This window comes from Flavobacterium ustbae, assembly GCF_003946915.1.
Lineage (GTDB): Bacteria > Bacteroidota > Bacteroidia > Flavobacteriales > Flavobacteriaceae > Flavobacterium > Flavobacterium ustbae.
The window spans coordinates 288,358-346,028 of the sequence record NZ_RPOC01000001.1 but is presented as its reverse complement, the minus strand read 5'-3'; the positions used below and the strand labels follow the sequence as shown (position 1 = coordinate 346,028).

General features: G+C 35.1%; 33 protein-coding genes (1 of these 33 running past the window's edge). 21 read left to right on the top strand and 12 right to left on the bottom strand.

Annotated features, from left to right (window positions below; all coding sequences use genetic code 11):
• The 4 genes from EG814_RS01450 to EG814_RS01435 all read left to right on the top strand — a co-directional run.
• Positions 1-562, top strand: the end of a protein-coding gene (locus EG814_RS01450; protein ID WP_125718180.1) for an SGNH/GDSL hydrolase family protein. It extends 1,013 nt beyond the left edge of the window; 562 of the gene's 1,575 nt are visible here — the last part of the coding sequence; the start codon falls outside the window, past its left edge; its stop codon occupies positions 560-562.
• A 237-nt stretch (positions 563-799) separates the two neighbouring features.
• A complete protein-coding gene (gene atpD, locus EG814_RS01445) occupies positions 800-2,311 on the top strand; it encodes a F0F1 ATP synthase subunit beta (protein ID WP_125718178.1) in 1,512 nt (503 codons plus the stop codon).
• An 81-nt stretch (positions 2,312-2,392) separates the two neighbouring features.
• A complete protein-coding gene (locus EG814_RS01440) occupies positions 2,393-2,674 on the top strand; it encodes a FoF1 ATP synthase subunit delta/epsilon (protein ID WP_125718176.1) in 282 nt (93 codons plus the stop codon).
• A gap of 176 nt (positions 2,675-2,850) precedes the next feature.
• Positions 2,851-3,987 (top strand): aminotransferase class I/II-fold pyridoxal phosphate-dependent enzyme, encoded by a 1,137-nt coding sequence (locus EG814_RS01435; RefSeq protein ID WP_125718174.1) that lies wholly within the window; start codon positions 2,851-2,853, stop codon positions 3,985-3,987.
• Between the two features lie 70 nt (positions 3,988-4,057).
• Here the strand turns inward: EG814_RS01435 and EG814_RS01430 are convergent, their stop codons facing one another.
• A complete protein-coding gene (locus EG814_RS01430; RefSeq protein WP_125718171.1) occupies positions 4,058-8,329 on the bottom strand; it encodes an Ig-like domain-containing protein in 4,272 nt (1,423 codons plus the stop codon).
• 407 nt (positions 8,330-8,736) lie between these two features.
• Positions 8,737-9,219, bottom strand: a complete 483-nt coding sequence (locus EG814_RS01425; protein ID WP_125718169.1) for a regulatory protein RecX — start codon at positions 9,217-9,219, stop codon at positions 8,737-8,739.
• Positions 9,220-9,501: 282 nt separating this feature from the next.
• On the opposite strand from EG814_RS01425, the gene EG814_RS01420 reads away from it, so the two are divergent.
• The 3 genes from EG814_RS01420 (at position 9,502) to EG814_RS01410 (ending at position 23,735) form a co-directional block, all read left to right on the top strand.
• On the top strand, positions 9,502-15,330 hold the full coding sequence (locus EG814_RS01420; RefSeq protein ID WP_125718167.1) for a GEVED domain-containing protein: 5,829 nt from the start codon (positions 9,502-9,504) through the stop codon (positions 15,328-15,330).
• A 153-nt stretch (positions 15,331-15,483) separates the two neighbouring features.
• Positions 15,484-19,335, top strand: a complete 3,852-nt coding sequence (locus EG814_RS01415; RefSeq protein ID WP_125718165.1) for a T9SS sorting signal type C domain-containing protein — start codon at positions 15,484-15,486, stop codon at positions 19,333-19,335.
• A 449-nt stretch (positions 19,336-19,784) separates the two neighbouring features.
• Complete coding sequence (locus tag EG814_RS01410; protein ID WP_125718163.1) at positions 19,785-23,735, top strand: T9SS sorting signal type C domain-containing protein; 3,951 nt, start codon at positions 19,785-19,787, stop codon at positions 23,733-23,735.
• 47 nt (positions 23,736-23,782) lie between these two features.
• Here the strand turns inward: EG814_RS01410 and EG814_RS01405 are convergent, their stop codons facing one another.
• The 3 genes from EG814_RS01405 to EG814_RS01395 form a co-directional block, all read right to left on the bottom strand.
• A complete protein-coding gene (locus EG814_RS01405) occupies positions 23,783-24,649 on the bottom strand; it encodes a cupin-like domain-containing protein (RefSeq protein ID WP_125718161.1) in 867 nt (288 codons plus the stop codon).
• Positions 24,650-24,807: 158 nt separating this feature from the next.
• On the bottom strand, positions 24,808-25,245 hold the full coding sequence (locus tag EG814_RS01400) for a hypothetical protein (protein ID WP_125718159.1): 438 nt from the start codon (positions 25,243-25,245) through the stop codon (positions 24,808-24,810).
• A gap of 98 nt (positions 25,246-25,343) precedes the next feature.
• The gene (locus EG814_RS01395; RefSeq protein ID WP_125718157.1) at positions 25,344-26,291 is read right to left on the bottom strand and encodes a bifunctional riboflavin kinase/FAD synthetase; all 948 of its coding nucleotides are present in this window, start codon (positions 26,289-26,291) and stop codon (positions 25,344-25,346) included.
• A gap of 192 nt (positions 26,292-26,483) precedes the next feature.
• Here EG814_RS01395 and EG814_RS01390 point away from each other — a divergent pair, with 192 nt between their 5' ends.
• Positions 26,484-29,156, top strand: a complete 2,673-nt coding sequence (locus tag EG814_RS01390; RefSeq protein WP_125718155.1) for a zinc-dependent metalloprotease — start codon at positions 26,484-26,486, stop codon at positions 29,154-29,156.
• A 20-nt stretch (positions 29,157-29,176) separates the two neighbouring features.
• Here EG814_RS01390 and EG814_RS01385 read toward each other — a convergent pair whose 3' ends face one another.
• On the bottom strand, positions 29,177-29,857 hold the full coding sequence (locus tag EG814_RS01385) for a ComF family protein (RefSeq protein WP_235830886.1): 681 nt from the start codon (positions 29,855-29,857) through the stop codon (positions 29,177-29,179).
• 98 nt (positions 29,858-29,955) lie between these two features.
• Between EG814_RS01385 and EG814_RS01380 the strand changes: the two genes are divergently transcribed.
• The 5 genes from EG814_RS01380 to EG814_RS01360 all read left to right on the top strand — a co-directional run bounded on the left by EG814_RS01380 (position 29,956) and on the right by EG814_RS01360 (position 35,841).
• Positions 29,956-31,497, top strand: a complete 1,542-nt coding sequence (locus EG814_RS01380) for a glycine--tRNA ligase (RefSeq protein ID WP_125718153.1) — start codon at positions 29,956-29,958, stop codon at positions 31,495-31,497.
• A 280-nt stretch (positions 31,498-31,777) separates the two neighbouring features.
• Positions 31,778-32,587 carry a LytR/AlgR family response regulator transcription factor gene (locus tag EG814_RS01375; protein ID WP_125718151.1) on the top strand — a complete coding sequence of 270 codons (810 nt, stop codon included), beginning with the start codon at positions 31,778-31,780 and terminating at the stop codon, positions 32,585-32,587.
• Between the two features lie 175 nt (positions 32,588-32,762).
• Entirely contained in the window at positions 32,763-33,008 is a 246-nt protein-coding gene (locus EG814_RS01370; protein WP_125718149.1) for a hypothetical protein, read from the top strand.
• Positions 33,009-33,101: 93 nt separating this feature from the next.
• Positions 33,102-35,153 carry a tetratricopeptide repeat-containing sensor histidine kinase gene (locus tag EG814_RS01365; protein WP_235830885.1) on the top strand — a complete coding sequence of 684 codons (2,052 nt, stop codon included), beginning with the start codon at positions 33,102-33,104 and terminating at the stop codon, positions 35,151-35,153.
• Positions 35,143-35,841 (top strand): response regulator, encoded by a 699-nt coding sequence (locus EG814_RS01360; RefSeq protein ID WP_125718145.1) that lies wholly within the window; start codon positions 35,143-35,145, stop codon positions 35,839-35,841. Before EG814_RS01365 ends, EG814_RS01360 begins: the two co-directional genes overlap by 11 nt.
• A gap of 86 nt (positions 35,842-35,927) precedes the next feature.
• Here the strand turns inward: EG814_RS01360 and thiL are convergent, their stop codons facing one another.
• Positions 35,928-36,974, bottom strand: a complete 1,047-nt coding sequence (thiL, locus tag EG814_RS01355; RefSeq protein WP_125718143.1) for a thiamine-phosphate kinase — start codon at positions 36,972-36,974, stop codon at positions 35,928-35,930.
• Positions 36,975-37,284: 310 nt separating this feature from the next.
• On the opposite strand from thiL, the gene EG814_RS01350 reads away from it, so the two are divergent.
• Together EG814_RS01350 and EG814_RS01345 are read left to right on the top strand one after the other, a co-directional pair.
• Positions 37,285-37,767 carry a DinB family protein gene (locus EG814_RS01350; protein ID WP_125718141.1) on the top strand — a complete coding sequence of 161 codons (483 nt, stop codon included), beginning with the start codon at positions 37,285-37,287 and terminating at the stop codon, positions 37,765-37,767.
• Positions 37,768-37,797: 30 nt separating this feature from the next.
• Positions 37,798-38,295: a DinB family protein gene (locus EG814_RS01345; protein WP_125718139.1), complete on the top strand. Its 498-nt coding sequence runs from the start codon at positions 37,798-37,800 to the stop codon at positions 38,293-38,295.
• Between the two features lie 40 nt (positions 38,296-38,335).
• Here EG814_RS01345 and EG814_RS01340 read toward each other — a convergent pair whose 3' ends face one another.
• From EG814_RS01340 to EG814_RS01320, 5 genes are all read right to left on the bottom strand, one after another.
• Positions 38,336-39,295 (bottom strand): helix-turn-helix transcriptional regulator, encoded by a 960-nt coding sequence (locus EG814_RS01340; RefSeq protein WP_125718137.1) that lies wholly within the window; start codon positions 39,293-39,295, stop codon positions 38,336-38,338.
• A gap of 117 nt (positions 39,296-39,412) precedes the next feature.
• On the bottom strand, positions 39,413-40,027 hold the full coding sequence (locus EG814_RS01335; protein WP_125718135.1) for an outer membrane beta-barrel protein: 615 nt from the start codon (positions 40,025-40,027) through the stop codon (positions 39,413-39,415).
• 232 nt (positions 40,028-40,259) lie between these two features.
• Positions 40,260-42,056, bottom strand: a complete 1,797-nt coding sequence (lepA, locus tag EG814_RS01330; protein ID WP_125718133.1) for a translation elongation factor 4 — start codon at positions 42,054-42,056, stop codon at positions 40,260-40,262.
• A gap of 165 nt (positions 42,057-42,221) precedes the next feature.
• The gene (locus EG814_RS01325) at positions 42,222-42,923 is read right to left on the bottom strand and encodes an NUDIX hydrolase (protein ID WP_125718131.1); all 702 of its coding nucleotides are present in this window, start codon (positions 42,921-42,923) and stop codon (positions 42,222-42,224) included.
• Between the two features lie 23 nt (positions 42,924-42,946).
• On the bottom strand, positions 42,947-43,663 hold the full coding sequence (locus tag EG814_RS01320; protein ID WP_125718129.1) for an NUDIX hydrolase: 717 nt from the start codon (positions 43,661-43,663) through the stop codon (positions 42,947-42,949).
• A gap of 621 nt (positions 43,664-44,284) precedes the next feature.
• Between EG814_RS01320 and EG814_RS01315 the strand changes: the two genes are divergently transcribed.
• From EG814_RS01315 to EG814_RS01290, 6 genes are all read left to right on the top strand, one after another.
• Positions 44,285-47,374, top strand: a complete 3,090-nt coding sequence (locus EG814_RS01315; protein WP_125718127.1) for a SusC/RagA family TonB-linked outer membrane protein — start codon at positions 44,285-44,287, stop codon at positions 47,372-47,374.
• Positions 47,375-47,386: 12 nt separating this feature from the next.
• On the top strand, positions 47,387-48,967 hold the full coding sequence (locus EG814_RS01310; RefSeq protein WP_125718126.1) for a RagB/SusD family nutrient uptake outer membrane protein: 1,581 nt from the start codon (positions 47,387-47,389) through the stop codon (positions 48,965-48,967).
• Between the two features lie 18 nt (positions 48,968-48,985).
• Positions 48,986-49,852, top strand: coding sequence for a hypothetical protein (locus EG814_RS01305; protein ID WP_235830884.1), 867 nt, complete (start codon positions 48,986-48,988; stop codon positions 49,850-49,852).
• A 136-nt stretch (positions 49,853-49,988) separates the two neighbouring features.
• The gene (locus EG814_RS01300; RefSeq protein ID WP_125718121.1) at positions 49,989-52,475 is read left to right on the top strand and encodes a glycoside hydrolase family 2 TIM barrel-domain containing protein; all 2,487 of its coding nucleotides are present in this window, start codon (positions 49,989-49,991) and stop codon (positions 52,473-52,475) included.
• A 448-nt stretch (positions 52,476-52,923) separates the two neighbouring features.
• On the top strand, positions 52,924-55,323 hold the full coding sequence (locus tag EG814_RS01295) for a glycoside hydrolase family 31 protein (protein ID WP_125718119.1): 2,400 nt from the start codon (positions 52,924-52,926) through the stop codon (positions 55,321-55,323).
• A gap of 299 nt (positions 55,324-55,622) precedes the next feature.
• Positions 55,623-57,629, top strand: coding sequence for a glycoside hydrolase family 97 protein (locus EG814_RS01290; RefSeq protein WP_125718117.1), 2,007 nt, complete (start codon positions 55,623-55,625; stop codon positions 57,627-57,629).
• The last annotated feature ends 42 nt before the right edge of the window (positions 57,630-57,671 follow it).

The following is a 57,671-nucleotide window of genomic DNA, read 5'->3' as shown; positions in this document are numbered from 1 at the left end:
GGAATTGACAGCTGCTTTCACTCCGTCTTTAGGACCTCAGAATGCTGCTTTTTATGGAGCTGTTTTTGGACAAGCCAGACAAGCTAAAGTGACAGATTTAGTAGTTTTAACGGCTCGACCAGATATTGGAGCTGCTCCAACGGCGGCAAATTCTGGAATTGGAATTGCACCTCCAGCCCCATTAAACGCATTTGGTATATCATACCCATTGCAGGATAAGCACGTTTTAATTCCTACTGAAATTACAGAAGTTAAAAAAGCGACAGATGCTTATAATGTTACAATTGAGTCTATAGCTAAAGAAAAAGGATTGGCATTTGTTGATACAAAAGCAACTCTGACGCAATTGGCCAACGGAGGAATTAGATTTGGCAATTATACAATGAGTTCTTCTTTTGCAACTGGTGGAGCATTTTCGCTTGACGGAGTGCATCCGAGTGCAAGAGGCTATGGTTTAATTGCAAATATCTTTATTGATGCTATTAATGAAAAATATGGTTCAACTCTTCGTCATGTAGATCTAGGCGTTTATCCAATTCAATATCCAGCAACACTTCCTTAAATAGTGTGAAAAAAACAAGAGAAAGACCGCTCATTTTTTATCAATGCAGCGGTTTTTTCTTTTAATAAAAAAAATGCCGTTTTTATTGTTTTTTAGCTAAGTTTTAGGAATCAAACAAAATCATGCTATTTTTTATGAAAAAAAAATTGATTTTATATTTTAAAAAATTATCTTTGCGCTCTGAAAAAAGAGGTATTTTCGATAAACCTAAATAGCTATTTAATAAATACATAAGTAATGTCAAAAGTAATAGGAAAAGTTGCTCAAATCATTGGACCAGTAGTAGACGTAGTTTTCAACGGTAAAGATGTTGAACTTCCAAAAATTTATGATTCACTAGAAGTCACTAAAAAAGACGGAACTATCTTAGTTCTAGAAGTACAATCTCATATTGGTGAAAACACTGTTCGTACAATCTCTATGGACTCTACAGACGGTTTGTCTAGAGGATATGAGGTAGTTGGAACTGGAAATCCAATCCAAATGCCAATCGGTCCAGACGTATATGGACGTTTATTTAATGTTGTTGGAGATGCAATTGATGGTTTAGGTGATTTGCCAAAAACTGGAGAAAACGGTTTGCCAATTCACAGACAAGCTCCAAAATTCGAAGATTTATCAACTTCATCTGAAGTTTTATTCACAGGTATCAAAGTAATCGATTTGATCGAGCCTTACGCAAAAGGAGGTAAAATTGGATTGTTTGGTGGTGCAGGTGTTGGTAAAACAGTATTGATTCAGGAGTTGATCAACAATATCGCAAAAGGTCACGGTGGACTTTCAGTATTCGCTGGAGTAGGTGAAAGAACACGTGAAGGAAATGACTTGCTTCGTGAGATGTTAGAGTCAGGAATTATTAAATACGGTGAAGATTTCATGCACTCTATGGAAAATGGAGGATGGGATCTATCTAAAGTAGATATGCCAGGAATGAGAGAGTCTAAAGCTACTTTCGTTTTCGGACAAATGAATGAGCCACCTGGAGCTCGTGCACGTGTAGCACTTTCAGGATTATCTATCGCTGAGTATTTCCGTGATGGAGCTGGATCAGACCAAGGAAAAGATGTATTATTCTTCGTTGATAACATCTTCCGTTTTACACAAGCAGGTTCTGAGGTATCAGCACTTTTAGGACGTATGCCTTCTGCAGTAGGTTACCAGCCAACTCTAGCAACAGAGATGGGTGCTATGCAAGAGCGTATTACTTCTACAAACAAAGGATCTATTACATCTGTACAGGCGGTTTACGTTCCTGCGGATGACTTAACTGACCCGGCGCCAGCAACAACTTTCGCGCACTTAGATGCAACAACAGTATTGTCTCGTAAAATTGCTGAGTTAGGTATCTATCCTGCGGTTGACCCGTTAGATTCTACTTCAAGAATTTTGACTCCACACATCTTAGGAGATGAGCACTACAACTGTGCACAAAGAGTAAAAGAAATTCTTCAAAAATACAAACAATTACAAGATATCATCGCTATCTTAGGTATGGAAGAGTTGTCTGAAGAAGATAAACTTGCAGTATCTAGAGCACGTCGTGTACAACGTTTCTTGTCTCAGCCATTCCACGTAGCAGAGCAATTTACAGGTATCCCAGGTGTATTAGTTGATATTAAAGATACTATCAAAGGATTTAACATGATTATCGACGGTGAGTTAGATCACCTTCCAGAAGCAGCTTTCAACTTGAAAGGTTCTATTCAAGATGCAATCGAAGCTGGAGAGAAAATGTTGGCTGAAGCTTAATATAATTATGAATTATGAGTTATAAATTATGAGTTTCTACTCACTTATAACTCATAACTTATAACTCATAACTCAAAAAAAATGATTTTAGAAATAGTATCACCAGAAGCGAAATTATTTTCAGGAGAGGTAACTTCAGTTACTTTACCAGGAGTTGATGGAAGCTTTCAGATTTTAAATCATCACGCACCAATTGTTTCTATTCTAGAAGAAGGAACAATTAAAATTGCAGCTCCAAGCTTCAGTTTTTCTAAAGAGGCTGCGGATAAATTTACGAGAGTGAATGACCAAACTTATACTTTAGAGATTAAGTCAGGAACAATCGAAATGAAAAACAATAAGATAATTGTTTTAGTAGACTAAAACAATTTTTTAAATAAACTGAAAAGCTAGACAATATGTCTGGCTTTTTTGTTTTTAGCACATGCATAAACAAAAATATAAAACCTCAATTTTAGTGGTAAAGAATACAGAAAAGGTGTGTTTCTTATAATTTGCTGTTTATTTTATTATGAAATGAATTGCCTAACTTTGTTTGTATGGAACTGCCAGAAAAACTTAATCATAAATTAGAAAACTGTAAACAAGAAAATCTGTTTAGAAAATTACCTGTATTTAATAATTTGATTGATTTTTCGTCGAATGATTATATCGGATTCTCTAAGTCAGAAGTTATTTGGAAACATGCTCACGCTTATCTGTTAGAAAATGAGATTTTTCAAAATGGAGCTACAGGTTCTAGATTGATTACGGGAAATCATTCCCTTTATCAAATAGCAGAAACTTTTATAGCACAATTTCATGAAGCAGAAGCGGCTTTAATTTTCAATTCGGGATACAATGCCAATTTGGGGTTTTTTAGTGCTGTACCGCAAGAAAATGATGTTGTTTTGTATGATGAATTATGTCATGCTTCTATAAAAGATGGAATCGCAATGTCTAAGGCAAAATCGCATCATTTTATACATAACGATTTTGAAGATTTAGAAAAGCATGTTCTTACATTTCCAGATGCTACAATTTATATTGTAACAGAAAGTGTGTTTTCTATGGATGGTGATACTACTAACTTGGAGGAATTGATACAGATTTCAGAAAAATACAATTGTTATTTGGTTGTTGATGAAGCTCACGCTTTGGGCGTTTTTGGAGAAAAAGGAGAGGGATTGACTCAATACCTACAGTTGCACAATAAGATTTTTGCTCGAATTGTAACTTTTGGAAAAGGTTTAGGATGCCAAGGAGCGGCAATTTTAGGAAGCGTTAACCTTAGAGAATACCTAATCAATTTTGCTAGAAGTTTTATTTATACCACTGCTTTATCACCTCATGCCGTAACGACAATTTTTATAGCCTATCAGCAATTGGAAATTGAAAAAGACCCCATTGAAAAACTTCGTCAGAATATTATATTTTTCAATCAACAGAAAAATTTGCTCGGACTGAAACCAATGTTTGTTCATAGTAAATCTCCCATACATTCGGCTATTATTCCAGGAAATAAAAACGTAAAAGAATTGTCGCAACAACTTCAAGACAAAGGGTTTGATGTGCAGTGTATTTTCTCTCCGATTGTTCCAGAAGGACAGGAACGCCTTCGTTTTTGTATTCACAGCTACAATTCGCAGGAAGAAATTAATCAAGTTTTGGAGTTGGTTAGAGATTTTGTTTTTTAATTATAAAGGAAGATTTTTAATTTAGATAAAAAGTGAAAACAAAAACCCATCGTAAAGATGGGTTTTGCTATTAATTGAATATGATTTTTTTCGTGACTACGTGATCATTTTCTAAAATTATTTTTACCAATAAAACTTGATTGCTAGAATGTAAATTTTCAATCTTTAATTCTTTTGCTTCAATTTTATTTTTGCTGAAAAGCAATTGTCCGCCGATCGTATAGATTTGTGTTTCTTTTATGTTTTCAGTACCGCTAGTAAGATTTATTACTTTTGATTTTACTGCTACTAAAACACTATTTCCTATGTTTTCAAAATCGTCTGTGCCTAACGTTTTATTAGTATAACGTACTGAAAAACGTGTATTAAAAGATCCGACAGCAGTTGTGAACGTATAGTTCTCTTTTCTTAAATCTGTTATTTTACCGGTTAGCTTATCTTCTAAATAAACTTCCTGAGTTTCGAAGAATCCATCAGCATGATCAATTGAAATGGTAAATTCGCCTGTGACAGTACTTTTAAAGCCAAGAGGAACAACATCGGTATTATCGAAAGGAAGTGCACGGCCTTGAATCGTCAACTTTTTAGAGGTGTTAATGCTATAAAAATCAAGATAAGAGTTACTGTTCATTGAAGTAGCGTCAAAATTATGATCTAGGCTATTGGTTGCGCCAGTTGCATATCCGATAAGAATTTGCTTGAATGCGTCTCCTGTATTAGTTAAATTTAACCATAAACGATTTTTTTCTATACCGCTAGTTTTTGCAGTTGTCTTAAAAAATGAAGTGTTTTTAGCTTTAACTCTCTGGTCGTTTGTAAATAAAACAGAGTTTACTTTTGGTCTAACAAAGAAACCTTGTCCAGTAGAGATATAACCGTTCGGTCTTTGCCCTTTTGGAGATGGTTGAGTTTCTCCCATTAAAGTAAAAACAGCAAAATCTGCGCTATCATAAGTAAAGATATTGGTTCCTTCTATTCTTTTTGGAGGCGTGTTATGCGACCAGAAATATAATGGTCCTACATCTCCATTATCTATAATAAATTGTTCAGCATCAATAGAAGAAGGATAAGGGTTGCCTAATAAATTTAGGTTTCCTACTACAAGAGGAATTAGAACATCTCCATTGTTTGGTTTTCCTGTAAATTTTGCAGTAAAATCATGTGGAGTTTCTAGGTCATGAGTTTGAGGGGCTCTTATGCTGTATCCTCTTCCTGCTTCCATTTTCTCTTTTCCAAAACTGTCAAGAACCCAACCGTTATTGGCAGCATTCCAATAATGATATTTATCCCATAAAGTATCTGGAGACAAATCGTGCATTGATAAACCAACTACGGGAGATGACCAGTAAGTTACGTCATAACGAACTACCTTAGTCGTTCTTTGCGCTTCAAATGTAGTGGCACCCCCACTAAACATATTTTTGTCTGTTGAAGTTTGAAGCAATGATCCTCCGTCTAAAAGTAATAGTTTTCCTTCTCCAATAACGTTTATGTCTTCGTCGACAGTTAAGGTTATGTCTTTTGGTACTGTTAAAGTAACCCCATCGTTTATTGTGCAAGAGCATACTGTAAGGTCGGTCGTTAATTCTGTATCGGCACTTATAACTAAAGAGCTGCCATTTGCATTTCCACTTCCATTATAATCTGTTTCAATTTTAATGAAATTTAAATTTAACCTTGCATTTTGTTTGTAGTCTTTTAAACGAATTTCAACTTTCGAATTTTTACCTAAAACTTTCGGACTTGTTAATATATTATTTTCAGGAGCATTGTCATTAATATTTCCTGAAGATGTATAAGCTGGAGTTGTGGCGTTTTCATCGTCGATAAAGATTTGCACTTGGTCATCACAGTTTGTGATTTGTATTTGGTAGGTTCCACAAGGAAATCCTTGTCTTTTGTAAACTAAAGTAAAGTAATCTTGCGGAACAGGTGCTCCTTGCCAACCAGATACTGTAGGATTGAAAGAAGGTGATTCTGTGAGAGCAAACGAATCTGTAGTCTTAATATTTACAGGACTAACACTATAATGTCCAGCATAACTTCCTTCTGAAATTGTAAAATTGTTACCGCTAGCTGCTGTAGTAAATCCATAAACGTTCCACAAATTATCTCCAAAAGGGTAAGAATAAGGGGTGGTACTATTTCCTGCAATTAAGCCCATAGAAAACTGGATTCTAGAATCAGTTGTTTTTTCATAGTATTCTATATCAAAATAATAGTCTACACCAGCTGTTAATTGCATATTAAGTGCTTTTTGAGAATAATTTACGCCAGACCATTGATTAAGTATCTTGGTAGTACCAGAAGCCGTTGTTAAATATAAGCGATAGTAATCGTCTCCTCCAACAGTTATGTTATAAGTTCCCGTTACATCAACATTGGCCTTCATTCTGTAACGAACAAAAAAATAATCTCTTGGAGTCTCGCATAGTTGTGGGTTTAATCCTGTAACAGCACCTTGTACAACATCACGATTAAATAATTTGTTTTCTTCAACTTGTCCAACATAAGTCATGTTTGGAATTGTGATAACAGCAGGAGATGCAGGATTTGGATCTGTCGGACTGCCTGACGATGGTAATGTTGTTGTTTTGTATACGTAACCTATCCATTTATTTTCTCCATAAGTAATCTGGTCACCTTGAATCGCACATACTGGCGCGGTTGCATTAACAGTTACAGTTGCAGAAGAATAGTCTGAAGGGGAATTAGTGTTGCGAAGTGTATAAGTAAATGTTTCAGATCCAGTAAAACTTGCATTTGGTGTAAAGGTAACGCTGTTAACACCATTTACAGTTACCGTACCGGTAGTTGGTTGAGTTACAGTTATGGCTTGTAAAGGATATCCGCCAATAACATCATTGTTTAAAATAGGAATATTTATGGCCTGATTTGATGGTGTTGAAACATAGTCATTATTGGCTGTCAAAGTATAAACATCATCTACAGTTCCTGTAAAAACAGGTCCTTCGCTATTTCCATTTCCATTTTTTATATCAAAATTATTATTACTGCTGTAAGAATAAATTCTAACGTATAAAGTTTCATTAGGTAATATAGGGTTGACACTAGGGTTAATATTGTTAGTCAATGCTGTCCAATTAGATGCTGTTGGTGTATCAGGTATCATAGTCAATACACCAGTAGTGAAGTTTGGATCTTTAGAATACTTAACTAAAAATCGTTGACTGTTTGCTCTATAGGTGAAATTAAACTGCTTAAGAGTCAGTTTGTGCTTTAAATCAGGGCTTATTTTAAATTGTATGTATTTGTTAGGGTCTTCCTTTCCGCCATTTTGTTCTGGTCGTGGCCAGTTGCCACTTTGAAAAAATGCATTGTCTGTATTGTAAAAAGTATAGTTTAGAGTAGCACCAACTGAAGTTACTGGCGAAGTTGGATTAACATAACTATTTGTTACCGGGTTGTAGCTATCTCCTGCGCCATTCCAAAGGGAGAGAACTTGATCTGGATTGTTTGATACCGTCACTTTCACCGTAGAGGTAGAAGTTTCCGTTCCGTTAGAAATAGTGTAGCTAAAAGTTGATGTTCCCACAAAATCTTTTGCGGGATTAAATGTTATGGTTTTGTCAGGATTAATTAATGCAGTTCCTTGTGATGCATTTGGGGGAGTCGACAAAGTTAAGGTGGTTACATTTTGTTTTTGAATGTCGTTTGAAAGTACATTTATATTTGTAGCCACATTGATTTTAGTATCTGCAAAATCTTTAATGGCCATTATTTTTGAAGAATCAAATGGACTCACAGTACCATTGAATACAGGAACAATATTTGTTGAAAGTGTACCCGTTTTTATTTCAAAAGTATTATGGGTGCTATAAGAATAAATTCTAATATAAATATATTCATTTTCAAGAATAGGGTTAAAGTCAGAAGATAATGTAGTCGTATATGTTGTCCAATTACCAGGTGTTGTAGTTTCTAAGATTAAATCTTTAACTCCAGTTTCGAAATTGGCATGTTTTGAATACCTAACTTTAAATTTACCTGATCCAGATCTGCATTGAAATGTAAAAGTGTTGGCATCAATTTTATATTTATCAGCTGGTTTAATCCTAAACTGTATATACTTGTTAACATCATAGGCGCTACCTATCTGCTGTGGAACAGGCCAGTTTCCTGTCTGAAAAAAAGTTGATTCGCTATTATATGAAACGTAGGAAATACTCACCCCTCCGCCAGTAGTGATATCTAATGGAGTTACATTTGACATTGCAATAGGTGTGTAACTAGACGAAGTAGCAGCATTCCATCTTACTAAGTCATTTTGAGCAAACGTTAAAAAAGGCAACAATAAGAATAAAAGTAAAGTTTTTTTCATGTTAAATGTTTTCTATCAATTTGTTATGCTGGCATAGAACTTTCGAACCGCGGCAAAGATAGATACATCTACGAGCTAGAAATTGTTAGGGTTTTGGTAACCCCTATTTAATCGATGAATTGTTAAAATAGTCGATGAATGGCATTAAAAAATTTAATGTTCGATAAATATTCTTATAAAATGATCCAAAATTATATAAGAATAATCGTAAAATTTTAAGATTTTTGGGGCTTATTTTTGAGGTTTTAGACTGAAAAACGTCAAATTTGCTATAAATTCTTCAAAAATGGAATAATTTATAACTTGATGCTATATTGAAATATGTAAGCAATTTAAGGCAGATTGCGATATATTTGAAGATCTAAAAGGGAGGAGATAATTAATTTTTTTAAAGATGTATGATGCAGCTAGTTTTCTTCCAGCTCTTTTACTTTTTCATAAACTAAATTGCTTTCATAACCTCTGCGAAGCATATAGTCGCAAAACTTTTTTCGTTTTTTGAGAACATTGTTTTCTGAAATGCTAAGCCAAGATCTTTCCGCCAGATTTTCGAAAGTTTCAAAATATTCTTCAGTAGAAATTTCTTTCAAAGCTAACGTGATATTGGTTGACGAAATATTTCTTGCTTTCAACTCGTTTGTAATCCTAATTTTTCCCCAATGTTTTATTCTGTGTTTGCCTCGGGCGAAGCTGCACGCAAAACGAGTTTCATTTAAAAAATTCCCTTCAATTAGCTGAACAACAATAGTATCTATCTCGTCTGAAGTCATTTTTAAGCTGTATAATTTAGAAACAACCTCGTCGTGACAGCGTTCTTGATAGGCACAAAAATGCTCCAGCTTTTGTAAAGCTTGTTTTATCGTGAAAGTGTCGTTCGTCGGTTTTTTCATGCGTTTTAACGTTTAAATTGGTTATTGATCGATTAGTTATAAAATAATTCTGAAATTTGTTAATATTTTATAAAAAGAAATAAATTATAACCTTGCGTATTAGGCTAATTTAAATATTTTTGTACGGATTTTTAACATTTTTAGATTTCCGCCAAAAGTCCAGAATTTAACATTTTAAGATTCAGTAAATTAAAAGAGAACATTTTATTAATTTCTCTAAAGGAATGCCTTTTTTGCTTTAAGCAAACCAAAAACAAATTTAAAACAAATACCTACTGTTATATGATGAGAAAATTACTTTACTCGTTTTTATTCTTTATTTCTTCTAAATCTTTATCGAAAAAATCATGCACGCCAAGTTTAGGTTTGCTTTGTGTGGGGATGTTTTTTGTGGTTTCTTTTGTTAATGCTCAGACTACTTATTATTCTATACGAAATGGTAATTGGAATGCAAACTCAACTTGGTCTACTACACCTACAGGAGGAGCTGCTCCATCAATTCCGGGAACAAACGATACAGTTATCATCCGAAATGGACACACCGTGACTGTTACCGCAAATCAGGGAATCACACAAGTAACAATCAGTTCAGGAGGTAGATTGACATTAAATGCATTTACCCTTTCAATTAGTAGAGATTTTACAAATAATGGAACATTGACTGCTAATTCATCTTCTACAGTGACTTTAGAAGGAACGGCATCTTCCTCAATAGTAGGTTCATCAACTTCGACGTTTGGAAATTTAACTATAAATAAATCAACTGCCGCAGCTACTGTTACAAATAGTAGTGTAGCTTTTACAACTACAGGTAATTTGACAGTAACAAGAGGAAATTTGGTATTATTAGCTACAGATAACCATTATACAGTTTCTGGAAATCTTACTGTTTCAACTAATGGAATATTAACTCATAGTGTAGATTGGGATGGAACTAGCAGACAGTTAAATGTTGGCGGTAACCTTTCATTGGACGGAAATGGTGCTTACAGCAAAGGTACTGCTGGACGTAGTCACGTTTCAATGTACGGTACTACAGCAACTGTTCGCTCAGGACTTTCGTCATTTAACATTTTAACGTTTAGTACTTCAGGTACTATAACAGCAAATGGTACTCTAAAAGTTGATAATAATTTTTGGACTCCTTTTAATACGGGAGGTACTTTTAATACAGGTGGCAATTCGATTACTGCTCTTGCATCTATGCTTGTAAGTAATGGAACAGTAAATGTTGCTGGAGGTAGTTTAAATGTTGAAGGACAATTACAAGTTGGACAAGCTGGAGGAGCTTATGGAACTGTGAATATTAATGGTGGGACTATAATAACAGATGGAATTATATTAGGAAGTGTTGACGGAGCAGCTACTTCAACTATTACTCATACTGGAGGAACGATGCAGGTAAATGGTCCAGTCACAATAAACCAACCAGTTGCAAACGGTATTGCAAATACATGGAATATCAATGACGCTGCCGTTAATGTTTCAGGATTAATAACTTTTGCGACTCCGGCAGTACCAAGTACTAATAACACTCGTGTTCAGGGAATTGTTATTACAACCGGTACTTTAAACGCTGACGGAGGAATTACTTTTGCTAATGTTAATAATACTGGAAGAAGAATCGTCATGTCAGGTGGAGCTGGAAATTTAAACTTAAAAGGAGCTCTTACTCTAGGAGGACAACAGACTTTATCAGCAGGAACAACAAGTGCTTTTTCGTATGTAGATACAGCTGTAAGTCAGACAGTAAATTATTTTACTTCAGGAGGTTATAATAATCTTTATATCAACAATACTAGTTCTGCTGGCGCTACCCTGAGTAATCCTATTACTGCTAGTAATGTTACAGGAAATCTATTAGTAGGAAATACAAATACAAGTAGTGTTTTTAGAAATGGTGGCCATGCAATAGCACTAGCAAATAATAGAAATTTTAATGTTGCCAATGGTTCTACTTTTAATTTAACTGGAACAAGCAGTATGGTGACTGTTTCTGGAACAGGAACCAAAACATTTGGATCAACAAGTACAGTTAATTATGGAGGTACGATTCAAACTGTCTCTGTAGAAGGTTATGGGCATCTTTCTTTTAATGGAAGTGGCACTAAAACATTAAGCGGAGCAACTACAGCATTAGGAAATATAACAATAGGAGCTAGCAGTACATTAGACGTTTCTAGCTCTAATTTTGCTGTTAATGTAGGAGGTAATTTCACGAGTAGCGGAACTTTTACTCCAAGATCAGGAACTGTAACTCTTAACGGAACAAATCAATCTTTTAATATTCCAAATTTTAATAACCTAACTTTATCAGGCAGCGGAACAAAAAGTTTTGCGGCAACTACAGCAGTAAGTAATGCTTTAGTAATAAATTCTACTGTAAATGCAAATTTAGGAAACGGACAAACACATACTGCTAATACGCTTACTTTAGGAGCAACAGAGGTTTTGCCTACTACATGGGGAAATACAATTTCTCCTTCCGTAAGTAAAAATGACACTTATTTTACTGCAACTACAGGAATTGTAAGGGTTGCAAATAGTGCTTGCACCAACTTTTCATCGGTTGCTCCAATTACAAGTGTTTCTTTAAACAATGTAACTAGGACTAGCTCAGGGACCGGTACTTATGAAGATCTTACTTCAACAGTTTTAACTACGGTAGTAAAAGGACAAAGCTATGCATTGACTGTTACGGGAAATACAGTAACAGATCAAAATGTTTATTACTCTGCCTTTTTTGATTGGAATAACGATGGAACTTTTGCATATCCTTCAGAATACCTTCAAATTGGTCCAATAAGAAATTCATCAGGAAGTGGATCTGATGGGAAAAGTGCATCTATTTACGTGACAATTCCTACAGGCACAAATGCTTTTACAGGAACTGTAAAAATGCGTATCATTGGCCGTGCAGGAGATTATAATAATGCACCATGTGCCGTAACGGGAAGTGGTGGTCAAATGGAAGATTATACGATTACAATTCAAGATGTTTGCAGTGGTAATTTTAATCCGGGACAAACATTTAGCTCGACAGGCTCAGTATGTCCTAATACACCTTTTACGTTATCATTACAAAATATAATTCAAGATGGCGCAAGTTATACTTGGCAGACGTCACCAAATGGTACCGATTCATGGGCTAATGCAGTACCAGCACCAAGTAGTTTTTTCGGGCCAGAAGCTTTTAATACATCAAATTCAGAGGCAAATGTTTATGGGGCAGCAGTTATAGAAGGAGGGCAGTTAGTATTAACTCCAGCAATTAATAGTCAATATGGTGCCTATGTTATCCAAAAAACACCAGGCTCAAATATTGATGCATTCAGCGTGAATTTTGATTACCAAATAACTAATGGCGGAGGGGCTGATGGTTTTAGTTTAAGCTATGCAGATGATGTTCAAAATAATGATGGTGGCGGAGAATCTGGTTCAGGATCACGATTGATTGTAGAATTTGATACTTATGATAATGAAGGAGTAATAACTCCAGGAAGCCGTATAAGAATAAAATATGGGGGTAAGACTATTTATAACTCAAATACTAATTCACCAATTTTAAGACCAACATCAGGAGATACTCCTGTTTTGCTAAGAGTAGATGCTTATGGCAAATTAACATTAACGGTGAATAATAATGTTGTAGTTTCAGGCTTGTCATTACCATCGGGATATCTTTCAAGCAATAAATCGCTTTGGCGATTTAAGTTCGCAGGTAGAACAGGTGGAATAAATGATAGACAAATAATTGATAATTTATCAATTAGATATCTTGATATCACGGGTTCAGGACCAACTTTTGTGACATCACAAACTGTACCTACATACTATCGTGTAGCCGTTTCATGTAATTCATCGGCTCCAAATTATTCGTTACCTGTATTGGTAGGAGTGACATCAGCTATAATTAACCCAATGACAACAAATATCTGTAATGATGTGGCTTTTACTGCTACGCCGACAGATGTTACAAATGGAACAATACCAGCTAACACTACTTATACATGGACTGCGCCACTTGTTACAGGTGGCATGACAGGAGGTGCAGCAAATACTGTTGCGGCATCTAACATAACGGGAACATTAACAAATAGTACAGCAACAGCTCAAACGGCGACTTATACAGTTACTCCAATCACTGGGGGTTGCAATGGAGTGCCTTTTACATTGACTGTTACAGTTAACCCATCACCTACAACTCCATCAACTTCACACACCAATGTATCTTGTGGAAATTTAGGAAGTATTACATTGACAGACTTACCATCGGCAGATTGGACTGTTGAGCAAACAGGACAAATGGGAATACATTTGTATAATCGTTTAACTAATGAAACGACTCTAACTATTGAAAATTTAGAGGTAGGAGAATATCATTTTATAGTTACAAATAAAGATACATCTTGTTTTTCAAGTCAAGTAACTGTTGACGTAACAGATCTTAGATCTATTACAGAATGGGACGGTTCAGGATGGACAAATGGTAATCCAGACGGAAACAAAACGGTTATAGTCACTTCAGTGTCACCAAACCAGCCTTTTACAAATAACACACCTACAGTTCCAGTAAACTTAACAGTATGTTCTTTAGAAATTGCAGTTTCGGGTCCAGATCCAGTTGAAATTCCTTCTAACATGACTTTAACCGTTACAAATGGTATAACAAGTGATGGTAACTTGGTTTTTGAAAGCGGTTCAAGTTTATTGCAAGATGAAAGCGCGGTAAATTCTGGTAATGTTTCTTATAAAAGAAAAGTTGATTTAAGTCGTTTTGATGTAGTTTATTGGGGAACGCCATTGGTAAAAGCAGATTTTAAAATGCGTGATTTTTCTCCATACACTTTGAGGGATAAGTTCCATTACTGGGATAATGTTAACTCGACATGGATTTTGAGTGATTTCGGTGAAGAAACTATGAAAGTTGGGGAAGGTTATAGTATTAGAGCTCCACAATATTTTGACTTAACGGCTAAAAGCACATTTGAAGGTGTATTTGTTGGGGTCCCATATAATGGAGATAAAACTGTTCAAGTAGTTCCAAATAAATTAAATTTGATAGGTAATCCTTATCCTTCTGCGGTAGATGCACGTAAGTTGATAGAAGAGAATGAAGATCACATTGGGGCATTGTATTTTTGGACACACGCGCTTCCTCCACAACAAATTCCAGGAACTACGATCTTCCGATACCAAAGTGCAGATTTTGTTGTGTTTACTTTAGCAGGTTCGACAAGAGTAACTGGTGAAGCTGTTATTGGTACTGAAGAATTTGACGGATTTATAGCAACAGGGCAAGCTTTTTTTACAAGAACACCAGTAACGGCATCTGAAATTAAGTTTAATAACGGGCAGCGAACGGGAAGCTCGGAGAATACACAATTCTATAAAACAGCTGAGACAGATAAAACAGAAAAAAACCGTCTTTGGCTAAATGTTACAAATTCAAAAGGTGCTTTTAAACAATTGCTGATTGGATATATGGACGGAGCGACAAACGGTATTGACTTAGCTTACGATGCTACATCAATGAATGCTAATGCTAATGTTGATTTTTATACTATCAATGAAGGTAAAAAACTAACTATTCAAGGTCGTGCACTTCCTTTTGATAATACAGAGATAATACCTTTAGGTTTCAAATGTGGTATTGATGATAGCGCCGATCGTGACTTTACATTTTCTCTTGATCATGCAGACGGATTTTTTGATACGCAGGAAGTTTATCTAGAAGATAAAATACTTGGAAAAGTAATAGATCTACGTAGAGAGAATTATACTTTTACAAGTGCAAAAGGAACCTATTCGACTCGTTTTGTTCTTCGTTACACCAATAAAACTTTGGGAACAGGCGATTTCGAAAATCTTGAAAATTCAGTTTTAGTGTCGGTTAAAGACAAAGCAGTAAAAATAACTTCATCAAAAGAAACTTTAAAAGAAGTAAATATTTATAATGTTGGAGCGCAATTGTTATACAGTAATGACAAAGTGAATGCTTCAGAATTACAAATCACAAATTTGCATTCTTCTGATCAAGTAATATTGGTGCAAATAACTTTAGAAAACGGACATACCTTTACTAAAAAAGTTATTTTTTCTAATCTATAAATTAGTTAAATCCGAGATAATAAAAAGTCCATTCCGCTTAAGGAATGGACTTTTTTTATGGAATAAAAATCCCTAAATCTTGGTATTGTAAACTTCATCACAACATTGTATTTTTAAGCTAATTCTTACAAAATTAATTTAAATTATATTGTTTTGATTAAAAATTTACTTTATTATCTACTTCTGTTTTTGTTTATTCCTTACTCAAATCTTTTGGCGCAACAGGGAAAAGTAGACGCCACTTTTAATGTATTAGATGATGGACAAAACGGAGATGGCTTTAGCGGTGCAGTACGAACGCTCGTTTTGCTAAAAAACGGAAATCTAATAGTTGGAGGCGATTATCTCAGTTTAAATAAATTTCCAGTCTCTTATCTTACATGTTTAGACCCAAATGGCATAATCGATGAAAGTTTTAACACAGGCAGCGGTTTTAATGGTAAAATCTATTCATCTTATATGCAAGAAGACGGTAAAATCATTTTGGGAGGAAGTTTTACAATGTACAACGGAATCAATGTTGGAAGACTCGTTCGTTTAAATCCCGATGGATCCTATGATGCTACTTTCAATACTACCATAGGGGCGACAACCGGAATTGTATATGATATTGCAATGCAGTCAGATGGTAAAATAATAATTGTCGGAAGCTTTACCAAATATGCGAATACTACAGTAAATCGTATAGCTCGATTGCTTCCAAATGGAATGCTCGATTCTTCCTTTTTGACTGGTTCAGGTTCGGCATTAAATATTAGCCATGCAAGGATCACGGCAGACGAAAAAATAATTCTTACTGGAAATTTTACTGCATTTAATGGAAATTCAGCCAATAGAATTATCCGTTTGAATAGTAACGGAACTTTAGATTCAACTTTTAAAAGCAGAAATGGTTTCAATGATGATGTAAATGCCATCGCATTACAGCCCGATGGTAAAATGGTTATTGGAGGCCATTTTACAGCATTTAATGATGTTTCTGCTAATCGGATTATTCGGTTGAATGCTGATGGAACTAAAGATGAAAGTTTTTTGGTAGGAACAGGATTTAGTAAAGAAGGTGTTCAGACAATTAAAGTAGATCCAAAAGGGGATCTAATGGTAGGTGGATCTTTTACAGGTTTTTATAATAATATTGAGGTTAATAGAGTCGTTTTTCTAAATAATGACGGAACCTTAAAATCAGATTTTGATATTGGTTTAGGGCCAGCTTCTGCATCTGTTTTGAGTTTAGAATTTGATGATGAAGGGTCTTGGTTTATTGGCGGTACTTTTTCTGTTTTCGATGGACAAAATCAAGGTCGGTTAGCTAAAGTTAACAGCGAAGGAGAACATGATATTGCCTATTTGTCTTCGGGAATTGGTTTTGATAATTCTGTTTTCAGCGTATTGCCTCTTTCGAATCAGAAAACAATTGTAGGAGGAAATTTTAATAAATTCAACGGAACGCCGGTTTCCAAAATAACATGCCTTTTGGAAGACGGTTCTATGGACACCTCTTTTAATGCTGGAAATTCTGGAGCAAATAACGTAATAAAAGCAACTGCGCTTCAAACTGATGGAAAGATCGTTATTGGCGGTAATTTTACAAAATATAATGATATAAGCAACAATAGAATTGTTAGGATTTTACCAAACGGACAAACAGATAATTCTTTTAATAGTGGTGATGGATTTAATTTACAAGTTTACGCGCTTGCAATTCAGCGAGATCAAAAAATAATTGTAGCAGGAGCATTTACAAAATACAACGGATCAAATTTAAATAACAATAGAATTATTAGGCTTCTCGCAGATGGAACTAAAGACAATGATTTTAATACTGGAACTGGCGCTGATGGAATTGTAGAAATAGTAGTAATTCAGCCAGATGGAAAGATTCTATTGGGAGGTCGTTTTAAAAATTTTAACGAAAAGCCTTATGCTGGTTTAGTTCGTTTAAATGCCGATGGAAGTATCGATTCCAGTTTTGAGATAGGCAAAGGTTTTGATAAAAACGTCTATGCGATTGCGCTTCAGTCGGATCAAAAAATTATTGTGGGTGGTTCTTTTTTATCTTTTGATGACATTTCTGAAAAAAGAATTGTGCGCTTAAACACAAATGGAAGTCTCGACACAACATTTGATTCCGGCATTGGCTTTAGCAAAGGAGATGTTCGCTCTATTTTAGTACAGCCAGATGACAGGTTATTGGTTGGAGGTTCTTTCTCGGGAACTTATAAAGGTACAGCATCTTTAAGACTTATTAGATTGATGCCTTCTGGAGTTTTTGACAATTCCTTTACGGCGCCTTTAAATAATACTCTTTTTGATATGAAATTTACAGAGGATTATAAATTAGTCATTGGAGGTAATTTTAATTCAGTTGCAGGGATTTCCAAGCATAGGATTGCACGTTTAAAACTTTGTGTAAATACAACTGTTTGGGATGGTACATCTTGGACAAATGGACCGCCATCGGCAGGAAAGGACGTATATTTTAAAGAAAATTTTCCGCAATTAACCAGCACTGCAGTTTGTGCATGCAACATTGAAAGTGGTAAGACTGTAACTCTATTGGAGAAAAATACCCTTGCAATAGAATTTGCCTACACAGGTTCTGGAACTTTAGTTTTAGAAGATGCAGCAAGTTTATACCAATCAGATGACGATATGGTAAATACCGGAATTGTACACTTAATAAGAAAAACAAAACCAGTAATACGTTATGATATGACGTACTGGTCTTCTCCTGTTGATGAACAGAAAATGTTTGACTTTTCGCCAAATACTCTTGGTGATAAATACTATTGGCAAGATCCGGTTTCTGGTTGGAATATAAATTACAACGGAACTATGAATATGACTCCAGGGCAAGGATACTGTATTAGAGCTCCGCAATATTATTCTATTACAGAGCGAGAAGTGTTTGAAGGAGTTTTTAAAGGAATTCCAAACAATGGAAAAATTGATGCCGAAATCAATGTTCCAAATGGCTGTTATTTAATAGGAAATCCATATCCATCAGCTATAAATGCAGATCTTTTTATCAAAGCCAATTCTTCTAAAATACAAGGCGCACTTTATTTTTGGACACATTCTACACCACCTTCCAACGGAAAATACTCGGCAAATGATTGTGTAGCCTATAATCTTTTAGGCGGTACAGGAATAACTTCTTCGTTAACTTCAGACAACAATACGATACCAGACGGTACAATAGCTTCGGGGCAAGGTTTTTTTATAAGATGCCGCTCAGAAGGTTCTGTTGAATTTAATAACAGTATGAGAATTAAAGCTCGAAATAGTAATTTTTTTAGACCAAGTATAGACTCTTCGTTAGAAATAGAAAACGAGAAATATCGATTTTGGCTCAATTTACATAACGGCAATGGAGCATTAAAACAGATTTTATTGGGTTATGCCAAAGATGCCTCCAATTCACTAGATTATTATGATGCACAGTCCTTAGGTTCAAGTCAGGAAATTGATTTTTATAGCATTTTAGAAAACAAGAAGATGGTCATTCAAGGAAGAGCGATGCCATTGGAAGAGAATGATTTAATTAAATTAGGATATAAAACAGATATAAAAACGACTTTGAATATAGAGATTGACCATCAAGATAGTTTGTTTAACGAAATCAATATTTTTCTAGTAGACAAAATGCTGGACAAATACCATAATCTTTCTGATGGGGCTTATCAATTTGTTTCGGAAGCAGGAAGTTTTAATAATCGATTCTACATTACGTACGCCGATAATACTTTGGGCAATAAAACTTTTGGAGGCAATTCTAAAAATGTGATAGTCTCTGTTAAAAATCGCATTATAAATGTGGAATCTTTTGATAAAAGTATAAAAGAGATTTATGTATTTGATATTTCTGGGAATCAGTTATATGATAAAAACAAACTTCAAAGTAAAAAAGTAACTATTGAAAACCTGTATTCTTCGCATCAGGTTTTAATTGTAAAAGTACTCTTAGAAGATGGAAAGTCAACTTCTAGAAAGGTTGTTTATTAAAAACTTAATAAAAAAACACTTCACTTATTTTCTAATCAATATGTGTTTTATTTTATTGTAAATCAATGAATTAAATGCTTGTCTATTTTTAATTAACAGTTTTTTCCTATTTTTTGTAATATATCGATTTTAGGTGTTAAAATTATATGTTTAATACTACATTATGAATTTTACTGTAAACAAAATCGTACCTTGTAGTTATGTTTAGTCGATTAAATGCATTTAAAATCGATTAAATGCTAATTCTATAAGCCTTCCTAAAGCAATTTTTCTTTTGAAAAAACCACAGTTAAAAACTGTTTTTATCAGCCCTTTAGTTGATTGTAAAAAATTGGAATAATCTAAATCGACGTGAAACTTATCTGGTGGAACAACTGTTGATCATTCGTATTTGCAATTAATCTTTTTCTGAGTTTGAATTTATTTTTCAATTACTAAAATGCCACAAGATGAAAAAAGATTTACTTATCACGCTGAATTTCTTCAGTTTCTTCTCTTTAGTAACTTACATTGGTAAACAATTAAAATTTGGCTGGAGTTTTAAAATCCTTCTGATTTTAATTTTATCATTTTTTCATACCACTTCAAAAGCACAAATCATAACACATCCAGTTGCGACTAGTAATCCTTCTTTTCCTCTTCCTGCAGGTATTACAGAAATTACCGTTGAGGCTTGGGGAGGCGGAGGTGGTGGTGGAGCCGCATTAGGCGGTAATGGATGGGGAAGAGGTGGTGCCGGTGGAGCTGGTGGCGCTTACGCCTTGGGAAAAATTACAGGAATTACAACATCGACTTTAAATGTTGTTGTCGCAAAAGCTACAGCGGCAAGCACGGGTAATGGAGCTAATGGAGAGCCATCTTATATAGCTAATTTTACAGGAACGTTTTATGCTCAAGGAGGTCAGGGAGGGGCTGCCAATCTTCCGGCCACAGGTAATACTCCTCCGGCTGCGACACCTGCAAGTACGGGTTCTATAGGGAGCATGACGACAATAAATGGAGCAGCTTCTGGACCAGGATATAATAGCTTGCTAAATGTTGCTCTTTCTTCTGGAAATGGTGGAAATGCAGGTAATTTTGGGCAAGATAAAGGAGGTGCGGGAGGTCTTGGTTATGCTAGTCTTTTAGGTGCAAATGGAGCAGGAAGGTCTGGACTAGAATATGGTGGAGGTGGGTCAGGAGCTGCCAGCTCTTTAATTTTATTGAGTCCATCAACTTTATATAATGGAGGAAGTGGCGCAAGAGGGCATGTTAATATTACTTATACTTGCAAACCGTATAGTTTGACTGGAATATCGGCCGCAAATGTGTGCACAGCCGTTGGGACAACTTCACAAGTACAACTGACAGGTACATCAACTTCATTGCCAGCGGGTACTTACACAGTTACTTATAATACATCTATTCCATTAGCTACAGGTTTAACAGAAACAATGACAGTAGCGGGAGGAATCGGAAGTTTTACGGCAAGGGGACTTAATACTCCAGGAACTAGTAGAATAACAGTAACATCTTTAAAATCTTTGGATTGCCCTTCTACAATTTCTTCTAATAATGTTGTAGATATTACAGTTAGCGGACAACCAACAATTACATTAGGAGCAACAACAGCAGTATGTACAAGTTCAAATGTGCAAAGCGTAACAATGCCTTACAGTGGAATCACAAATTTTCCAACAACTTACAGCATAATATGGAATGCATCTCCTTCAAACACTTTTGCAGCAGTTACAAATGCTACTTTACAAGGAGGTTCAATCAGCATTCCAGTTCCGGGAGGGACAGCTGCAGGAACATATACGGGAACTTTAACGGTAAGGAATGCAATAGGCTGTGTTTCGGCTAACAATAGTTTTACCGTAACGGTCAATCCTTTACCGGCAATAACATTAGGAACGGCCACAACTGTATGTACAAGCGCCAGTGTTCAAAGTGTAACATTGCCTTACAGTGGAGCAGTAAACTCTCCAACAACTTACAGCATAACATGGAATGCATCTCCTTCAAACACTTTTGCAGCAGTTACAAATGCTGCTTTGCAAGGAGGCTCGATCAGTATTCCAGTTCCAGGAGGGACGGCTGCTGGGACATATACGGGAACATTAACGGTAAGAAATGGCAATAGCTGTGTTTCGGCTAATAATAATTTTACCGTAACGGTCAATCCTTTACCATCAATAACATTAGGCGCAGCAACAGCGGTATGCACAAGTACGAATGTTCAAAGTGTAACATTACCTTACAGTGGAGCCACAAATTCGCCAACAACTTACAGCATAACATGGAATGCATCTCCTTCCAATAGTTTTGCCGCAGTTACAGATGCGAGTTTACCAGCAGGTTCAATCAGCATTCCAGTTCCGGGAGGAACAGCTGCAGGAACTTATACAGGATCTTTAACGGTAAAAAATGCAAACGGATGTGCGTCGGCAAGTAATACTTTTAACATAACGGTCAATTCAGTTTCTGTACCAGTAGCTTCGGTCACACAGCAGCCAACTTGTATAAACAATACTGGAGTTATTACGGTTACTTCTCCAGCTGCCGGAACGGGATATACATACAGTATTGATGGAGTAGATTTTAGTAACACTACTGGAATATTTAGTGGTCTTTCTTCTGGAAGTTACGATGTGCAAGCGAGAAATACTGCAACAGGATGTGAATCGGTAGCAACACAAATTACAATAAATGCTTTTGTAACTAAAGTATGGAATGGAAATGCTGATGCCAATTGGGGTAATCCTGCCAACTGGACACCAACAGGAGTTCCTATTGCTTCTGATTGTATAGACATTCCGGATGTAGGAGTAGATCCAGTTATTTCTGGAACAAATGCAAGTTTTTTTGCCAGCAGACTAACAATTCAGAACAATGGCTCTTTAATTGTAAATGGAACTAATACAATAACCGTTACAAATGAAGTGAATGTACTGGGTAATGGAGTCTTGACTTTTGAAAACAATTCAAGTTTAGTTCAGGTTGAAGATGTAGCCAACACGGGAAATATTATTTATAAAAGAAATACAACGCCAGTAAGACGTTACGATGTTACTTATTGGTCTTCGCCTGTTACGCGAGATCCAATGTTTACTTTACATGATTTATCACCCAATACGCTCTGGGATAAATTTCACAAATTCGATTCAGCATCGAGTCAATGGATAGTGATTAGTGATGGAGCAGAAGAAATGATAAAAGGAAATGGCTATAGTATTCGAGCACCTCAATTTTACGATTTGAACTCTACTCAAATTTACGGCGGAGAATTTAAAGGTGTGCCCAATAATGGGACGATTTTAGGGCCAGTAGGAGTTACTGGAAAGTTGAGTTCTTTAGGAAATCCATATCCTTCGGCAATTTATGCAGATCAATTTATTTCTGATAATTCAAGCCGTATTTACGGAACCTTGTATTTTTGGACACATAATAGTCTTCCTACTCAAATTCCGGGCACTACGATCTATTCGTATAGCAGTAATGATTTTGCTTATTATAACTTATCAGGAGAGACAGAAGTGGGAGGAATGGAAGGAACGCCAGCACCAACTCCAGGAAATCAATCAACACCAGCCGGATTTATTGCAGCTGGGCAAGGTTTTCTAGCGAGATCATTAACAGGTGAGCCTGTTGTATTTACCAATTCGATGCGTGTGCCTAATCTTAATAGCCAATTTTATAGATCTTCGGCTGCCGCAGCTATAGAAAGACATCGTGTATGGCTAAATTTTACAAATGAGCTAGGAGCTTTTAAGCAATTGCTTATTGGTTATGTAACCGGTGCAACAAACTCTTGGGACAATAGTTATGATGCGACTACTATGAATGCCAATCCGCATGTTGACTTTTATAGTGTTAATGATGGAAAAAAATTGGTTATTCAAGGGCGTGCGGTGCCTTTTGTTGTAACTGATACAATCCAGTTAGGATATAAATCTACTATTGAAGAAGGTGAATTCACAATTGCAATTGATCGTACCGACGGAGATTTGAGTAATCAGGACATTTATTTGCAAGATAATTTGACCAATACAATCCATAACCTAAAAACAGGAGGTTATACTTTTACTTCTGCACCGGGAACTTTTCTCAAACGTTTTGTACTGCGATATACAAATTCAAATGATACTACTTTAGGTAATGAAGATTTTGAAAATCAAGATCAGAAAATTTTAGTTTCCGTTAGAGATAAAAATATCAGGTTGCAATCTGTTTCAGAGCAGGAAAATCTTCAGGAAGTAGCAATTTATGATACGGGCGGCAAATTGTTATATGTCAAAAAGCAACTTCAAAATAAGGAATGGGTTGTGACAAATTTCCAATCGGGCCCGCAAGTCTTATTGGTTAAAATAACGCTAGATAATGGGAAAACGATAACGAGAAAAATAGTATTTCAATAAAATAATAAAGCGGTTGAGTAAGTTCTCAACCGCTTGTTAATCATTGATTAAGCACTGCGCTGTAAATTTTGGTGCGTATTGGTAATTGCCTTCTCGTTTTTATAGTCAATCCATTTCTGGCCTTGAATTTTTCGCATCATAATATCAAAGTGTCGCATGATAAATACGTTGTATGCCGCCTTAGACAAATTGACAATATTTTTTGGAAAAGATCTTAAGCTCATCGAAAATCCAGGAGTTAGATATTTCATATAATGCCAATATCCCTCAGGCATATAAAGCATTTCGCCGTGTTTTAGATTTGTAATATACCCTTCGACATTTTTTAGTGCTGGGAATTTTTCATAATCAGGATTGTCAAAATCGATATCTTCTCTCGAAATTAAGGCATGAGGAACTTTGTACATAAATTTTGACTGGTTTGGCGGGAAAATCATACATTGTTTTTCTCCGTGAAAATGAAAATGCAGAATATTCGAATAATCAATATCGTAATGCATGAAAACTCTTGAATTTTCGCCTCCAAAAAATAACATCGGCATTTGCTTGACTAATTTTAAGCCAATATCTGGCCATAAGAAGTCATTTTTTAATGATGGAACTTCTTTCATTAAATTGTAAAGAAAAATACGGTAATTGGTAGGTTTTTTTTCCAACAATTCGATATACTCACTCATTTTCATTGTAGTGTGCGCCTCGTTGAATCCGTCTTCATGATTTACAGGTCTGTCGTCGTACAAAGGAACGACCGAATCTCCTGCTATTTCTTTTATATAAGATAATTTCCATTTGCTGTAGGCTGGCCAATCTTCGGTCAACTCTTCGATAACAACAGGAATTTGTTTTTTTACATATTGGGAAACAAAATCTTCTCTTGAGATTTTCTTTACCCTTTCAATTTGTCTTAATTTCATTTTCTAAAAAAAATTGCTAATAACTCTGTGCTACAAGCAATTTAAAAATATTTATTGAGATTTAAGTTCTCTTTCGACTAAAATATTAATCGAATCGATTTTTAAAAAAGAATTATTTAGAAAGGAATTTCTTTAAAATTCAGCATCAGAATTTTGAATTAATCAGCAACATATTTGTTATTCCAATACAGCATCATCATTAAAGTAACAATTACAGAAGAAGCAATACCTTCAAACAATAAACATATGCAATAAGTTGGCACCGATGGATCTCCTCCAAACATAAAAGTTTCAGACAAAGTTTTTACATATGCATCTCCGCCTCGAGCGTAACTGTAAACCAATAAGCCAAATACGCTCATACATACACCAACTACAGAAGTTGTCATTGCAGAAATAGCATTTGATAGAAAATCGGTTTCTCCTTCACGAAAATTCATTTGCATTGTCCTGTTAACACCATAGAATATTATGAAAACGTTGAGTGTTCTCAAATAGAATAAATCTGCTAAACCTAGTACATTCATTAATAAAAAATAAATGCCAATTCCAAGGAAAATCAAAAAACCGTTGGTTATTTCTTTAGGTAATTTCATAGTGGTTATTTTTTAGAAGTTAATAGTAAATGTTTGAAAAACAGTGGTCTATCAAATTTACTAAAAAAATAACTACGATGATTTAAAAACGGTAAAAACTATGCGGTCTGGTTTTTTAAAGAAGAATTTATGAAAGCTGCAGATTCTGTTTGATCTTGATTCAGTTGTGCTTTTAATGCATCTACCGAAGCAAATTTTTGTTCTTCGCGAATGTAATGCAGCAATGAAACCTCAATATTTTGATCGTAAATGTCTTTGTTAAAATCAAACAAATGCACTTCTATAGTCTGTCTTTCTCCATTAACAGTCGGATTGAAACCAATATTCATCATGCCAAAAGCAGTTTCTCCGTTTACAGTTGCTTTAACAGCATAAACGCCAAGTTTTGGTATTAGTTTGTAATCTTCTTCGATGTGAATATTCGCAGTAGGAAATCCAATTGTTCTTCCTAGCTGTTTTCCTTTTACTACCGTTCCGTTCAAGAAATAGTTGTACCCTAAATATTCATTGGCCAAAGCCATATTGCCTTCGTTTAAAGCTTTTCTGATTTTGGTGGAACTAACAGAAACATCTTGTATTTCTTCAGCAGAAATTTGTTCTACTTCAAATCCGTATTCGAGTCCAAAAGCAATCAGATCATCAATATTTGCAGTTCTATTACGGCCAAAACGATGATCATGTCCAATAATAATTTTTTGAATTTGGAATTTTTCGACCAAAATCGTTTTTACGAATTCTTCTGCGGTTAATCTTGAGAAACTTTCGTTAAAAGGATGAACAATTAAATTCTCAATGCCAGTAGCTTCCAAAAGTTTTGTTTTTTCGCCAATGGTATTCAGCAATCTAATCTCCGATTTTTCCTGAAGAACCATTCTCGGATGCGGAAAAAAGGTCAGAACCAGACTTTCGTATTTCCCGTTTTCAGTCTGTTGCGTAATTCGATCTAGAATTTTTTTATGACCAATATGCACACCATCAAAGGTGCCAAGAGTTAAGATTGTTTTCTTGGTTGACTGAAAATCGTTTATAGAATGAAAGAGCTTCAAAACAAATTATTTAAGATGCTGCAAATTTATACTATTCTCTTTTAAATTTAATGCTATGCCAAATCGAATTTTAACTTATAATAGATCTTTTTGTGCAAATAAGCCAACTCGTCGATTAAAAAGCAATAATTGTCGTATAGATAATATGATTTCAAATTAATTGAAGTAATTTTGAGATTATATTTTGAGAAGATGAAAAAACAACTACTTTATATATTTTTAATTCTTTGTTTCGCCAATGTTAATGCACAAGATGTTTTATGGCAAAAAGTAACTTCTTCGTCGTTTTCGCGAAAAGTAGACGGTGCGGGGTCAAAGAAATTATATTATAAATTAAATACCAATCTTCTTAATTCTAAGCTGACTCAGGCATCCAATAAAACGGCAAAAAATGCGAGTTCAGAAATTAAGATACCTAATACCGATGGAAATTTAGAGCGTTTTTTGGTTTGGGAATCCTCCAACTTTGATCCAGAATTGCAGGCAAAATATCCAGATATTAGAGCTTATGAAGGTCGCGGAATAGACGATAAAACTGCTAAAATCCATTTTAGTGTGGCTCCAATCGGAATGCAGACAATGGTTTTTAGAACAGCTAAACCAACAGAATATATTGAACAAAATCCTGATAACAAATCAGAATATGTTTTGTTTAAAGCACAAGATAACACAGAGACAAGAAAGTTTTTAGATTGTAAAACAACCAATTTAATTTCTAAAAGTAATGCAGGAACCACTGCAAAAACAACTTCTAATGCCAAACAATTTAAAACACTTCGGCTAGCATTATCTTGTACAGGAGAATATACAGCTTATTTTGGCGGAACAAAAGCAGGGGCTTTAGCAGGAATGAACGCGACTCTAACTCGTGTAAATGGTATTTTTGATCGAGATCTTTCGGTAAGAGTAATTTTGATAGCCAATAATGAAGATGTTATTTATACCGATGCTTCTGAAGATCCTTATTCTATTCCGTCAGTTGGTGCTGTAGATGGAGGAACTTGGCCACAAGAAGTACAGACTACATTAACCAATGTTATTGGAGAGGCAAATTATGATATTGGGCATTTGTTTGGAGGTTCTGGCGGAGGAGGTAATGCCAGCTGTATTGGTTGCGTGTGTGTGAGCCCGACTGCCAATGATCCTGTCGGAAAAGGAAGTGCTTTTACTTCTCCAGCAGATGCAAAACCAGAAGGCGATAATTTTGATATTGATTTTGTTGCTCACGAAATGGGACATCAGCTTGGCGGATCACATACTTTTTCTTATGCAAATGAGGGATTAGGAACCTGTTATGAACCAGGAAGTGGCTCAACTATTATGGGATATGCTGGAGTAACAATAGGTTATAATATTCAAGATCATTCTGATGCATACTTTTCTTATGCAAGCATTAGTCAGATACAAGATAATTTGGCAGGAAAAACGTGTCCAGTATCATCGCCTATAGACGATAATAATCCGCCTGTTATAGATGCGGGTTCAGATTATACGATTCCAATCAATACGCCATTTATTTTGACAGGTACAGGTTCTGATCCTGAAGGAAATACAATTACCTATACTTGGGAGCAATTTGATAGTGCCACTACGGCTTTTGCTGGTAATAGTTTTGCTTCTCCAACAAAACCAGATGGTCCAATGTTTAGATCTTTTGCACCGACAGCTTCGCCAATTCGCTACATGCCAGCTTTTAGTTCTGTACTTAATAACCAGCTTACTACAAGTTGGGAGTCTGTTTCTTCTATTGCAAAAACAATGAATTTTACGCTTACTGGGCGTGATAATGCTGCGTCAGGAAAAGCCCAAACCAATACAGATGCAATGGTGGTAACGGTAAGTGCTGCTGCGGGGCCATTTGCTGTAACCTCACAAAAAGAAGATAATATAGGATGGGCGCAGGGGTCTGCACAAACCATTACTTGGAGTGTCAATAATACGAATACACTTCCTGGATCTTCCAACGTAAATATAAAATTATCTGTCGACGGAGGAACAACATTTCCAATTGTTTTAGCCGCCAATACTCCAAATGATGGAACAGAGACGGTATTAATTCCTTCAGATCTTAATGCTTCTACAAATTGCAGGCTTTTAATAGAGCCAGTCGGTAATATTTATTATGCCTTAAATAGTCAGCCTTTTGCTTTAGGATATACGGTTGCTACATCTTGTTCCTCTTATAATTTTGGTGGCGGATATTCAACCGGTGATGGCGAAGATGTAAACAGAACAGTTTCTGTACCTGCTTCTACCGGATCTATTTCAGATGTCAATGTTTCGGTAAATGTAACGCATGCTAGATTTTCAGATTTGACAATGCAGATTATTAGTCCGAGCGGAACAGTTGTGACTTTGTTCAATAAAAATTGTGAAAGTAGAAATTCGACTTTTGCATTACAATTTGACGATAGCGGATCTGCTTTAAACTGTAGCACAACTACAACTCAAATCGTGATTCCATCAACAGCTTTAAGTGCTTTTAATGGAGAAAATTCACAAGGAACTTGGATTTTTAGAGTTAACGATGATAAAGTGGGAGCATTAGGAACCATAAATTCTGCTTCGGTAAATATCTGCAGTAAAACCTATACTTTAGGAAACGATGATTTTGATAATGCTGAATTTATTGCCTATCCAAATCCAAATAAAGGAAATTTTACCGTACAATTTGAAAGAGATTCAATAAGCGAGATTAAAGTTTATGTCAATGATATTTCTGGAAAATATGTGTATGATAGAGCTTTTCAAGGTTCTGGATATTTTATTCAGGATATTCAATTGCCAGACGTGCCTTCTGGTCTTTATTTTGTAACAGTTACTGATGGACAAAAGAAAGTAATAAAAAAGATATTGGTGAATTAATCCTAGAGTCTTAAAAAAAACTAATGCGCCATTGCCATACAAATCATACTGATTTTTACGCCAGGAATTTTTAATAAAGCTAACGAACAAGCCTCAATTGTCGCGCCCGTTGTAAGTACGTCGTCAACAATAAGGAAATGTTTGTTGTAATCGGCTTCGGTAAATTCGACATCAAAGATATTCTCGATATTTTCAGACCTTCCTAAAAGATTCTTTTTGGATTGTGTTTTAGAATAGATTTTTCGAATTAAAATATTTTCCTCAAAAGGAATTTTAAATCCCGATGCGATTTCTTTTCCAAAAGAAGTAACCTGATTATAACCGCGCTCCTTAAATTTTCTTTTATGAAGCGGAACAGGAATTACAGCATCAAACGGAATTTCGAATTGCATTTCTTTTAAATCTTCGGCATACCAGCTCCCCAACGCAGTGCCAATTTCCTGATGGCCTTTGTATTTTAAATTGTGTATTAGCTCCTGAACCATTCCTTTTTTATTAAAATACAAAAGCGCCGACGCAAATTGAATATCGACTTTACCATAAAACTTTTTTACAGCTTCATTTTTTGGATCTAAATGATACTGAGTTAAAGGCATTTCGTGACGGCACGAGGTGCAGAAAATATTTTCAGTTTGAAGTAATAATGTACGGCATCCGCTGCAGACTTTCGGGAAAAAGAGATTTATCAAGTAATTAATCACAAAAAGAAAGTTTTTATTTACAAAAATAACAAAATCAATACTTCAATCTTTATAATTTTTCTTTTTTATATAGGGAGTTTTTATATTTTTGCATCACTATGGCAAAACAAGAAGATATATTTAAGAATGTGGTTTCGCACGCAAAAGAGTACGGATTTATTTTTCCGTCAAGCGAAGTTTACGACGGGTTAAGTGCTGTATATGATTATGCACAAAATGGTGTCGAATTAAAAAAGAATATCCGTGAATATTGGTGGAAATCAATGGTTCAGATGAACGAAAATATTGTCGGCCTTGATGCTGCGATATTGATGCATCCAACAACTTGGAAAGCTTCTGGTCACGTTGATGCATTCAATGATCCATTAATTGATAATAAAGATTCTAAAAAGAGATATAGAGCTGACGTTTTGGTTGAAGACCATGCAGAAAAAATTCATCAGAAAGCTCAAAAGGAAATCGAAAAAGCAAAAGCTCGTTTTGGCGAGGCATTCAACGAACAAGAGTTTGTAACAACAAATGCTCGTGTAGTAGAATATTTGGCTAAAGAAAAAGAAATCAGAGAGCGTTTAGGACGTTCTTTGGGAGCAGGAGATTTGGCCGATGTTAAAGCTTTGATCGAAGAACTAGAAATTGCTGATCCTGAAACAGGTTCTAAAAACTGGACAGAGGTAAAACAATTTAACTTGATGTTCGGTACAAAATTAGGTGCATCTGCAGAGAATGCAATGGATTTATATTTGCGTCCAGAAACGGCTCAAGGTATTTTTGTTAACTTCTTAAATGTTCAGAAGTCTGGCCGTATGAAAGTTCCTTTCGGAATTGCTCAAACCGGTAAAGCATTTAGAAATGAAATTGTAGCAAGACAATTTATTTTCCGTATGCGTGAGTTCGAACAAATGGAAATGCAGTTTTTTGTACGTCCAGGAGAAGAAATGCAATGGTACGAACACTGGAAAACTACTCGTTTAAACTGGCATTTATCTTTAGGTTTAGGAAAAGAAAATTACCGTTTTCACGATCACGAAAAATTAGCGCACTACGCAAATGCCGCGGCTGATATCGAATTTAATTTCCCATTCGGATTTAAAGAATTGGAAGGAATTCACTCTCGTACAGATTTTGACTTAAAAGCACACGAAGAATATTCTGGAAGAAAATTACAATATTTTGATCCAGAATTAAACGAGAACTATGTTCCTTACGTAGTAGAAACTTCTGTTGGTTTAGATCGTATGTTCTTGGCTGTTTTCGCTACTTCATTACAAGAAGAAACATTAGAAGACGGTTCTACAAGAACAGTTTTAAAATTGCCAGCAGTTTTAGCGCCAACTAAAGCGACTGTTTTACCATTGGTTAAAAAAGACGGTTTGCCAGAAGTTGCTAAAAAGATTATCGAAGATTTGAAATGGGACTTCAATGTGGCTTATGATGAAAAAGATGCTGTAGGACGCCGTTACAGAAGAGCAGATGCCTTAGGAACGCCATTCTGTATTACAGTAGATCACCAGACACTTGAAGACGAAACCGTAACCATTCGTCATAGAGATACAATGAAACAAGATCGCGTAAAAATTACTGAATTACGAGCTATTATCGAAAACGAAGTTTCGATGAAAAACTGGCTAATGAAAATGTAAGCTTTACCGTTTATTCTATAGATCCCAAATTCCGTCCCGAAGCATCGGGAGAATTTGGGATTTTTATTTTTAAAAATGGCATTTTATCGGCTTTTTTTGCATTTCGTCATTTTGTATCAACATTTGTATTTAATGTGTTAACAATGAGAGGTTTGAAATATTTAAATCTGTATTTTTAAATTTTATATTACCACCAAGATCAAATTTTTTCTGCCTTAACATTCATTAAAAACTATTTTTTGATTATGATTGCGTAGTGAGAAAACCAACAAAGCCTAAATTGAAAAAGTATTCGTATATTATAATTGATGATGACGCTGAGAGTATTTTGAAAACCCAAACAACCGCTTCAGGCTTTTCAGAATTATCTTTTACGGCATCGGCATCAAATTTTCAGGACGGTTTAGATCTTGTTTTAGAGCATCAGCCAGATTTGGTGTTTTTGGAGATTGAGCCCGAAAATCTAACCAGTCATTTGTCTTTGGCTTTTATTAGCGAACTTCATCGTTTTTTACAGCAGATTCCCAAAATTATTGTAACGACCAAAGAAAAAGATAAAGCTTTTGATGCTATTCAATATGGCGTTTTTGATTATCTTTTAAAACCAGTTATAGCAAACGATCTCTTAAAAACCATTTTAAAGTTTAATAAAGCCAATTTACAAGCTCACATAACGTCCTTTATAGAAGAACCTGCTTCTGTTATTGTCGAGCCAAGAATAATTCCCCAAGAAATACAAAAACCTTTAACGATCTGCATAAAATCGTATGGAGATTATCGGTACTTAAATGCTGAAGATATCTGCTATTTTCAAGCCGATAATAACTCTACAGATATTTATTTGAATACAGGCGAAATGATTACGGCATTTAAAACGTTAAAGCATTTTGAAAGTGTTTTGACGTATCCTTTTATCCGAATTCATAACAGTTATGTAATAAATCGAAATTACATTTCAAGAATTCATAGCGGAAACTCAATATGTTACATAAAAAACTCCACAAAAAAGATTCCTTTTTCTAAAACTTACAGATCAAATGTGGAGCAGATTATTGCCGATTTTGCCGCAGGAAATTACCTAGAAGTCTAAAAACTAGACGATTACATTCATTTGCTACCCATTGACTATCAATTGGGTACGATCTACCATAAACTCAATTTTTCGTATAAATTTTTTTTGATCACAGTGTTAGTTTTACACCCAGATTCGCAAACAAACAGCGAGTCGCCTCCAAAAAATTAAACAAACATTAAATCCTCAGATCATGAAAAAAACAGCTTTAACATTCGGATTATTCTCACTAGTAATGGTTGCAACTTCTTTTGCTAATCCAACAACCTCAAATATTTCAAAAGAAGAAGCAGGTATTATTCCTCCAGGAGGTTCAGATCCTAATCGTCCAAGAAAACAAGACTTTCACGGTACAGAAAGCACATTAGAAATTACAAATAATCTAGCTGATTTTTCTACTGTAAATCAATCTTTAGGGGCAAATAGAAAATTAGATTAACTAGTTAAGAAAATAAAAATATAGGCTGTCAAATTTTGACAGCCTTTTTTTATGTCCGTAGTTTTATTATTTTTGGTAAAATTCGCACTTCTATTGAAAAGAAATTACCAAATAGTAATATTTATATTGTTGTTTGTTTTTGCCTGCAGCAAGAAAAAGACTTCAGAAGAACTCTCCTCTCCACAAGATAGTTTACCTGTCTATCTGGCATTGGCTAATGATCTCAATTTAAAATATGAATTGAAGCAGGAAAATGCAAAAAAAGCATTTTCAATTGTCATCAATCAACAAAATGACTCGATTAACCGGGTTAATCTTTTTAAAGTTGCAAATCGATACTACAACATGAGCGATTTTAAATCTTATCATGACGTGTCAGAATTACTTTTAGAACGATCATTAAAAGCAAAAGATTCGGTAAGTATAGCCAAGGCATATTCGTATTTAGGAGATTATTACACCTATAAAATGGTTTCTGACAGTGCTTATAGAAATTATTTTAAAGCCCAAAAAATATATACACAAATTAATGACGACCTTAATCTTGCTAAAATCTTAATTAGCAAAGCTACATTACAATTTAATGAAGGTGCTTTTTTCGAAAGTGAAATAGCTGTTTTTAAAGCTTTAGAGATATTAAATCATGAAAAAAATGTCAATGATAAGCTTTATGATTGTTATAATCTTCTAGGGATTCTGTACCATGAAAAAGAAGAATTTAATAAAGCTTTAGAATATCAAAGTAAAGCCCTTGCAACCCTAAATGATAAATCTATTCCAATAGATCTTCAACTAAAGGCGACATCTTTAAATAACATAGGTTTTGTATATATAAATAAAAATGACTACCAAAAAGCGATTTCCTATTTTGAAAGAGGACTAAGAGAAAAGAATTTATTTAAAGAAAAAACATATCTATATGCAATGTTATTAGATAATTTAGCCTACGCTAAATTTAAAGCAGGTAATATGAAAGGACTTCCTGATGATTTTTACAGATCTTTAAAAATTCGGGACAGTCTGGGCTTAAAAACCGCAACAATATCCAATAAAATTCGGTTATCTGAATATTATGCTTTCAAAAAAGATACTGCAAAAGCAATTCAGTTGGCTAAGCAGGCTTTAATAGTTTCCCGTTCCTCTGAAAAAATTAATAATACATTAGGAGCTTTAAAACAAATTGCAATTGTTGATCACAAAAATGCCTCGCTGTATTCTAAAGAATATATTCGGTTAAATGATAAAATGCTCAAAGCAGAGCGTAACATGGGTGAAAAATTCTCTAGAATTGAATACGAAACCAACGAAATAAAAGATCAAAACTCTAATCTTCAGGAAAAAAATAAAACCTTGGTTTATGTATTTAGTATTTGTACATTGCTCGGGCTGTTTTTTTATGTTTACAAAACGCAGCAGGCTAGAAATCGCGAACTTCTTTTTAAACAGCAGCAGCAGATTGCAAACGAAGACATCTACAATTTGATGATTTCACAGCAGAATGAAATTGAGCTTACGAGAATTAAAGAAAAGAAAAAAGTTGCACAAGAATTGCATGATGGGGTTTTAGGACGAATGTTTGGTATTAGAATAAGTTTGGATAGTTTGGATAAATTAGATGAAGCGGAAGCAGCCTCTAAAAGAAAAAAATACCTCAACGAACTCAAAAATGTAGAGCAGGATATTCGAGAAATTTCGCATGATTTAAATAGAGAAAAATCAGAATTAATTAATAATTTTGTTTCGATTTTGAATAAACTATTTGAAGATCAAAGGAATACATATAGTTCGAAACTGATTACAACCTTTGATCCAGAAATTAAATGGGACTTGATAAGCAATATTGAAAAAATCAATCTCTATAGAATTGTACAAGAAGGACTTCAGAACTGTAATAAATATGCGAAGGCAGACATTATTAAAGTGCAGTTTCAAAAAAAAGGAAATAATTTGGTTTTGACGATCGAAGATGACGGAATTGGATTCAATACCAGCAAGACTAAAAACGGAATTGGTCTGCATAATATAGAATATCGCGCTAAAGAATGTAAGGGTACAGTTACGATAAAATCTGCCAAAGGAGAAGGAACAATCCTTATTATAAAAATACCAATAGACCCCAATAATAACTTACATAATGACCTTTGACCTAACAGCCTCCGTTCCACCATTAATTAAAAAGAATATTTTAATAGTAGACGACCATCCGTTTATTATTGAAGGGTATAAAAATGCGATAACTCGCTATAATACAAAACAATATGAGTTTTCAATTTCTCAAGCTCATGATTGCAAATCTGGTTATGATATAATAGAAAACAATAACAGCACTCGTTTTGATATTGCATTTTTGGATATCAGTATGCCGCCTTATGAAGAAAAAGAGATTTTTTCGGGTGAAGATTTGGCTAGACTGCTTTTAAAAAAAATGCCTTCTTGCAAAATTATTCTCTTGACGATGTATACCGAATTGCTGAAAATTAAAACCATTATCAGGACAATTCAGCCAAACGGATTGATTATTAAAAATGATCTTACTTTTGACGAATTGCTTTTAGCTTTTGATAGAGTGATAAAAAACGAAAAATATTACAGCCAGTCGGTTGTAAAAATGCTAAATCAAACCACTCATAATGCAATTGAAATTGATCAGTATGATAAACAGATTTTGATTCATTTAGAAAAAAGATCTTCAATTGATGAAATGCTACAAAATATTCCGATCTCTTTAAACGCCATCGAAAAACGAAAAAAACACTTGAAAGAACTCCTAAAAATCAAAAATGATTCAGATCAGGATTTGGTAAAAGAAGCGAAAAGTAAAGGGCTTTTTTAAAGATAAATTTCAAATAAAAAATTCCAAATTCCAATGCAATCTACAATTGGAATTTGGATTTTTTTTATTTTGGAATTTCTTTTATTTTATTCACTCAAAGCATCCCATCCGCGCGCTTTTAAGGCAATTTTTGTATTGGCGCGGGTTACAAGATGTATTCCTTCGTTTTCTTCTGCCATATGACCTATAACAGAGAAATTCGGATTCCCTTTTATTTTGTCAAAATCATTAATGTCAATGGTAAATAAAAGTTCGTAATCTTCACCGCCATTAATAGCAACTGTGGTGCTGTCGATATTAAATTCTTCGCAAGTAGAAATAAACTGCGGATCTAAAGGCAATTTATCTTCATATAAATTACAGCCCACTTTAGACTGTTTGCAGATATGCATAATTTCAGAAGATAATCCGTCTGAAATATCGATCATTGCGGTTGGTTTTATTTCTAACGCATGAAGTAAAGTGCGAACATCTTTTCGAGCCTCAGGTTTCAATTGGCGTTCTACCAAATAAGTATACGGATCTAAATCTGGCTGATTGTTTGGATTAACCTGGAAAACTTGTTTCTCGCGTTCCAAAACCTGTAATCCCATATAAGCGGCACCAAGATCTCCAGTTACAACCAATAAATCAGTTTTTTGTGCGCCGTTTCTGTAAACCAATTCATTTTCATCAGCTTCGCCAATTGCAGTAATGCTGATGATTAATCCTTTTTGAGAAGAGGTTGTATCGCCTCCAATAACGTCAACTTTGTATTCTTTCGCGGCAAGCGTAATTCCTGCAAACAATTCTTCTAAAGCTTCTAGCGGAAAACGATTTGAAACCGCAACCGAAACGGTAATTTGAGTCGGTTTGGCATTCATCGCGCAAATGTCAGAAACATTTACTACGACTGCTTTGTAACCTAAATGCTTTAAAGGCATGTAAGCCAAATCAAAGTGAACTCCTTCAATAAGTAAATCGGTCGAGACCACTACTTTTTTGTCTTTAAAATCAAGAACGGCTGCATCGTCACCAATACTTTTTAAAGTAGATTCTTGAGTGACATCAAAGTTTTTGGTTAAATGTTCAATTAAACCGAATTCGCCCAACTGTGCAATGCTAGTTCTCTGCTGATTTTTATCTTCAATCATTTCTGTTAAGTTCCAAAGTTATTAAGGTGCAAAGGTACAAAGGATTTTTTTAAAGCTTCTAAGTTTTTAAGTTTCTAAGGTCCTGAGATTTTATAAACGTCATGTATATCTGTAGAGACGCACTGCAGTGCGTCTACGCCCCGTATGTCCGTGCCGTTTATACACAGTCTGTATAACGTCTGCGCACAGTATTTTCATATTGTTTTATTGGTAGGAAAAATAATTTTAAAATATTTTTTTGCTGCTGACAAACTGTTGTCACCAGCCCATTTTACTTTTGAAGTATTAAAAATATTTAAACTTTAAAACCATGAAAACATTAGCAGCACAAGTTATTACACCAGAAGATTTATTGAAACATTGGCAAGGTCACAGAGCTTTAACCCGTCGTGTCATTGAAGCTTTTCCAGAAAAAGATTTCTTCGAATTTTCGATTGGAGGAATGAGACCTTTTGCAAAACTAGTTGACGAACTTTTAGCAATTGCGGCTCCTGCATTGAAAGGAATTGTAAATCGCGACAGTAAGCCATATACAGAAGGGGAGGAAAAGTTAATTTTTAAAGCGCAATATCTTGAAAAATGGGATCAAGCTACAGAAGAAATAAACGAATACTGGGAAAAATTGTCTATTGAGGATTTTAGTGAAACTTTTAATTTATTTGGTCAGTACGAATTTCCTATTATCCATAATATTTTGTATTTTGTTGATAATGAAGTGCATCATCGCGGACAAGCATATGTATATTTAAGAGCTTTAAACATTGAGCCTCCATTTTTCTGGGAAAGACCATAATTTTATTTAACTAAAATTAAAATTACGACTATGAGTTTAAAAAGAATAATGTCCAATTATGCAGATTATAATCTATGGGTAAATCAGCAATTTGTGAATTGGCTTTCGACTAAATCAGATGAACTGCTTTATACAGAAATGCCTTCAAGTTTTTCTACAATTATGAAAACACTCGATCATATCTGGTCTACTGAAGAATATTGGTTTTCTATCATTTCCGAGTCTTCGTTATCAGAAAAAAAAGCAGAGAGCGAATTGTCAAAAGAAGAAATATTTGCTGGATTATTACATTCATCTACAAAATTGAAACATCTTATTAATTCATTGTCAGAAGAAGATTTAGTGAAAGAAGTAGAAATTATAAACCCGTGGTTTGAATGTGAGTTGCCTATCTCTGAATATTTAATCCAAGTTATCAATCATGGTACTTATCATCGTGGGCAAATTGTAACAATGGGCAGAAATATTGGCATTACAGATGCCACAAACACCGATTATAATTTTTATAATGTTGTCAAACAGCAATAAACTAAAAAAACTCCTGAAGATTTTCTCTCAGGAGTTTTTTTTATAAAAGCCTTTTTTTGTTGATTTCTAATAATTCTAAAACTCTTGTTTTGAGAGATTCGGGTTCAAGAATTTTAGCATAATCACCAAACATTAAGAACCAACGCGGAAAACCATCTTCTAGGCTGCTAGACATAAACGTCATTTCGATCTCGTCGCCTACTTCTTTTTGAGAAATAAATCCGTGGTACTTCCTTTCGGTAACTAGATATCGTGCGATTTTTTTTTGAACCAAAATTCGAACCTTTGTTGTCGGAATCGTTTCGGTTTTGGTTAAATAAGTTTCCAAAGAATCGTGCTCGATGGTAAAATCAAGTTCTGTTTTTTTGAGTTCCAAAATTCTATCGGTTCTAAACTGGCGGTAATCTTTTCTGAGGTGGCAATATCCTAAAAAATACCAGCTATTATGATCATGAAAAACGCCGACAGGTTCTATATTTCGCTGGGTGGTTTCTTCCTTATCAAAAGTTTTATACGTTAAGAGAATCTGTTTTTTCTCCGCAATACTTTCAAACAAAACTGCCAAAGTATTTGGTGAATTGTTACTAAACATTGGTTCTCCGTCCTGCATTACAATTCTAGATTCGATGTTGGAAAGATAATCTTTATCGTTACTTCTTAAAACCGATTTCAGTTTGTACATAGCCGATGCATAATGTGTTCCTAAAGAAGGATCGGTAAATTTCTGCATCAGTTTTTCGGCTGCAATAAAACTGCTCACTTCTTCGCGCGTAAACATAACTGGCGGAAGTCTATAGCCTTCCATTAAAGCATAACCAACTCCAGCTTCACTATAAATAGGAACGCCCGATGCTTCAAGAGTTCTTATGTCTCTGTAAATGGTTCTTAAACTGCACTCAAAACGATCTGCCAATTCCTGTGCTTTTACAATTTTCTTAGATTGTAATTGAATAAGTATGGCAACAATACGGTCAAATCGTTTTGGTGTTTCGTCGAGCATTTTCTACTTTTTAGGTTCAAAGGTTAGAGGCTCAAAGTTACAAAGGTTAAATTTTAAATAAATAAAAAAGCTGTTCCAAATTGAAACAGCTTTTATAGATGAGTTGCAAAAAGCAAATTAAAATCTATACAATAGACCAAATGTTGGCTGGTCAAAAATATTTTTAAATAAATTAATATTTAAGTTAAAAGTATCAGACGATGGGCCATCTTCTGGAGAAACACTGTTGTATGACAATATATCTGCTAGTTTAAAAGTTACAGCAATGTTTTTTGTAACAAAATAGTTTAAGCCTACATTAATGTCGGCAGTAACACTATTTGTAGTGTCGTCGGTAAGAGGTCCTTCAACTCTGTTTCTTCCGTATCCCAGACCTACTTCAGCAAATGTTTTAAGACGTTTTTGATCTAATTCTAAGAAGTAATAACGTGCAAAAGCACCTACCCCAAAAACATTTGTTTTAATATCAGTAGCTTCTACTTCATTACTTCCAAATGATACTTTTGCTCCAACCGCAAATTTGTCATTTAAGAAGTAGCCAAAAGATGGACTTACAGCATAGCTGTCTGTATCACCACCAGTGCTTATTGAAATTGCACCTTCAAGAATCATATCTCCTTGTTGAAACGTAATTCCTTTTGCTGAATTCATTTCAGCTTCAGCTTGATTGTCTTGAGCACTTGCGAAACAAAAAGTGAAAAGTGCTAAAATAACTGATAATTTGGTTTTCATAATCTTACATATTTTTAAATTGTTTGTAAGATTAAAAATACAATACCTGCTTTTAAAAGCCTTAAAGTTTAGTCGAACGCGTTAATATTGAATCTTTCAAGTTAAAATTTGGATAAATTTGTAGGTTTTGTCTTTGTAATTTATCGTGCTAGAATAACAAAAAACCCAACAACTTTCGTCATTGGGTTCCTCTATATTCTATGTTCTTTCCTCTATTTTCTAAAAAAAAGAATTAATCATTCAATTTCAAAACAGCCATAAATGCCTCTTGCGGAATCTCTACGTTTCCTACCTGACGCATACGTTTTTTACCTTTTTTCTGTTTTTCCAAAAGTTTACGCTTACGCGAAATATCTCCTCCGTAACATTTTGCGGTAACGTCTTTACGAAGTGCTTTAATTGTTTCACGAGCGATAATTTTTGCACCAATTGCCGCCTGAATCGGAATATCAAATTGCTGTCTCGGAATTAACTCACGTAATTTCTCGGTCATTTTTTTACCGATGTTATAAGCGTTGTCTTCGTGAATCAATGCAGAAAGTGCATCAACTGTTTGAGCGTTTAAAAGAACGTCTAATTTAACTAGTTTAGAAGTACGCATTCCGATTGGTGAATAATCGAAAGAAGCATAACCTTTAGAAACGGTTTTTAAACGGTCGTAAAAATCGAATACAATTTCCGCCAAAGGCATGTCGAAGTTTAATTCAACACGTTCTGTTGTTAAATAAGTTTGGTTGGTAATTAAACCACGTTTTTCTATACATAAACTCATTACGTTTCCAACGAAATCGGCTTTTGTAATGATGGTAGCTTTAATAAAAGGCTCTTCAACTCTATCTAGTTTTGAAGGCTCTGGTAAATCTGATGGATTATTTACAACTAATGCCGTTTCTGGATGTTTCTTAGTGTAAGCCAAATACGAAACGTTAGGTACGGTTGTAATTACCGTCATATCGAACTCACGCTCTAAACGTTCTTGGATAATCTCCATGTGAAGCATTCCTAAGAATCCGCAACGGAAACCGAAACCTAAAGCGGCAGAACTTTCTGGAGCAAAAACTAACGAAGCATCGTTCAATTGTAATTTCTCCATAGAAGAACGTAAGTCTTCATAATCTTCTGTGTCAACAGGATAAATTCCGGCAAATACCATTGGTTTTACATCCTCAAAACCAGTAATCATATTGGTTGTTGGTACTTTTGCATCGGTAATTGTATCACCCACTTTTACTTCGCGGGCCTCTTTAATTCCAGAAATTAAGTAACCAACATCTCCTGCAGAAACTACATTTTTAGGAACCTGATTTAATTTTAAAGTTCCAATTTCGTCTGCAAAATATTCGTTATCTGTAGCCATGAATTTAATTTTCTGACCTTTTTTAATTTCTCCGTTTACAACTCTAAAGATAACCTCAATTCCACGGAATGGATTGTAAACTGAATCAAAAATCAAAGCTTGCAACGGCTCTTCTGGATTTCCTTTTGGAGGTGGAATTTTTTCGATAATGGCAGCAAGAATGTTCTCAACACCAAAACCAGTTTTTCCAGAGGCATGTATAATATCTTCTAATTTACATCCAAGTAAATCGATAATATCATCACTAACTTCTTCTGGATTTGCACTTGGTAAATCGACTTTATTTAAAACTGGAATAATTTCTAAGTCGTTTTCAAGAGCTAAATATAAGTTTGAAATCGTTTGTGCCTGAATACTTTGTGCGGCATCAACAATTAATAATGCTCCTTCGCAGGCAGCGATAGATCTTGAAACTTCGTATGAAAAGTCAACGTGTCCAGGAGTATCAATTAAGTTTAAGATATATTCTTCGCCTTTGTATTTGTATTCCATCTGAATGGCATGACTCTTAATGGTAATTCCACGCTCGCGCTCCAAGTCCATGTTGTCAAGCAATTGTGCTTTTTCCTCACGGGCTGTAACGGTTTGTGTAGCACCCAAAAGCCTGTCTGCTAATGTACTTTTACCGTGGTCAATGTGTGCAATAATGCAAAAATTACGTATCTTCTTCATTTTTATATATCAGTTCTCTTAAACGAGTTTTAAGTATTTTTTGGGTGTAAAAATAGCTTTAAGCAATTGCTTTAAAGCATGATATTAAGGCGCAAAGATAGCGCAAAGTTTTGGATTCTGGAATCTAGTTGCAGGATAGTTGAGCGGAAAGAATCAAAAATGGCATTAAAATTCAAAATTGAATCCTTTTTCTGTTAATTTCTTGTACATTTCGGGGTCAAATTTGTAAAGTTTGGCCGCTCTGTGCGATACATCTTTTTGCTTTTCGTCTAATGCGGTAAGCAGTTTCATGTGAAGCACTTTTCTTCTGAAATTTGATTTATCCAATTCGATCCCTAAAATTTCTTCGTATAAGTGCATTAACTGCAATAAAGTAAATTTTTCTGGCAAAAGATTAAAACCAATTGGCGCTTGACGCACGCGGTTTCTTAACTGCAATAAACTGAAATCTAAAATTTCGTTATGGTCAAAAATCAGTTCAGGAATTTCGTTGATTTTATACCATTTTGCTTCAATAACTTTTAAACTCGCTTTAATATTATAATCTTCACGATTAACCAGTGTGTAATAACCAATAGTAACAACACGTCTTTCTAAAACACGCTGCGGATTAGTAAATGCTTTTAACTGTTCCAGATAAATATCTTCAAGTCCCGTCAGTTCCTGCAAAATTCGCTGTGCGGCATTATCGGCACTTTCATCTATTTGAAGCCATCCGCCAAGCAATCCCCATTTGCCTTTACTTTCGCCTTGAGCGTGCTGGACCAAGAGAACTTCAAGACTCTCTTTGTTAAATCCGAAGAAAACACAGTCAATCGTTATTCCGTCAACAGCTGGCTTATGATGATTAGTAATTATTTCAGTCAATTTATTATTGTCGTATTATTAAATTAGAATTCAAAATTGAATCCTTTTTCAGTTAATTTTTTATAGATTTCTGGATCAAACTTGTACAATTGAGCTGCTCTGTGCGATACATCTTGTTGTTTTTCGTCTAATGCGTCCAGAAGTTTCATGTGCAGAATTTTTCTTCTAAAGTTTGGTTTGTCCATTTCGATTCCTAAAATTTCTTCATAAAGTCGCATTAGTTGCAATAAAGTGAATTTTTCAGGAAGCAGATTAAATCCAATTGGCGTTTGACGAACTTTATTTCTAAGATGTTTTAAACTGTAATCTAGAATCTCATTGTGATCATAAATCAAATTTGGAATGTTATTTATTTTATACCATTTCGCATCCGAGGCGGTAAAACCAGCTTTAATGTTATAATCTTCTCTTTTTACAAGAGCATAATATCCAATTGTGATAACGCGTCGCAGCGGAAAACGATCTGGATCTCCAAATGCTTTCAGCTGTTCCAAATAAATATTGTCAAGACCGGTAAGTTCGTTCAATAAACGATGAGCAGCATTGTCTGTGCTTTCTTTTTTATAAATCCATCCACCTGGAAGTCCCCATTTCCCTTTGCTGATACCTTCGGCATGCTGCACTAAAAGTACTTCAAGACTGCCTTTATCAAAACCAAAAATGACACAGTCAATCGTGATCGCATTCATCGCGCTGTTTTCATTTTTTTGGGCAGTTTTGTCTTCTACATTTTCAACCATATATGAGATAAATTTTGACAAATTAAATAAATAAAATTAGTATTAGCCTTTTTGAAGGCTTTATATTTTTTTTAACGAAATAAAAATATGATAATCAGCTATTTAAAAATGCTTCAAAAAACCGTGCAATTATAAGATATTCTTAAACTACTGACTGTCAATTTTATAAAACGTTGATTTTTCAATATTTTTTATTTCGATTCCTGTTTAGATTTTACAACATTAATAAAAATGCGTTAGAATTAATCAGAATCGAAAAAAAATAACCCTAATATTTTGTTAATATAGAAAATTTGTTTTACACTTGTAGTCAAATTTACCATAAGATAAATTCAAATTGACTATAAGTAAAAAAGAGCAAAGCTACAACTTAACTTAAACTTACCACAAATGTTTTTTTGAAAATTGATTTTGATAGCTATTTAATGAGATTACCATCGTTGAATTCTGCCGCAAAAATTGGTTTTGATGTTTAAAACATCTGCTCATAGTCAGCAAGTACTAAATGTTAGAAATGAGATTCAGGCCCTCATTTTTGGCATGAACTGCTTGGGAAGTTTTCCGGATTTCTTTTAGGGTAAAAAAACACTAACTATAACTTAAACTTAATCAATTCTTATTATGAAAAGCAAAAATTGTATTAAAAAAACAAAGCTGTCGTATTTTATGGCAGTGCTGCTTAGCGTATTTATGATGCAGTTTGGATTTGCACAAGAATCTAAAACTGTAAGTGGGACAATCACCTCTTCCGAAGACGGATTTGGAGTTCCCGGAGCAACTGTACAAGTACAGGGAACAAAATCGAGTACCGTTACCGATTTTGATGGAAAATATAAAGTGGAGGCTAAAACAGGAGATGTTTTAGTAATCACTTTTGTGGGTTTCAAATCACAAAATATTACCGTGGGAACTCAAAAAACAGTTAATGTAGTTTTGAGTCCAGAAACTTCAGAACTTAAAGAAATTGTTGTAATTGGTTACGGTACTCAAAAGAAGAAAGTTAATACCGCTGCAACTTCTTTGGTGTCTGGAAAAGACATTCAGCAAGTAGCCTCTCTTGATGTTGTAAATGCCTTACAAGGTCAAGCTTCTGGAGTTTCTGTTACATCATCTTCTGGTCAGCCTGGAGCGAATATGGTGGTAAACATTCGTGGAGCAGGTACAGCTGGAAACAGTGATCCTCTTTATGTGGTAGACGGAGTAGTAGTAGATAACGGAATCGGATACCTTGATCCATCTGTTATTGAAAGGGTTGACGTTTTAAAAGATGCTTCGGCAGCTTCTATCTATGGTGCAAGAGCAGCAAATGGTGTTATCTTGGTTACTACCAAAAAAGGAAAAGATGGAAAAATGAATGTGTCTTTCAATTCTTATACTGGTTTTCAGCAAATCGCTAAAAAATTGGATTTGATGAATACGCAGGAATATACAACAATAATAAATGAAGCCCGTGTAAATTCTGGATATGCGCCTTTATATACAAAAGAGCAGATTGCAGGATTTCCAAATAATGACTGGCAAAAAGATTTGTTTTATGAAGGAGCAATGAAACAAAATCATTCGCTTTTGATTACAGGAGGTGACGAAAAATCTACAATTGCAACTGGTTTGTCTTACTACGGACAAGATGGTATGATTGGAGGATCTACTAACCAGTCTTCATATGATCGTATTACTTTCTCGGTAAACTCTACTTCGGAAGTTATTAAAGGATTCTTGAAAATTGGTGAGAACTTTACATTATCAAACATCAAATCTAGCGGTGTTGCAGATGATGGTATTTATGGTAACGCGATTAGAAGTTTCTTAAACGCTGCTCCAATTGATCAGGCTTATGACGAAAATGGAGATTTTGCACGTTCAGTTGTTTCAAATGACGTGACTAACCCAGTTGGTTCTTTATATTACAATAACTTCAACCAAACTAAAACGAATCGTTATGTAGGTAATATTTTTGCGGAATTGAAATTTGCAAAAAACTTTACATTCAGAACAAGTTATGGTGTTGATATGACAGATAGTAACTACCGTGCTTTTAGACCAGTTTATTCTCTTTCTTCAAACGATAATAATACGGTTTCTAGCGTAACGCAAAGTAGTACAAAATCTTTAGGATGGATTTTTGAAAATACACTTCAATACAAATTTGATATTGCAGGTTCTCATAATTTTGATCTATTGGCAGGTACTTCTGCAAAAAAGAATACTTCTGATTATATGGAAGGTCAAGGAAGAAACTTGATTTTTGATGATTTTGCTCACGCTTATTTAGATAATGCGAAAGATCCAACATCTAATGTGGTAAAAGGAAATCGTAGAGATTATGCGATCCAATCTTACTTCGGACGTTTATTGTACGATTACGACAATAAATATTTATTCTCTGCAACAGTTCGTCGTGACGGTTCATCAGAATTTGGTCCAAATAATAAATATGCTATTTTCCCATCGTTCTCTGCGGGTTGGAACTTAGATAAAGAAGCTTTCTTCAAAGAAAATAAAGTTTTAAATACATTCAAATTAAGAGCAAGTTGGGGACAAAATGGTAATGACCAATTTGCAAGAAGATTTGCTTATATGTCTGTAGTAAATTCTGCAGATAAAACATATCATTTTGGAACTGGCGACGAAACATTATTAGTAGGATCAAGCCCAGACCAATTAGCAAACCGTAACTTAAAATGGGAAACTTCTGAGCAGTTAGACTTAGGTTTTGATGCTACATTGTTTAACAACTTTACTTTAACTTTTGATTACTACGACAAGAAAACTAAAGATTGGTTAGTATTGGCCTCTATCCCTACTTATGCTGGAGCAACTGCACCTTACATTAATGGTGGAGACGTAAGCAACAAAGGTTTTGAAATCGGTTTATCTTACCGTACACGTTTTGGAAAAGACTGGAATTTTGCAGTAAATGCAAACCTTTCTCGCAACCAAAATGAAGTGTTGAGAATTGCAAACAACGAAGGAATTATTCATGGTGAATCAAACGTATTATTTCAAGGTTTAGACGAAATGAACCGTGTTGAGGTTGGAAGGCCAATGGGTTATTTCTACGGATTGAAAACGGATGGAATTTTCCAAAATGCTACTGAGGTTGCTGCAGGTGTTCAGCCAAATGCAATGCCAGGTGATGTGCGTTTCGTAGACTTAAATGGAGACGGAAAAATCGATGCAAACGATAAGGCGCAAATTGGTGACCCAAATCCAGATATTACGTATGGTGTTAATTTAGAATTATCATACAAAGCTTTTGATTTTTCTATTAATACTTACGGTATTGCTGGAGGACAAAACGTTTTCGGAATTCACGATTACACTCGTGCTTACACAAACAACACTACAGACGTGTTAAACAGATGGACAAGTGAAGGTACTTCAAACAGAATTCCTAGAGTTACTTACGGAACTGATGATAACGGAAATTACACTAAATTCTCAGATTTGTATGTTCAAGATTCAGATTTCTTCAGAATCAAAAATGCTACAATCGGATGTGATTTAACGAAACTGACAACAAAACTTAGTTTCTTCAGTAAATTCAGATTGTATGTGGCAGGAAATAACATTTATACATTCACTAAATACAAAGGAATGGATCCAGAAATTGGTTTCGGAAACGTAAATCAATCTTGGGCTAAAGGAATTGACGTTGGATATTACCCGCAGCCAAGAACCTATTTAATGGGTCTGAATGTTAACTTTTAAATTTTGAAAACGATGAAAACATATATAAAATTATTTGCCCTTTCAAGCTTACTTGTTTTAGGTTCTTGTTCGGAGGATTTTTTAGAAAACGAACCATACACAGATAAAGTAACAGAGAATTTTTATAAAACTCCATCTGATGCTTTTGAAGGTTTGGTTGCAGTTTATGACATATTGCAGAGAGAAGCTTATGGTACACAATTGATCGTAAGCGAGCAGGCATCTGACAACTGTTTCGGCGGATTTGGTCTTGCAGATCCAACAGTAGATTTGCAATGGGATCGCTTTCAGTATACTACAGATAAAGATATGAATGCTCCAACATGGACCAATTCTTATCTTGGAATTTACAGAGCGAATGTTTTGTTAGAAAATCTAAATAATGTAAACTGGGGTTCAGACACAGCTTTGAAAACTCGTTACGAAGCTGAAGCACGTTTCTTAAGAGCACACTTTCATTTTCAGGCTGCAAAAATGTTTGGAGATATTATTCCGCTAGATCATACAGTAACAACAAGTGAGTTCGAATTGCCAAGACAAGCTCCTGAAGTAACCTATGCCTTAATTGCAAACGATTTAAAATTTGCTGCAGATAATCTAGGGCCAGAGAATTATTCTCAAGCAGGAAACGCAAATTACGGACGTATCACAAAATGGGCTGCAGAGGCTTATTTAGCTAGAACGTTTTTGTTCTACACAGGAGCTTATAGCAAACCAGATTTAGCAGGTGTCATTACAAAAGCACAAGCGGTAACTTATATTAATGATGCTGTAAACAATAGTGGTCACGGTTTAGTTGCTGATTTTGCTAATCTTTGGTTAGCAGCTTCTTTCGAAAATTTTGCTGGAGAAGATAATACAGAAATGGTTTGGGCTGTTCGTTTTAATGGTTCAGGAAAAGGAAACTGGGATCTTCACGAAGGAAACCGTTTCCAAGTGAATATTGCACCGCGTGGTGGAGCAATCGGAAGATATGCAACAGGATGGGGTGGAGCAACTGTAAACCCTAAGTTGGTTGCCGCTTATGATAACGCCGATACTAGAAAAGCAGCTTCGTTTATTAATTACGCCGGCGAAGGTTTAAATTTTGATGCTCAGGCGAGAGAACAGCGTCAGTACACAGGATATTCTTGGAAAAAATATTGCCCAATTACAAATGAAGCAGGAACAGCAGTTGTTGAGGCAAATGGAGGAAACTTCCAAATTGATAACTACCAAGATTATGCAATTATTCGTTTTGCAGATGTTTTATTAATGGCAGCTGAATTGAATTTGGGTACTAATGATGCAGTAGCACAAACAAATTTGGACAGAGTTCGTGATCGTGCTTTCAAAAATACAACTCACAGAATCCCTGTAACTAAAGCAGCTATTATGGAAGAGCGTCGTTTAGAATTGGCTCTTGAAGGACTACGTTATTTTGACTTAATCAGACAAGGAATGCCAGCTATGAAAGCTGCAATTGATAACAATACTGGAGATTCTCAATTTGCTGTAAGCTTTAGACCAGAAACTCTAGGATGGTTTGCATTGCCACAATCTCAGATTGTACTTTCAAACAATACTATTCAGCAAAATCCAGGTTGGAATTAACACTAAAACAAATTGATTATGAAACGTATATTATATATAGTATTAGCGGCTGTAACAATCAGTTCGTTTTTATTCTCATGTGAGCCTGCAGAAGACCGTGAAAGTTTGCCAGCAGTAACACAGACTCCAGAAACTCTTGAGTTTTCTATAACTCAAAATACAAAAAAGAATGAAGTAGTTTTAAAGAGTGAAGATCCAACCGTAATTCCTTTTTGGAGGTATATTGACGGAAGCGGAAACGAACTTGGACACTCAAATAAAAGTAATGATGTTATTAATTTCCCATTTGCTGGAAAATATACCGTTTTTTACACGGCATTTGTTAGAGGAGGTTCTGTAGAAGCTGCGCCAGTAACTGTAGATGTTCCAGAAAATGATAATGCTTTCTTTAGCGATCCAAGATGGAGCAAATTGACAAACGGACAAGCTGGAAAAACTTGGGTATTGTATATGACTGCACCTTTAGAATTTATTGGAAATACACCAAGTTATGTGAACAGAGCTGTAAGTGGTCCAGGATGGTGGCCAAACTTAACAGATATTTCTTGGGCGGGTCTTGAAAATAAAGATTGGGGAGAAATTACATTTGATCTTGATGGAGGTTACAATGTTTCGGTAACACAAACCAATCCAACTTTAGGAAGCACACAAAAAACAACCAAAGTAGGAACATTCAATTTTAGCCTTACTAACGGAGAGACAAACGACAGAATATCTTTCAATGGAGGAACAGAAATGCTTCATCCAAACGAACCAAGCTACTTTAGCCCTTCATTTAGTTTTACCAACGTAAAAATTGTTGAATTGACTGATACAAGCTTATGTTTTATCGCTATTAGAGCCGATAATGATTATTTGATTTATCACTTAGTTCCAAAATCTTAAGTTAGTTAGTTTTGAAGTCTCAGTTTTAAACATGTTAGTAACGTGCTTTAAGACTGAGACTTAAATTATTTTATGAAGAAATTAATGAAATCATTTTTTATTTCTATCTTCAAATTCCAAAAAACAAAAAGTACCTATGCATATTAGAAAAAACATAAAAAATAGAAGTTTATGGGCAATCGCGATGGGAATCTTTTTCTTGAATTCCTGTACTAAAAAAGAAGATGCATTTATAAACCGAAAAGTTTCTTTTAATGCTGATTGGAGCTTTCATCTTAATGACAGTATTGTTGATAAAGACACTATTGGAGCCTCAACAAAATGGAGAACTTTAGATGTTCCGCACGATTGGAGTATCGAAGGAAAATTTGACGAAAAAAGTCCTGCTGGTTATGGCGGAGGATCGCTTAACGGAGGTTTAGGCTGGTACAAAAAAACATTTAAAGTCGCTGCAGCAGACAGCACAAAAATAACTTCCATAACTTTTGATGGCGTTTACAGAAACAGTGAGGTTTGGGTAAACGGACATTATTTAGGGAAACGTCCAAACGGATATATCGGTTTTCAATATGAAATCTCGAAATATTTAAATTACGGAGACAAAAACAACGAAATCATTGTTAAGGTTGACAATTCAAAACAACCCAATTCACGCTGGTATTCAGGTTCAGGAATTTTTAGAAATGTTTGGATCGAAACTACAGATAAACTCCATGTTGGACTTTGGGGAGCCTATATTACAACTCCAAAAGTTACTGCTGAAAAAGCTTCGTTAAGTATTGAAACAACGATTAAAAATCAATATAAAGAAGGCAAAAAAGCAACTGTAACAACCACTATTTTTAAAGAAGATACAAAAGTAACATCGGTTACTCAAGATATAACAATCAATGCTGGCGAAAATCAGGTTTTAAATCAAACCGCTGAGGTAGAAAATCCTGCTTTATGGTCTGATGAAAAACCAGAATTATATACAGCAGTTACCGAAATTTCGCTTGACGATAAAATAATCGATCAATACAAAACCACTTTCGGAATTAGAGATTTTAAATTCGATTTGAACAAAGGTTTTATTTTGAATGGAAAACAAGTCAAAATAAAAGGTGTTTGTATGCACCACGATTTAGGTCCGTTGGGATCTGCAATTAACACGCGTGCTATCGAACGTCAGTTAGAAATCCTGAAAGAAATGGGCGTAAACGGAATCAGAACTTCGCACAATCCGCCTGCAACAGAACTTTTAGAACTTTGCGACAAAATGGGTTTCATTGTTATGGATGAAGCATTTGATATGTGGAAGCAGACTAAAACCAAATATGATTACGGAAACGATTGGGACAAATGGCACAAACAAGATCTTATAGACCAATTATTACGAGATAGAAATCACGCCAGTATTTTTATGTGGAGTATTGGAAATGAAATTCCAGAACAATGGAGCCAAACGGGAGTTGAAATTGCAAAAGAATTGGCTGCCATCACTCGCGAGTACGATAAAACCCGTCCACTTACTGCAGGAATGAATCCGCCGGTAAATATGAATATTGATGCGGTGACTTTACAATTTGAGAAAAAAGATGTTTCTATTAATCCGCTTGCAGGGTCAGGTGTTTTAGATTTGATTGGCTACAATTATGCGCATCAAACCTTTGAACATCATTTGAAAAATTTCCCAAATACGCCTTTCATTGCAACCGAAACAACTTCGGGTTTACAGACAAGAGGGTATTATGATGCCGTTTCAGACACGATTAAAAAATGGCCTGTTCGTTGGGATCTTAAATTTACAGAAGGAAATCCAGGAAATACTGTTTCAGCTTACGATCAAGTGCAAACACCTTGGGGTTCTACGCACGAGGCGACTTGGAAAATCATTAAAAAACACGATTTCTTAGCAGGAATGTATGTTTGGACAGGTTTCGATTATATAGGAGAACCAACTCCATACGAATGGCCATCGGTGAGTTCCTATTTCGGAATCGTAGATTTAGCCGGTTTCCCGAAAGACGTGTATTATATGTACCAAAGTGAATGGACAACAAAAGATGTTCTTCATATTTTCCCACATTGGAACTGGAAAGTCGGACAAACGGTTGACGTTTGGGCATATTACAATAATGCCGATGAAGTGGAACTTTTTGTAAACGGAAAATCAGTTGGAAAAAGAGCTAAGAAAGGAGACGATTTACACGTAATGTGGAGAATTCCTTTTGAAGCAGGAACCTTAAAAGCCATTTCTCGCAAAGGCGGAAAAGTAGTTTTAGAAAAAGAAATTAAAACTGCTGGAAATCCTTCGCAATTAAAATTAACTGCCGACAGAAGTTCAATAAAAGCCAACGGAAATGATTTGTCTTTTGTAACCGTAGATATTTTAGATGATAAAGGAATTTTAGCACCAAATGCCAATAACGAAATTAATTTCTCTTTAAAAGGAGATGGAAAAATTGTAGGCGTTTGCAGCGGTGATCCAGTAAGTCACGAACCTTATAAAGGAACAAAACATACGGCTTTGGCAGGAAAATGTTTGGTAATAATTCAATCTTCTAAAAAAACGGGAAGATTAGAATTAACCGCAAAAGCAAACGGATTAAAACAAGCGTCAATTGTAATTACAGCAGAATAATAAGTATTTAAAAAATATAGCCATGAATTACACCAATTTCCACGAATTAAATTTGTGATAATTTGCGCAATTTGTGGTTAAAAAATATAGCCACAGATTAAAAGGATTAAAAAGATTAAATCTGCTGAATCTGCAACCCGAGCGATAGCGAACAGGCGGAGCAAATCTGCGAGAAAAAAGAAAAAAATCCTTTCGAATCATTTTATCCCGATAGCTATCGGGAGTGGCAAAAAAAATAAACACATAGAAACATAGATTTTTTGTTTCTGGAAAAAAGAAAATGGAAAGAAACTAGTTTCTAACACATATAGCTATGTGAATTTAAACAAATGAAATGCCTTTTGACACAAAGAAAAGCTATGATTCTATGTGTTAAAAAATAAACAGTAAAAGTTTAAACCTACAAGGTTTTGAAAACCTTGCAGGATGGAAAATAAAACAACAACCAATGAAAAAATCACATTTAAAAACCCTGTTCTCGATTTGTGCTTTTGGACTTCTAACCGTTCCAAATGCTTCAGCACAAATACAGAATGCAGACGTATTAAACGCACCGATCGATATCAGCAAAGATTTTCAAAACTATCTGAATACTTTTTATTTTGCAGATGAATTGGCATCTTTTGATCCTGCAACAGGAAAAGGAACCATTAAATATTTGAGATACAATTACAAAACCCGTCAGGCTTTCAACAACATGATGATGAAACCAGATGTGGAAAAAGCAAACGAATTCCCTACAACAGAATACGCAGAATCTCCGGTTTTGCCTTTTGAAATTCAGTTTGTATCTGACAGAACCGTTAGAATTAAAACCACTTCTGGTCCGCAGTTTCACCCGCAAAAAGAATCTTTAATGTTGGTTGACGGAGTTGCTCCGAATCACCCAGAATTATGGAAATATGCTAAAATTGAAGGCGGTCACAGCTATACAAGTAAACACGGAAAAGTCGAAATTTTGACAAAACCTTGGCACGTAAAAATCTACGATGAAAAAGGGAAATTGCTAACAAGCACGCTTCACGATACCGATTTTAAAAATACCTATACGCCGACACTTCCTTTTTCTTATGTTAGAAGAAACAGCGATTATTCGAGAAGTATGGGCGCTGCTTTTAGCTTAGAACCAGACGAAAAGATATTTGGTTGTGGAGAATCATTTACACAATTCAACAAACGCGGTCAAAAAGTAGTTTTATGGACGGATGACGCGAACGGAATCCAAAATGAAACGATGTACAAACCGATTCCGTTTTACATGAGCAGTCGTGGTTATGGGGTTTTCATGCACCATTCTACACCAATTACAGTGGACTTCGGAAAGTACTTTTCTAGTGCCAACGAAATGTACATTGGAGATGACGAAGCCGATTTGTTTTTCTTTATCGGAGAACCAAAAGACGTTTTAGATCAATATACCAATTTGACTGGAAAAGCTGCAATGCCGCCACTTTGGTCATTTGGTTTCTGGATGAGCCGTATTACCTATTTCTCAGAAAAAGAAGGACGTGACGTTGCCAGAGATTTACGTAAATATAAAATCCCAACAGATGTAATTCACTTTGATACGGGTTGGTTTGATGTAGATTGGAGAAACAATTATGAGTTTGCAAAATCTCGTTTTCCAGACGCAACAAAAATGATGTCTGATTTAAAGAAAGATGGTTTCCAAGTTTGTTTATGGCAATTACCATATTTCACTCCAAAAAACACCTTGTTCCCAGAAATTATGGACAAGAATTTAGCGGTTAGAGACAGAAAAGGGAATCTTCCTTACGAAGATGCTGTTCTGGATTTCTCAAACCCTGAAACGATTTCTTGGTATCAAGGAAAATTGAAAAAATTATTTGATGAAGGCGTTGCGGTTTTCAAAGTAGATTTTGGAGAAGCTGCACCGCCAGACGGAATTTACCATTCTGGAAGAACGGGTTTCTACGAGCATAATTTATATCCGTTGCGTTACAATAAAGCTGTTGCCGAAATCACGCAGAAAGAAAAAGGATATACCTTAATCTGGGCGAGAAGTACTTGGGCAGGATCTCAGCGTTATCCGTTACATTGGGGAGGAGATTCTGAAACAACAAACGGAGCAATGTCGGCAGAATTACGCGGCGGACTTTCATTAGGTCTTTCGGGTTTCAGTTTCTGGAGTCATGATGTTGGAGGTTTCGCAACAAAATCTCCTGAGAATATTTACAGAAGATGGACACCATTTGGAATGTTGACTTCGCACGTAAGAAGCCATGGAGAACCGCCTCGTGAACCTTGGTTGTACAGCAAAAATTTCTTAGAAGGATTTAGAAAAGCAGACAATATGCGTTACGAATTAATGCCATACATCTATGCTCAGGCAAAAGAAAGTTCAGAAAAAGGATTGCCAATGATGCGTGCTTTATTTGTAGAATATCCAAACGATCCGGGCGCTTGGCTAGTTGACAATCAATATTTATTTGGTTCAAGTATGTTGGTTGCACCACTTTTTGAAGAGGTTGAAGAAAGAGACGTTTACCTTCCTGAAGGAACTTGGATCGACTATCAAACCAAAAAAGTATACCAATCAGGCTGGCATAAAATCAAAGCGGGCGAAATTCCAATCGTAGTTTTAGTAAAAGACGGAACTGCAATTCCGCATATCGGTTTAGCACAGTCTACCAAAGATATGGATTGGAGCAAACTGACTTTGAAAGTTTTTGCAAGTGATAAAACAAATACCGCTTCCGCGAAAGTGTATCTGCCAAACGGAGACGCATTACAAGAAATTAAAGTTACCAAAAACGGAAACAATTTCGACGTAAACACGAATCCATTAAACGGAAAAACCACTTTTAAAACGGAGTGGATTAAGTAAAAAAGTTATAGCCACAACCCGAGCGATAGCGAACAGGCGAAGCAATTCACGAATTAAGTTTTTTATAATTCGTGAATTCGTGGCAAAAAAAATATAGCCACAGATTAAAAGGATTAAAAAGATTAAAAAAAATCTGCTCAATCTGCTATCCCGATAGCTATCGGGAGCGAGAGAAAAGAAAAAAATCTTTCGAATCATTTTATCCCGATAGCTATCGGGAGTGGCAAAAAAAATCTAGCCACAGATTTAATTAATAAAATTCGTGAATTCGTGGCATAAAAAACATAATACCAAAAAACATGAAAAACTATCTAATTCTCCCAGCCGTACTGCTTTCGATTACAATCGGATACAGCCAGAAAACAAAAAATGCCTACGAACTGGCATCGCCAAACGGACAAAACAAAATCAAATTTGAGCTTATAAAAAATGCTCCAAAATACGCTGTTTCTCACGGAAAAACCGAAGTGATTTCTCCGTCTGAAATGGGATTTGTATTGAAAGGAAATGAAGATTTAAGCACCAATTTCGAAATAAAAGGCGCAAAAACTTCAACCTTTGACGAAACTTGGGAACAAGCTTGGGGAGAAAAGAAAAACATTAGAAATCACTATAATCAACTGGTAGTTGACTTACAGCAAAAGACTGGAAACAAACGTAAACTACAAATTCAGTTTCGTGCTTTTGATGACGGAGTTGCATTTCGATATGTTTATCCAAAACAAAATGTAAAAGACAGTATTTTCATTACAGATGAAAAAACAACTTTTAACTTAAAAGAAGATGGAAAAGCGTGGTGGATTCCAGCAAATTTGGAAAACCGCGACGAATATTTATTTAAAGATGCGCCGGTAAGTAAATTGGATACGGTTTTGACTCCATTAACAATTGAAAGCAAAAGCGGATTGGCATTAAGTTTCCACGAAGCAAACCTAATCGATTTTGCGAGTATGACTTTGGTAAACACGAAAGGAACAGAACTAAAATCTGACTTAGTGCCTTGGCCTGACGGAATTAAAGTTCGCGTTAAAGAGACTTTCACATCATCTTGGAGAACCATTCAAATTGGAGAAAATCCAGGCGAATTGATTACTTCTTATTTGGTTTTAAACCTAAACGAACCAAACAAATTAAAAAATACAGCGTCTTATTTCAAACCTTATAAATATTTAGGAATTTGGTGGGGAATGCACATTGGAAAATATACTTTCTGGGAAAGTGACAAACAAGGTGCAACAACTAAAAATGCCGAAACATATATTGATTTTACAGCAAAAGAAGGTTTCAATCATTTATTAATCGAAGGCTGGAACAAAGGTTGGACGCCAGGTTGGTACGAAAACCGTATGCACATGTTCAGCTTTACGAAAAGTGCTGACAATTTCGATTTAGAAAAAGTAGTAGCTTACGGAAAAAGCAAAAACGTTGAATTAATTGGATACCACGAAACAGGTTCTAACTTAATCAATTATTTAAAACAAGTTGACGAAGGTTTTGCTTTATACAAAAAATTAGGAATCCATACCGTAAAAATTGGTCACGTAGGTTCTAAACTTAACATGAAACAAATGCACTTTGGACAGTTTGGAGTGAATTATTTCAGATACATTTTAGAAAAAGCAGCACAATATGATTTAGCGGTTTTATACCACGAATCAATTAAAGATACAGGAGAAAGAAGAACTTTCCCAAATATGGTTTCGAGAGAGGCTGCCCGTGGACAGGAATATAACGCTTGGAGCGAAGGAAATCCGCCAAATCACTTGAGTATTATTCCGTTTACAAGAATGCTTTCAGGGCCAATGGATTTTACACCTGGAATTTTTGATGTTGAGGTAAAACAAGGTTATCCAGGAAAAAGAATTCAGGGAACAGTGGGACAGCAATTGGCATTGTATGTAGTGCTTTATTCTCCAATTCAAATGTTGGCCGATCTTCCTGAAAACTACGAAGGAAAACCAGCTTTACAATTCTTAAAAGATGTTCCAACAGATTGGGAAGACACTAAAATTGTAGAAGGAAAAATTGGGGAATACATCACAACGGCAAGAAAAGACAGAAATAGTGCTGATTGGTATTTGGGAACTTTGACAAATGAAAATCCAAGAAACGTAAATGTTTCACTATCATTCTTAGATCCAAATGCAACTTACGAAGCTCAGATTTATGTAGACGCCGAAGGAACAAATCAAAAGAATAATCCAGAAGCAGTAGCAATTTCTAAGAAAACAGTAAAATCTACTGATTCTTTAAAATTGAATTTAGGCGGTGCCGGAGGTGGTGCTGTGAGATTTAAGAAGTTGTAATCATTCTATTTTTTTTAGGACACGCACATTGTAGAGACGCAC

What these genes read in the sequence shown, in the direction of transcription:
- atpD (WP_125718178.1), top strand. Translation starts at nt 800, where the DNA reads ATGTCAAAAGTAATAGGAAAAGTTGCTCAAATCATTGGACCAGTAGTA.
- EG814_RS01440 (WP_125718176.1), top strand. Translation starts at nt 2,393, where the DNA reads ATGATTTTAGAAATAGTATCACCAGAAGCGAAATTATTTTCAGGAGAG.
- EG814_RS01435 (WP_125718174.1), top strand. Translation starts at nt 2,851, where the DNA reads ATGGAACTGCCAGAAAAACTTAATCATAAATTAGAAAACTGTAAACAA.
- EG814_RS01430 (WP_125718171.1), bottom strand. Translation starts at nt 8,329, where the DNA reads ATGAAAAAAACTTTACTTTTATTCTTATTGTTGCCTTTTTTAACGTTT.
- EG814_RS01425 (WP_125718169.1), bottom strand. Translation starts at nt 9,219, where the DNA reads ATGAAAAAACCGACGAACGACACTTTCACGATAAAACAAGCTTTACAA.
- EG814_RS01420 (WP_125718167.1), top strand. Translation starts at nt 9,502, where the DNA reads ATGATGAGAAAATTACTTTACTCGTTTTTATTCTTTATTTCTTCTAAA.
- EG814_RS01410 (WP_125718163.1), top strand. Translation starts at nt 19,785, where the DNA reads ATGAAAAAAGATTTACTTATCACGCTGAATTTCTTCAGTTTCTTCTCT.
- EG814_RS01405 (WP_125718161.1), bottom strand. Translation starts at nt 24,649, where the DNA reads ATGAAATTAAGACAAATTGAAAGGGTAAAGAAAATCTCAAGAGAAGAT.
- EG814_RS01400 (WP_125718159.1), bottom strand. Translation starts at nt 25,245, where the DNA reads ATGAAATTACCTAAAGAAATAACCAACGGTTTTTTGATTTTCCTTGGA.
- EG814_RS01390 (WP_125718155.1), top strand. Translation starts at nt 26,484, where the DNA reads ATGAAAAAACAACTACTTTATATATTTTTAATTCTTTGTTTCGCCAAT.
- EG814_RS01380 (WP_125718153.1), top strand. Translation starts at nt 29,956, where the DNA reads ATGGCAAAACAAGAAGATATATTTAAGAATGTGGTTTCGCACGCAAAA.
- EG814_RS01370 (WP_125718149.1), top strand. Translation starts at nt 32,763, where the DNA reads ATGAAAAAAACAGCTTTAACATTCGGATTATTCTCACTAGTAATGGTT.
- EG814_RS01360 (WP_125718145.1), top strand. Translation starts at nt 35,143, where the DNA reads ATGACCTTTGACCTAACAGCCTCCGTTCCACCATTAATTAAAAAGAAT.
- thiL (WP_125718143.1), bottom strand. Translation starts at nt 36,974, where the DNA reads ATGATTGAAGATAAAAATCAGCAGAGAACTAGCATTGCACAGTTGGGC.
- EG814_RS01350 (WP_125718141.1), top strand. Translation starts at nt 37,285, where the DNA reads ATGAAAACATTAGCAGCACAAGTTATTACACCAGAAGATTTATTGAAA.
- EG814_RS01345 (WP_125718139.1), top strand. Translation starts at nt 37,798, where the DNA reads ATGAGTTTAAAAAGAATAATGTCCAATTATGCAGATTATAATCTATGG.
- EG814_RS01340 (WP_125718137.1), bottom strand. Translation starts at nt 39,295, where the DNA reads ATGCTCGACGAAACACCAAAACGATTTGACCGTATTGTTGCCATACTT.
- EG814_RS01335 (WP_125718135.1), bottom strand. Translation starts at nt 40,027, where the DNA reads ATGAAAACCAAATTATCAGTTATTTTAGCACTTTTCACTTTTTGTTTC.
- lepA (WP_125718133.1), bottom strand. Translation starts at nt 42,056, where the DNA reads ATGAAGAAGATACGTAATTTTTGCATTATTGCACACATTGACCACGGT.
- EG814_RS01320 (WP_125718129.1), bottom strand. Translation starts at nt 43,663, where the DNA reads ATGGTTGAAAATGTAGAAGACAAAACTGCCCAAAAAAATGAAAACAGC.
- EG814_RS01315 (WP_125718127.1), top strand. Translation starts at nt 44,285, where the DNA reads ATGAAAAGCAAAAATTGTATTAAAAAAACAAAGCTGTCGTATTTTATG.
- EG814_RS01310 (WP_125718126.1), top strand. Translation starts at nt 47,387, where the DNA reads ATGAAAACATATATAAAATTATTTGCCCTTTCAAGCTTACTTGTTTTA.
- EG814_RS01305 (WP_235830884.1), top strand. Translation starts at nt 48,986, where the DNA reads ATGAAACGTATATTATATATAGTATTAGCGGCTGTAACAATCAGTTCG.
- EG814_RS01300 (WP_125718121.1), top strand. Translation starts at nt 49,989, where the DNA reads ATGCATATTAGAAAAAACATAAAAAATAGAAGTTTATGGGCAATCGCG.
- EG814_RS01295 (WP_125718119.1), top strand. Translation starts at nt 52,924, where the DNA reads ATGAAAAAATCACATTTAAAAACCCTGTTCTCGATTTGTGCTTTTGGA.
- EG814_RS01290 (WP_125718117.1), top strand. Translation starts at nt 55,623, where the DNA reads ATGAAAAACTATCTAATTCTCCCAGCCGTACTGCTTTCGATTACAATC.